48 protein-coding genes (2 of these 48 running past the window's edge) are annotated in these 57671 nt (G+C 64.7%); 19 read left to right on the forward strand and 29 right to left on the reverse strand.

Annotated features, from left to right (window positions below; genetic code table 11):
* The 4 genes from XH81_RS36905 to XH81_RS36920 form a co-directional block, all read left to right on the forward strand.
* Positions 1–451, forward strand: the 3' portion of a protein-coding gene (locus XH81_RS36905) for a hypothetical protein (RefSeq protein WP_028144878.1). It extends 197 nt beyond the left edge of the window; 451 of the gene's 648 nt are visible here — the last part of the coding sequence; its start codon lies off the left edge, out of view; its stop codon occupies positions 449–451.
* A gap of 162 nt (positions 452–613) precedes the next feature.
* Positions 614–1150 (forward strand): helix-turn-helix domain-containing protein, encoded by a 537-nt coding sequence (locus tag XH81_RS36910; protein WP_028144877.1) that lies wholly within the window; start codon positions 614–616, stop codon positions 1148–1150.
* A 282-nt stretch (positions 1151–1432) separates the two neighbouring features.
* Positions 1433–1714 (forward strand): hypothetical protein, encoded by a 282-nt coding sequence (locus XH81_RS36915; RefSeq protein ID WP_028144876.1) that lies wholly within the window; start codon positions 1433–1435, stop codon positions 1712–1714.
* Positions 1715–2055: 341 nt separating this feature from the next.
* Positions 2056–2562, forward strand: a complete 507-nt coding sequence (locus XH81_RS36920; protein ID WP_028144875.1) for a hypothetical protein — start codon at positions 2056–2058, stop codon at positions 2560–2562.
* 156 nt (positions 2563–2718) lie between these two features.
* Here XH81_RS36920 and XH81_RS36925 read toward each other — a convergent pair whose 3' ends face one another.
* The 5 genes from XH81_RS36925 to XH81_RS36945 form a co-directional block, all read right to left on the reverse strand.
* Positions 2719–3759 (reverse strand): hypothetical protein, encoded by a 1041-nt coding sequence (locus tag XH81_RS36925; protein ID WP_028144874.1) that lies wholly within the window; start codon positions 3757–3759, stop codon positions 2719–2721.
* Positions 3760–3879: 120 nt separating this feature from the next.
* Positions 3880–4674: a transglycosylase SLT domain-containing protein gene (locus XH81_RS36930; RefSeq protein ID WP_028144873.1), complete on the reverse strand. Its 795-nt coding sequence runs from the start codon at positions 4672–4674 to the stop codon at positions 3880–3882.
* A 95-nt stretch (positions 4675–4769) separates the two neighbouring features.
* Positions 4770–5033: a hypothetical protein gene (locus XH81_RS36935; protein ID WP_028144872.1), complete on the reverse strand. Its 264-nt coding sequence runs from the start codon at positions 5031–5033 to the stop codon at positions 4770–4772.
* A 162-nt stretch (positions 5034–5195) separates the two neighbouring features.
* Entirely contained in the window at positions 5196–5711 is a 516-nt protein-coding gene (locus XH81_RS36940) for a ParB N-terminal domain-containing protein (protein WP_028144871.1), read from the reverse strand.
* Between the two features lie 729 nt (positions 5712–6440).
* Positions 6441–10214 (reverse strand): vitamin B12-dependent ribonucleotide reductase, encoded by a 3774-nt coding sequence (locus XH81_RS36945; RefSeq protein ID WP_028144870.1) that lies wholly within the window; start codon positions 10212–10214, stop codon positions 6441–6443.
* 766 nt (positions 10215–10980) lie between these two features.
* On the opposite strand from XH81_RS36945, the gene XH81_RS36950 reads away from it, so the two are divergent.
* Entirely contained in the window at positions 10981–11877 is an 897-nt protein-coding gene (locus XH81_RS36950; RefSeq protein WP_028144869.1) for a DMT family transporter, read from the forward strand.
* Positions 11878–11896: 19 nt separating this feature from the next.
* Here the strand turns inward: XH81_RS36950 and XH81_RS36955 are convergent, their stop codons facing one another.
* From XH81_RS36955 to XH81_RS36975, 5 genes are all read right to left on the reverse strand, one after another.
* A complete protein-coding gene (locus XH81_RS36955; protein WP_028144868.1) occupies positions 11897–13696 on the reverse strand; it encodes a cache domain-containing protein in 1800 nt (599 codons plus the stop codon).
* 8 nt (positions 13697–13704) lie between these two features.
* Positions 13705–14676 (reverse strand): ABC transporter substrate-binding protein, encoded by a 972-nt coding sequence (locus tag XH81_RS36960; RefSeq protein ID WP_028144867.1) that lies wholly within the window; start codon positions 14674–14676, stop codon positions 13705–13707.
* Between the two features lie 378 nt (positions 14677–15054).
* Positions 15055–17313, reverse strand: coding sequence for a CHASE3 domain-containing protein (locus XH81_RS36965; RefSeq protein ID WP_028144866.1), 2259 nt, complete (start codon positions 17311–17313; stop codon positions 15055–15057).
* Positions 17310–17732 (reverse strand): response regulator, encoded by a 423-nt coding sequence (locus XH81_RS36970; protein WP_028144865.1) that lies wholly within the window; start codon positions 17730–17732, stop codon positions 17310–17312. The genes XH81_RS36965 and XH81_RS36970 overlap by 4 nt, the downstream gene beginning before the upstream one ends.
* A gap of 445 nt (positions 17733–18177) precedes the next feature.
* Positions 18178–18843: a BA14K family protein gene (locus XH81_RS36975; RefSeq protein ID WP_028144864.1), complete on the reverse strand. Its 666-nt coding sequence runs from the start codon at positions 18841–18843 to the stop codon at positions 18178–18180.
* Positions 18844–19086: 243 nt separating this feature from the next.
* Here XH81_RS36975 and XH81_RS36980 point away from each other — a divergent pair, with 243 nt between their 5' ends.
* Positions 19087–19494, forward strand: coding sequence for an NADH:ubiquinone oxidoreductase subunit NDUFA12 (locus tag XH81_RS36980; RefSeq protein WP_028144863.1), 408 nt, complete (start codon positions 19087–19089; stop codon positions 19492–19494).
* Between the two features lie 501 nt (positions 19495–19995).
* Here the strand turns inward: XH81_RS36980 and XH81_RS36985 are convergent.
* Positions 19996–20682 (reverse strand): DJ-1/PfpI family protein, encoded by a 687-nt coding sequence (locus XH81_RS36985; protein WP_028144862.1) that lies wholly within the window; start codon positions 20680–20682, stop codon positions 19996–19998.
* 95 nt (positions 20683–20777) lie between these two features.
* Between XH81_RS36985 and XH81_RS36990 the strand changes: the two genes are divergently transcribed.
* A complete protein-coding gene (locus tag XH81_RS36990) occupies positions 20778–21716 on the forward strand; it encodes a GlxA family transcriptional regulator (protein WP_028144861.1) in 939 nt (312 codons plus the stop codon).
* Here XH81_RS36990 and XH81_RS36995 read toward each other — a convergent pair.
* From XH81_RS36995 to XH81_RS37010, 4 genes are all read right to left on the reverse strand, one after another.
* Positions 21713–22711, reverse strand: a complete 999-nt coding sequence (locus tag XH81_RS36995; protein WP_028144860.1) for a hypothetical protein — start codon at positions 22709–22711, stop codon at positions 21713–21715. The genes XH81_RS36990 and XH81_RS36995 overlap by 4 nt on opposite strands.
* A 37-nt stretch (positions 22712–22748) precedes the next feature.
* The gene (locus XH81_RS37000; RefSeq protein ID WP_028144859.1) at positions 22749–23159 is read right to left on the reverse strand and encodes a type II toxin-antitoxin system VapC family toxin; all 411 of its coding nucleotides are present in this window, start codon (positions 23157–23159) and stop codon (positions 22749–22751) included.
* Positions 23159–23416, reverse strand: a complete 258-nt coding sequence (locus tag XH81_RS37005) for a type II toxin-antitoxin system Phd/YefM family antitoxin (protein ID WP_028144858.1) — start codon at positions 23414–23416, stop codon at positions 23159–23161. Before XH81_RS37005 ends, XH81_RS37000 begins: the two co-directional genes overlap by 1 nt.
* Positions 23417–23503: 87 nt before the next feature.
* Positions 23504–24451, reverse strand: a complete 948-nt coding sequence (locus XH81_RS37010) for an alpha/beta hydrolase (RefSeq protein WP_028144857.1) — start codon at positions 24449–24451, stop codon at positions 23504–23506.
* A 206-nt stretch (positions 24452–24657) separates the two neighbouring features.
* On the opposite strand from XH81_RS37010, the gene XH81_RS37015 reads away from it, so the two are divergent.
* A complete protein-coding gene (locus XH81_RS37015) occupies positions 24658–25692 on the forward strand; it encodes a DUF2155 domain-containing protein (protein WP_028144856.1) in 1035 nt (344 codons plus the stop codon).
* Positions 25693–25732: 40 nt separating this feature from the next.
* On the opposite strand, the gene aat is transcribed toward XH81_RS37015, so the two are convergent.
* The 10 genes from aat to XH81_RS37065 all read right to left on the reverse strand — a co-directional run bounded on the left by aat (position 25733) and on the right by XH81_RS37065 (position 35597).
* Positions 25733–26413, reverse strand: a complete 681-nt coding sequence (aat, locus tag XH81_RS37020) for a leucyl/phenylalanyl-tRNA--protein transferase (protein WP_028144855.1) — start codon at positions 26411–26413, stop codon at positions 25733–25735.
* Positions 26414–26476: 63 nt separating this feature from the next.
* The gene (locus tag XH81_RS37025) at positions 26477–27580 is read right to left on the reverse strand and encodes a sensor histidine kinase (protein WP_028144854.1); all 1104 of its coding nucleotides are present in this window, start codon (positions 27578–27580) and stop codon (positions 26477–26479) included.
* The gene (locus tag XH81_RS37030) at positions 27577–28017 is read right to left on the reverse strand and encodes a response regulator (protein ID WP_018323001.1); all 441 of its coding nucleotides are present in this window, start codon (positions 28015–28017) and stop codon (positions 27577–27579) included. The genes XH81_RS37025 and XH81_RS37030 overlap by 4 nt, the downstream gene beginning before the upstream one ends.
* Positions 28014–29540 carry a sensor histidine kinase gene (locus XH81_RS37035; protein ID WP_028144853.1) on the reverse strand — a complete coding sequence of 509 codons (1527 nt, stop codon included), beginning with the start codon at positions 29538–29540 and terminating at the stop codon, positions 28014–28016. Before XH81_RS37035 ends, XH81_RS37030 begins: the two co-directional genes overlap by 4 nt.
* 106 nt (positions 29541–29646) lie before the next feature.
* Positions 29647–31005: an acetyl-CoA carboxylase biotin carboxylase subunit gene (accC, locus tag XH81_RS37040; RefSeq protein WP_028144852.1), complete on the reverse strand. Its 1359-nt coding sequence runs from the start codon at positions 31003–31005 to the stop codon at positions 29647–29649.
* Positions 31006–31086: 81 nt separating this feature from the next.
* A complete protein-coding gene (gene accB / locus XH81_RS37045) occupies positions 31087–31575 on the reverse strand; it encodes an acetyl-CoA carboxylase biotin carboxyl carrier protein (protein WP_028144851.1) in 489 nt (162 codons plus the stop codon).
* A 38-nt stretch (positions 31576–31613) separates the two neighbouring features.
* Positions 31614–32081 (reverse strand): type II 3-dehydroquinate dehydratase, encoded by a 468-nt coding sequence (gene aroQ / locus XH81_RS37050; protein ID WP_028144850.1) that lies wholly within the window; start codon positions 32079–32081, stop codon positions 31614–31616.
* A gap of 258 nt (positions 32082–32339) precedes the next feature.
* Positions 32340–33128 carry a DUF1236 domain-containing protein gene (locus XH81_RS37055; protein WP_028144849.1) on the reverse strand — a complete coding sequence of 263 codons (789 nt, stop codon included), beginning with the start codon at positions 33126–33128 and terminating at the stop codon, positions 32340–32342.
* 202 nt (positions 33129–33330) lie between these two features.
* A complete protein-coding gene (locus tag XH81_RS37060; RefSeq protein ID WP_028144848.1) occupies positions 33331–34098 on the reverse strand; it encodes a DsbA family protein in 768 nt (255 codons plus the stop codon).
* A gap of 98 nt (positions 34099–34196) precedes the next feature.
* On the reverse strand, positions 34197–35597 hold the full coding sequence (locus XH81_RS37065; RefSeq protein WP_028144847.1) for a M48 family metalloprotease: 1401 nt from the start codon (positions 35595–35597) through the stop codon (positions 34197–34199).
* 175 nt (positions 35598–35772) lie between these two features.
* On the opposite strand from XH81_RS37065, the gene XH81_RS37070 reads away from it, so the two are divergent.
* The 3 genes from XH81_RS37070 (at position 35773) to XH81_RS37080 (ending at position 39024) form a co-directional block, all read left to right on the forward strand.
* Positions 35773–36960 (forward strand): pyridoxal phosphate-dependent aminotransferase, encoded by a 1188-nt coding sequence (locus tag XH81_RS37070; protein ID WP_028144846.1) that lies wholly within the window; start codon positions 35773–35775, stop codon positions 36958–36960.
* An 87-nt stretch (positions 36961–37047) separates the two neighbouring features.
* Positions 37048–37605, forward strand: coding sequence for a biotin transporter BioY (locus XH81_RS37075; protein ID WP_028144845.1), 558 nt, complete (start codon positions 37048–37050; stop codon positions 37603–37605).
* A gap of 84 nt (positions 37606–37689) precedes the next feature.
* Complete coding sequence (locus XH81_RS37080) at positions 37690–39024, forward strand: dicarboxylate/amino acid:cation symporter (RefSeq protein WP_028144844.1); 1335 nt, start codon at positions 37690–37692, stop codon at positions 39022–39024.
* 85 nt (positions 39025–39109) lie between these two features.
* Here XH81_RS37080 and XH81_RS37085 read toward each other — a convergent pair whose 3' ends face one another.
* Positions 39110–40342, reverse strand: coding sequence for an NAD(P)/FAD-dependent oxidoreductase (locus XH81_RS37085; protein WP_028144843.1), 1233 nt, complete (start codon positions 40340–40342; stop codon positions 39110–39112).
* A 68-nt stretch (positions 40343–40410) separates the two neighbouring features.
* On the reverse strand, positions 40411–43473 hold the full coding sequence (locus tag XH81_RS37090; RefSeq protein ID WP_028144842.1) for an Rne/Rng family ribonuclease: 3063 nt from the start codon (positions 43471–43473) through the stop codon (positions 40411–40413).
* A gap of 705 nt (positions 43474–44178) precedes the next feature.
* On the opposite strand from XH81_RS37090, the gene XH81_RS37095 reads away from it, so the two are divergent.
* From XH81_RS37095 to XH81_RS37125, 7 genes are all read left to right on the forward strand, one after another.
* A complete protein-coding gene (locus tag XH81_RS37095) occupies positions 44179–45474 on the forward strand; it encodes an N-acetylmuramoyl-L-alanine amidase (RefSeq protein ID WP_028144841.1) in 1296 nt (431 codons plus the stop codon).
* 301 nt (positions 45475–45775) lie between these two features.
* Entirely contained in the window at positions 45776–48283 is a 2508-nt protein-coding gene (locus tag XH81_RS37100) for a penicillin-binding protein 1A (protein WP_028144840.1), read from the forward strand.
* Between the two features lie 111 nt (positions 48284–48394).
* Positions 48395–49526 (forward strand): peptide chain release factor 2 gene (gene prfB, locus XH81_RS37105; protein WP_099091752.1). Its coding sequence is split into 2 segments (ribosomal slippage): positions 48395–48463 and positions 48465–49526, totalling 1131 coding nucleotides; the frame shifts between segments, so codons are not numbered across the junction.
* Positions 49527–49528: 2 nt separating this feature from the next.
* Complete coding sequence (locus XH81_RS37110; protein ID WP_028144839.1) at positions 49529–50410, forward strand: NAD(P)-dependent oxidoreductase; 882 nt, start codon at positions 49529–49531, stop codon at positions 50408–50410.
* A gap of 14 nt (positions 50411–50424) precedes the next feature.
* Entirely contained in the window at positions 50425–50847 is a 423-nt protein-coding gene (locus tag XH81_RS37115) for a hypothetical protein (RefSeq protein WP_249155523.1), read from the forward strand.
* 27 nt (positions 50848–50874) lie between these two features.
* Complete coding sequence (locus XH81_RS37120; RefSeq protein WP_028144837.1) at positions 50875–51786, forward strand: DMT family transporter; 912 nt, start codon at positions 50875–50877, stop codon at positions 51784–51786.
* Between the two features lie 107 nt (positions 51787–51893).
* Positions 51894–53129 carry an ABC transporter substrate-binding protein gene (locus XH81_RS37125; RefSeq protein ID WP_028144836.1) on the forward strand — a complete coding sequence of 412 codons (1236 nt, stop codon included), beginning with the start codon at positions 51894–51896 and terminating at the stop codon, positions 53127–53129.
* Between the two features lie 28 nt (positions 53130–53157).
* Here XH81_RS37125 and XH81_RS37130 read toward each other — a convergent pair whose 3' ends face one another.
* Both XH81_RS37130 and XH81_RS37135 read right to left on the reverse strand, forming a co-directional pair.
* Complete coding sequence (locus XH81_RS37130) at positions 53158–54510, reverse strand: M23 family metallopeptidase (RefSeq protein ID WP_028144835.1); 1353 nt, start codon at positions 54508–54510, stop codon at positions 53158–53160.
* 110 nt (positions 54511–54620) lie between these two features.
* Positions 54621–55310 (reverse strand): peroxiredoxin family protein, encoded by a 690-nt coding sequence (locus tag XH81_RS37135; RefSeq protein ID WP_080670303.1) that lies wholly within the window; start codon positions 55308–55310, stop codon positions 54621–54623.
* A 204-nt stretch (positions 55311–55514) separates the two neighbouring features.
* Here XH81_RS37135 and XH81_RS37140 point away from each other — a divergent pair, with 204 nt between their 5' ends.
* Positions 55515–57671, forward strand: the 5' portion of a protein-coding gene (locus XH81_RS37140; protein WP_271596824.1) for a YhdP family protein. The gene runs 1656 nt beyond the window's last position; only the first 2157 of its 3813 coding nucleotides appear in the window; the start codon lies at positions 55515–55517; its stop codon lies beyond the right edge, outside the window.

Genomic DNA, 57671 nt, shown 5'->3' on the forward strand with positions numbered 1-57671 from the left:
GCTCAGGCGCCCCGTGGGATCGGACGGGCGGTTCACCGAAAGCGCCGAGCTGCCCACCGATCTCGTCGATGACGACGCCAGGCCCAGGCGCAAGGCCAAGGGCAAGACGCGATCGACGAAGCCTCCCTCCAAGGCCGCCAACAAATCATCCGGCAAGATCGACGATCAGGCCGCCCGCAAGGCCGCCGCGGCATTCGAGAAGGAGGCGCGGCGGCGCGAGGCCGAGCGCCGCAAGGAGGAGGCCGTCCGCGCCAAAGAGCGCGCGCGTCGCGACAAGGCGGTCGCCCTCGCCGAGGCGGCGCTGGACAAAGCGAGACGGGAGCATGATGCGAAGGCGCAGGAGATCGACGCCGACCGGGCCGCGCTGGATGAGCGCGCCGCGGCGGAGGAGGCGCGCTGGGACAAGCAGCGGGCGAAGCTTGAACAGGCCCTGCGCCGCGCGCGAGAGTAGGGCCTTGCTACGATCCAAGAGATCGCGAGAGCAATTCCTTTACCATGCCATCCAGTCCCGGCTGAGGCGGCTGCCGGTTAGGAGTTGCAGGAAAGTTCTGCGCTATCTTCGCCCCGATTTCGGCCGCGCTGGAAACGCCGCCGCAAGTTTTCGGGAGCTGTCATGAGCGATCATCGTGCCGCAGTCAGGCATCACACGTTGCGCACCGGCATGGTCGAGTTCGACAACGGCACCGGCAGCATCGTCAGCGTGCCCTGCACGATCCGCGATGTCTCCTTCACCGGCGCGCGCGTGGCTCTCAACAGTTCGGCATGGGTGCCGGAGCAGTTTTCGCTGGTTTTCTCGAGCGGTCTGCGCAAGGGCTGCCGGCTCGCCTGGCGCAAGGAGAGGCTGATCGGGGGTGCGTTCGCGGACGGTTATGCGAGCGCGGACGAGCAGGCCGCGATGATGACCGTGGACGAGCAGGCCCGGCACCGGCTCGGCATCGGCGCGCGCGTCAAGGCCGCGCGCGAGATGCGCGGCTACACGCAAGGCCAGCTCGCCGAGCGCCTCAGCGTCACGCCGGCTTTCGTGCAACTGGCCGAGCAGGGCGAAGCGGACATTCCGCTGTACCAGCTGATGCACATCGCCGATTTGCTGATGGTCAGTCTCGACGGGCTCGTGGCCGGACCGGTGCCTGAGGAGGTCGACGCGGTGTAGGGCTTCGTAGCCCGCTGAAACGCCCGAGCGCGCGCCTCGTCTTTCGAGACGATCACGGAGCCTGTCATCGGGCCGCGCTTTGCGCGGACCCGGTGGCGGTTTCCTCAGGGTGAGGCTAAGGGGGATCGTGGCCTGCTGAAGCTGTCGCCGCGTACTCCACCCTCATCCTGAGGAGCCCGCTCAAAGCGGGCGTCTCGAAGGATGGCCGCAGAAAAAGTCGCGCGAAATTTGCTTGCCTTGCCCCGAGTCCTTTTGCACTCTTGCCGCGAAGGAGACCACCGCATGACAAAAATGACCGCCGCCTGCGCGCTCGGGACCGCCCTGGTGCTGAGCAGCCTTGCAACATCAGGTGCTGAGGCCCGAACGCGGAAAGCCGTCGTCGTTCGCGCACCGCAAGAGCGGCTCATCGTCACAGCGCCGGTGCTCAGGCCAACGCCGTGGGATTACAATGTCGTTCCGCGCTATCGGTATCGCCCCGAGGACGACCGCGTCGATCCCTACGGCCCGCCGCTGGTGCCTTCCTATGTTCGCTATGAAGGATGGCGCTGGCCGTATTGGTGGTGAGGCACGATCACATTCTGAGCATGTGATCGGGCGGCGCGCTGAATACTCGCTGCTGGCTTGAGACGCCGCCGATGACAGGTTCTGCGCGTGCGGCAGCCCTCGATTCCGCCACGCTCGATGTCTTTGACAGGTCGGGTGCTTGAGAAAACGACATCTCCTCCATCTGGTACGCCGGCAAGTTGAAGTTTGATGGTTCGTCATCTCTGCGTGCAGAGGTGACGATTGGGAAAAAATGGCAAAGTGGAGACTGTCAAGAGTACATCGAGGTAGAACGACACTTATCCCCGTAATAAACCCAATGCTGTTTGGGGTGCTGGGCGCGCGTATTGGGAGGATTGGTCATGGCAAGTGTCGAACAATTGCACAGGCGGGACGGAGTGAACTTGGTCCAACTCGAAGCCGACATCACGTCGATCCGCTCGGGAAGCTCCATTACTTCAATTAATCTGCCTGATTACGTCGAGCACACCGCGGGCGTCTCGCGCGTCGGTGCGCTCAGTGCAGAGGCGGTCGTTCGCGACTATGAGTCCGCTGCAAAAGAGATCGAGGCCATGGGCACCGAGTTGATCGACGCCGCGCAAAAATGCGAGGCGCTGACGGCCCAGGTTCATGATGCGATCGCCTTCATGCGAGAAACGGCAGCGGGGTATCGTGAAGAGGGACGGAAGATCTTCAAGCGCATCGAAGAATGCGCGCTGTTCACCGAAGACGTGCGCAAGACCTGCGAACAGGTCAAACGCCGAATGACTGAAGTCTCGGTTGGCCCCTCTTCCGATGAGGAGCTTGCGGCGCAAGATTCCGAGCTGACGGGGATCGCGGCCCAGGTGACGATGAACGAGATACGGTGAGGCGAGCGTAGAGCGTAGTAGCTTCGTAGGGTGGGCAAAGGCGCACTTGCGCCGTGCCCACTCTTCTCCTCGATCAGCCAAGACGTGGGCACGCTTCCGCCTTCGCTCTTCGAGCTACGGCGGACAAGTCGCTTTGCCCACCCTACGGCAGCTCGCTCACCAATCCGGATCGCCGTAATAAGGGTCCATATACGGCGGCATCCAGGGGCCTCGCGGCGGCGGTCTGGGCCGCCGGGGTTCGGCCGCCGGGATGTGCGGCCGGGCACGCGTAGCCGCATCGTTGTTCACACTGCGCACGACGGGCTTCGCGGCTGCAGACGCGGGTGACGCGGTCAGTTGCGTTTGCAGCGCCTGGACCTGCGCAGCGAGGCGCGCATTGTCCGCCGCACCCTTCTCTTGCGCTGTCTTGAGCTGTTGAATGGTGTCGGCCTGCTCGCGCAGGGTCTGCTCGTTGCGGCTTTTCAGTTGCTCGAGCTTGCCGCTGATGCTCGCAAGCTCGCTCGTGATGGCCTTGAGCGATTGCGCGAGATCGGACGATGACGGGTCGGGCGCCGTGGCAGCAGGCCTTGGAGCGTCAGGCCTTGGAGTGTCAGGCTTTGGGGCGCTTTCCGTTTCCTTGAGGACCGGCGGCGCGGGCGCCGGGCTCGGATCACCCGCAGCAGCCAGTAGCACGGCCGGCGGCTGCACTGGGCCTTCCACCGCGGACGCTTGCGGGGCGCTGCTCGCGGCCGGCGGAGCCCATCGTGCCATGATCGACTTGCTGATTGAGCTGGCCTCATCGCGATATTGCGAAGCGAAGGCGGCGCCGAGAAGGCCGATCGCCAGCACGAGGCCAACCAAAGCGCGCATCATGGTCCGATCTCCTTTCAAGCCTTGATCGCGAAGCTTGGTATTCAGAGGCTTTGCACTCGAAGGCTTGGCATCCGGCGTCGGCGCCTTGTTTCCGGGAGTGGCGGCTGCCGCCGCACCGGCGCTTGCGCGCGAGGCTGGCTTGCCTTCGCCATCGTGTTCCATTCCGGAAACCAGCTGGTCCAGCCGTGCAAGGTCTGCCTGTGTGCTCCTGATCCGGTCAAGGGCCCGCGCCAGCCCGCCGTCGCCGCGCGCCTCGTCCGGCTTGCCGGTATCAGGTTTGGCGGTATCAGGCTTGCCGGTATCAGGTTTGGGGTCGTTCGTTTCAGGCACCGATGCGCTCTCCATCCGGTCGGGCGTCAATGGGAGGCAGTCCGATCAAAAGGGAAGGATAAGTCTCGCCACTGTCCAACACAACGCGCGTGCAAAGGAAAAATTATGGCGGACTCGACAGCGGGGCTGTGCTCCTCAATTATCGTGGTCCGCCGCCAGCCGCACAAACTGCCGCTTCATCGCGTTGACCCTGGAAACATAGCCCGCGACGAGGTGATCGCCGCAGCGTGTCCCAGCGATCATCACAAACTTGCGCCGCGCATAGGCCGCCGCGGGACCTGCGCCGCAGAGATGGATGAAGGCGGCCAGATCCTGCTTCTGCTGCGCGCTCGGCTTCGCATCGCCGGCGAGGTCGAGAACCAGCGCCACCTGGCGGTCCAGATACACCGAGGCCAGCTCGATGGAGTGGCTCGGGATCGCGCGAATATAGAAGGACGTGAACCCGCAGCCGGTCTGCGTGACCGTGTTGCCGCGAACACAGAACCGCGCGGCTTCCGTGTAGGCCGGATCGGTCATCTGGAAGAGCCCGACAGCGCTGGAGGCGGGCTTGTAGATCGCCAGCGGGTTGAAGCTCCATCGCCAGCGCCAATAGGTGCGCGCCACCGGATTGCCCGAACTCTCGACCTGCGCCAGCGCGGCCAGCAATTCGGGCGTGATCGCAGCGGTGGAATAGGTGCGGAAGAGGGGGCCGTAGCTCGCCCAGGTCTCCGCTGGCTCCTTGTCGAGTGCGTGGCCGACGACGGCGAAGAGTTCGGTCGGCTTGCGGATGATTTGATAGGCGATGTTGAGGAGCGCGAGCGTTGCCAGCAGGATCAAGACGCCGCCCGTGATCCGGACCGTCCGCGGCGCGCGCGCGAATTTCTTTCGCGCCCACTGGACGCTCCGCCGGACTCTGCGAAGGCGGAGGAGGAGCTTGCTTTTCCTTGGCATTGTGGGAGCGAGTAGGATGGGTTGAGCCCTTGCGAAACCCATCAATAGCTGTCGTGGAATGATAAGTTTCTTAAATGCTCTACCTGCCTACAGGCTCAATATCTCGCATTGAGCAACACGCTGACAGCCTGGAACGTCGCTGCAGCCGCCGCGGCATAAGCTGCGTAAGCGCTCCATTTCGACTGTTTCTCAGCTGTCCTCGTAACGTCGTAAAGGCGACCGTCTTTACGAATTACCATATTGGTATCTTGCGGTCCCTTTTGGCCATCAGCCCACACCTCGGCGCGCGCCGATATAATCCAAAGCACAGCGGCCAAAATTGCAAAGGCTGCGGTAAGAACATCGGCAGCGAATTTCATTGGGTGCTTCAGTCTCTGAGGCGAGTTCTATGAGCATAAAAGGGATTTAGTCGTAGGATGGGTAGAGCGGAGCGAAACCCATCAGCTTCGATCATCAAATGATGGGTTTCGCAAGGGCTCTACCCATCCTACGGGTTGGCACCGAAACTCTGGAGCCGGCAATCAATAGCGGCCGCCGCTGCCCTTTTGCTGCGTGATCCAGTCCGACAATGTCTTCGGTGTCGATTTCGCAGTCCGGCCCGGTGATGCCTTCGGATTGTCGCGGATGCCCTTCGTCGGACGGGTGCGCGGCGCTTGCGTTGCGCCAGCGCCCTTCAAGGCAGCAGTCGATGCCTCTGCGGCTTCCTTCTCGAGGCGCAACTGTTTCAATCGCGCCATCTTGATGCGCTCTGCCTCGACTTCGGGGCGCTCGGATAGCAGCGGCTTGGGTTGAGCAAGCTCGGCCGGGACCAGGACACCGAGAATGGCCGTCTCGCCGAGCGCCTTGCAGGCCTCTAACCGATGCAGTCCCTCGACCAGAACGAGGCGGTCTCCGTCGAGCCGAACGGAAATGGGCTCCTGTTGTCCGATCTCCAGCATACTTTCCGCGATCTCCCCGACGATCTCGGGCTTGAGGGCCTTTTTCATTTTCGTGGGAACGAAGATCTTCTCGATCGGGAAGCTTTCCGGTTTGGGCATACTTGACTCCGCTTCTACCGGGCCAGTCGAGGTCGGGAGTTTAGAAGGGAAGGGCTCGACGGCAAAGGCAATTTTGGAGGATTACGGTGTGCACTTAATCAGAGCCGCATGCGAAAGTTGCACTGTCACCGTAATTCGTAATTCGGAAGTTGTGGAGGCAAGGGAGAAGGGACTTGCGTTTTCTTGGCATGGGTCTTGGGAGACGTGAGGATTGGTTGAGCTCTGGCGAAACCAATCACCTGCCCGACGCTGAAAAGCATCGTTCGATCCTCCCTAGGGACCGGGCGCTACCGGAAGGATTCATTGTCGCTGCAATGTCTGACTCTTGGCAACGTGAATAACTGGCTGTAACAGGATCCCTTCCAATCTTTGGTTGAGCAGTTTTCATGGCAAGCGATGGTCAGTCGAACGAGAAGAAGCCGCTCCTAGTCTGGTGGGGATTCGGCATCTGCGTGAATTGTCTAGCATTCAGTTTAATGGCGGGAGTGCTGCTGCTCTGCGTTCTGTTCACAGGGCTGCATATCCCTGTTGGAATAGAGCCGCTATTCTCATCTCCACCGATGTGGAAAGCATAGATCTTGTAAAGAATGATTTGGCTTAGATTCGATATTCGAAATCGTTGCTCCGCCATTTTATTAGCCTTGGAATAATGTTGTCCTTCAACGTAATACGGCACGCTACCCGAAGGAGGCGTGCCGCATTGTGGCCTTAATTGATTGACCTACCCCCTCACGAACACCCCGTCGTGCTTCCGCACGTATCGCACTTCATGCACGTGCCATTCCGCACCAGCGTGAAGTTGCCGCACTCCGAGCACATCTCGCCTTCGTAGCCCTTGGCCTTGGCTTCCGCGCGGCGCTCGGCCTTGGTGGGGACGAGGGTCTGGGCGGTGCTGCCGGCCTTGCTCCATTGCAGCGCCTCGAGCTTCTCCGTGGGGGAGAGGTCGTGGGCGGCTTCCTGCTTCAGGGCGACGGCGCCTTCGAGGGCGTCGCCGACGCGGGCGCTGGTGCCGTGCGCGGCGAGCGCGGTGACCTTGCTGCCGCCGGTGGGGGCGCCGTCATTGCCCTGCGAGACGGCGGCCGAGCCGCCGCGCATCACCACGAGGTTGTCGGTGCGGGAGCGGGTGAGGCCGCGTGAGACCAGGCGGGTCGCGTGATGACCGCCGTTCTCGTCCGGCTCCTTGCCTTCCTCGACGCCCTTGCCGAGCGCGTCGAAGTTCGACTCGGTCGGATCGACATGAGCGAGGTCGAAGCGCGACATGTAGCTCACCGCGAGCTCGCGGAAGACGTAGTCGAGGATCGAGGTCGCGTACTTGATGCTGTCGTTGCCCTGCACGGGGCCCGCCGGCTCGAAGCGGGTGAAGGTGAAGGCGTCGACATATTCGTCCAGCGGCACGCCGTATTGCAGGCCGAGCGACACCGCGATGGCGAAGTTGTTGATGAAGGAGCGCAGCGCCGCGCCTTCCTTGTGCATGTCGATGAAGATCTCGCCGAGACGGCCGTCATCGTATTCGCCGGTGCGGAGATAGACCTTGTGGCCGCCGACGACCGCCTTCTGGGTGTAGCCCTTGCGGCGATCCGGCATCTTCTCGCGCTCGCGCATCACGATGATGCGCTCGACCAGTTTCTCGACGATCTTCTCCGAGACCTGGGCGGCACGCGCCGCCATCGGCTTCTCGTAGAGGGACTCGACCGCATCGTCCTCGTCCTCATCGTCGCTGATGAGCTGCGAGTTGAGCGGCTGGCTGAGCTTGGAGCCGTCGCGATAGAGCGCGTTGGCCTTCAGCGCGAGCTTCCACGACAGCATGTAGGCGGACTTGCAGTCCTCCACCGTGGCGTCGTTCGGCATGTTGATGGTCTTGGAGATCGCACCCGAGATGAAGGGCTGCGCCGCCGCCATCATGCGGATGTGGCTCTCGACCGACAGATAGCGCTTGCCGATCTTGCCGCAGGGATTGGCGCAATCGAACACGGAGTAATGTTCCGCCTTGAGATGCGGGGCCCCTTCGACAGTCATCGCGCCGCAGATGTGGACATTGGCGGCCTCGATCTCGCGCTTGGTGAAGCCCACGGCCTGGAGCAGGTCGAAGCCCGGAGCCGCAATGGCTTCCGCGCCGATTCCCAGTTGGTCGCGAATAAAATCCTCGCCAAAGGTCCACTTGTTGAAGGCGAACTTGATGTCGAAGGCGGTCGGCAGGGCCTTTTCGACCTTGGCGATGGCTTCATCGGTGAAGCCCTTGGCCTTCAGGGTCGAGGCGTTGATGCCGGGGGCGTTGGAGAGCGAGCCGTGGCCGACGGCGTAGGCCTCGATCTCCGCGATATCAGCTTCGCGATAGCCGAGCGCGCGCAGCGCCGCGGGGACCGCGCGGTTGATGATCTTGAAGTAGCCGCCGCCGGCGAGCTTCTTGAACTTCACCAGCGCGAAGTCGGGCTCGATGCCGGTGGTGTCGCAATCCATCACGAGGCCGATCGTGCCGGTCGGCGCGATCACCGTGGTCTGGGCGTTGCGATAGCCGTGCTGCTCGCCGAGCGCGAGCGCCGCATCCCAGGCCGCCTGCGCGTGGCTGACGAGGTCAGCCTGCGGGCAGGACACGAGGTCCATCGGCACGGGGTTGACGCTGAGCGCCTCGTAGCCGGAGGCCTCGCCATGCGCGGCGCGGCGGTGGTTGCGGATGACGCGCAGCATGTGCGCGGCGTTCTTCTTGTAGCCGGGGAAGGTGCCCAGTTCAGCGGCCATCTCCGCGGAGGTCTTGTAGGTGATGCCGGTCATCACAGCGGTCAGCGCGGCGCAGAGCGCGCGGCCTTCCTTGCTGTCATACGAGAGACCCATGGTCATCAGGAGGCCGCCGATATTGGCGTAGCCGAGGCCGAGGGTGCGGAACTCGTAGGAGAGCTCGGCGATCGCCTTGGACGGGAACTGCGCCATCATCACCGAGATTTCGAGCACGATGGTCCAGAGCTGGCAGAGGTGCTCATAGCCCTTGACGTCGAAGTGCTTGGTCTCGGTGTTGTAGAAGGTCAGCAGGTTCGCGGACGCCAGGTTGCACGCGGTGTCGTCCAGGAACATGTATTCCGAGCACGGATTGGACGCGCGGATGTCGCCGGACGCCTTGCAGGTGTGCCAGTCGTTCATGGTGGTGTTGAAGTGCAGGCCCGGGTCGGCCGACGCCCAGGCGGCGTAACCGATTTTTTCCCAGAGATCGCGCGCCTTCAGCGTCTTCGTCACCTTTTTGGAGGTGCGGGCGTTCAGATTCCAGTCGCCATCGGTTTCCACGGCGCGCAGGAAGTCGTCCTTGAGCGAGACCGAGTTGTTGGAGTTCTGGCCGGAGACCGTGAGATAGGCTTCGCTGTCCCAGTCGGTGTCGTAGGTGTCGAACTGGATGTCCTTGTAGCCCTGCTTGGCAAACTGGATGACGCGCTTGATGTAATTGTCAGGCACGAGGCTGCGGCGCGCCAGCTTGATCTCGCGGCGGAGGGCAGGGTTCTTCTCGGGATCGAAGCAGTCGTCGCCCGAGCCTTCGCAGTTGACGCAGGCCTTCAGCACCAGCTTGAGGTGCTTCTGGTTGATCTTGGAGCCGGTGACCAGAGCTGCAACCTTCTGCTCCTCCTTCACCTTCCAGTCGATATAGGTCTCGATGTCGGGGTGATCGACGTCGACCACGACCATCTTGGCGGCGCGGCGCGTGGTGCCGCCCGACTTGATCGCGCCCGCGGCGCGGTCGCCGATCTTGAGGAAGCTCATCAGGCCGGATGACCGGCCGCCGCCGGAGAGCTTTTCGCCTTCACCGCGCAGGCGCGAGAAGTTGGAGCCGGTGCCGGAGCCGTATTTGAACAGGCGGGCTTCGCGGACCCAGAGGTCCATGATGCCGCCTTCGTTGACGAGGTCGTCACCCACGCCCTGGATGAAGCAGGCGTGCGGCTGCGGATGCTCGTAGGACGATTTCGAGCGGGTCAGCTTGCCGGTGAAGGGGTCGACGTAATAGTGGCCCTGGCCGGGGCCGTCGATGCCATAGGCCCAATGCAGACCGGTGTTGAACCATTGCGGCGAGTTCGGCGCCACCATCTGCATGGCGAGCATGTAGCGGAGCTCGTCGTAGAAGGCCTGCGCGTCCTCGTCGGTCGAGAAATACTTGCCCTTCCAGCCCCAATAGGTCCAGCAGCCGGCGAGGCGGTCGAACACCTGCTTTGCGCTGAGCTCGCTGACATAGCGCTCTTTCTCAGGCAGCGCAGCGAGCGCGTCAGTATCGGGCACGGAGCGCCACAGGAAGGAGGGGACGGATTCCTCCTCGACCTTCTTCAGGCGCGCGGCAACGCCGGCTTTGCGGAAATACTTCTGGGCGAGCACGTCGGAGGCGACCTGCGACCACTCGGTCGGGACCTCGACGCCATCAAGTTTAAACACGACCGAGCCGTCGGGATTCCTGATCTCCGACGTGGTCTGGCGGAAATCGATTCCCGCGTAAGGTGACTGTCCCTGGGTGGTGTGGCGCCGCTCAATCCGCATCGTCTTGCCCCGTCCTATTCTTTGACCGGATCCGCCCCTCGTTGAGAGCGTGCCGGGTCGACATTTCGTTTCGCGATGCCTTGCGGCCGTTCGGCCCTGGGGCATCGCAGTTCAGCCGGTGGACCCGGCCCTTGTTCTCCCGACGCGACTCTTCGATGCCTGCATCGATCATCCGCCGGCATGTCCACGCCCATCCTCCCCAACGGGATGCGCGCGACATGCGTTCAACGCCCCACACCATCACAACTTCTATCGATGCCATCCGAGCCTGTTGCCGGCCCGTTCTGGCGCCCGAAAAGTCCGCTTTCGCGGGCAGACAAGCCCTCATCCGCTGCCTTTGGCTGGCTTGGCGGAGTTGAGATTTGCGAGACCCTTTGGGGGAGTGCCGGCGGGACGCAAACTCACTCGCGCCGAACGGACCGAAAGCTAGGACTCTCCGTTGCGCCCGTCAAGAACTAGTACGAGTTCCTGAATCAAATACTAAATATGGTGGATTGCGGGGGATAACAGGGGGCAAGCCCGCGCCTGTTGTGGAGGCAAGTATCAGTGAGTCCTCAGAGATTCCCAACCGAAAAAATTTGCATCCCGTGGTGCTGCGGATGCTTCATCCCGCTGTTCACAGGGCAGGTATATTTTTGAGCAATGGGATTGCGTCAGCGGGACTCACGTAGCCCTACGGAAGGTGAGGGCAGGCATGCCCGCCGAGGCGGTGGCGAGAGGGGCGAATCCGGGCCAAGCTGAGGGTCGATTTTGCCGGACCACCCACATGCTTGATTCGACTCGCCGGGATGCGCGGCCCCGCATCGCCCCGGCCGGCCTGATGTTCCTTGCCATCACCTCGATCGGCTGGGGCTTCAATTGGCCGGTGACCAAATTCCTGCTCTCCGAGCTGCCGCCGTTGACGCTGCGCGGGGTGACCGGCGTGCTCGGGGCGGTGCTGCTGGCGGCGCTGGCGATCATCCGCCGGCAGAGCCTCAAGGTGGACCCTGCGATCTGGCCGCGCCTCCTGACCGCCGCCGTGCTCAACGTCACCGGCTGGATGGTGCTGATGGGCCTGGCGCTGCTCTGGCTGCCCGCGAGCGAGGCGGCGCTGATCGCCTACACGATGCCGGTCTGGGCCTCGATCATCGCCTGGCCGGTGCTGGGGGAGCGGCCGACCGTGCTGCGCACGCTGGGGCTGGTGATGGCCTTTGTCGGGCTTGCCTCGATCATGGGCGGCAACGGCATTGCCGCGAGCGTCGAGAAGCTGCCGGGCATCATCATGGCGCTCGCCGGCGCGCTGGGCTTTGCCGTCGGCACGGTGTTCTCGAAGAAGTACCCGATCCATCTGCCGCCGATCACGGCCGCGGCCTGGCAGATCGGCATCGGATGCCTGCCGATCTCGATCATCGGCCTCCTGGTCGAGACAACGCATCTCTCCCAGGTGACGCCGGTCGGCTGGTGGCTGCTGGTCTATTCGACCGTGGTGCAGTTCTGCATCGCTTATGTCAGCTGGTTCGCAGCACTCGCCCGCCTGCCGGCCTCGGTGGCCGCGATCGGCACCATGGCGGTGCCTGTCATCGGCGTCGTCGCCTCCGCGCTCGCGCTTGGCGAGCCGCTGGGGGCAGGGCAGATCGCGGCGCTGATCTTCACGCTGGCGGCGGTGGTGCTGGCGACGCGTTAGCCGCCCGGTCGCCGGGGTATCAGTGGTGCTGAGGCTCTTTCTCTCGCCGGCGTTGTCCCGAGCCCGGCGGTTTCAACGGCAGGTCAGCAGGTGCGACAGCAAAGACTTCGAGGGCCTGGTCGTAGCCTTTTATGGTCCGCTGTCCGAGCGATGCCAACGGAACGCTATCCCTTACCCTTCCAGCGATAGTGGGATCAGCCAGGATCTGCGCGTCCTTCGCGAGATTGCAGAGCCGCGACGCCAAATTCACCACGGCTCCCATCGCCGTGTAGTCCAGCCGACCGTTGTAACCAACCGTTCCTACCGTTGCCGGTCCCATGGCAACGCCCACACCAAAGCCGATCGCGTGGCCGGCGTCGCACCATTTGCCGGCAAGGGACTGCACCGTCATTTGCAGGTCAATCGCGAGTCGGACCGCTTGAGTTGCCGGCTGTTCGCATGCGACCGGGGCATTGACCAGGAGCATGACTCCGTCGCCATCAAAGCCGATGAGCGTTGCCTCGTGACGAGTCGTCACGGCGCCGACGGCCTCGTAGTACTCTCGCATGACGGCCATGATGACATCGGGTTCATTGCGCGTGGAGAACGCCGTGAAGCCGCGTAAGTCGCCAAAAATGACAGCTACTTCGCGTCGCTGCCCTTCGAGCAGTTCATGAGAATGCTCGACCAATTCGGCGACCTGTGATGGCAGGAACTGCTTCAGCCGTTCGATCCGCACAGATTTCTGCTGCGAGATCGCCAGTTCAGAAGCCATTTCATTGAAGCGCAACGCCAGTTGCTGCAACTCGTCACCGCTGAAGATTTTGATGCGATGCTCGAATTGTCCGGTTCTGATCCGCTCCACGCCCTCTTCCAGTTGCTTGATCGGGCCGGACATTCTGTGCGCGCGCCAATAGGCGAGCGCCAGCGCGATGAGAACACCAAAGGCAATGAGAATTGACGAGCGCCACAACGCCGCGCGAATTGATGCAAAGGCTTCCGAGGCCGGCTGCATCGCGATCACCGTCCATCCCACATCGGCGGCCTGAACGGATAGCGCCACCACCGGGTTGCCTTGGTCCCCGGTTATCACCGCCGCTTCGCTCGCCGCGCCGGCGAGATGCTTGATCCGGCCGAAACTGCCCGAGCTGGCGCGGCCGCGCAGGACCAGACTGATATCGGGATGTGCGATCAGATGACCGGAATCATCGACAACAATGGCGTAGCCGGTGTCGCCAATTCTAATGGCTGCGATGACATCCCAGATCAGCTTCAGATTGACCTCGGCGATCGCAACCCCCGCGGCCGGCAGGCTCCCAGCAACCGCGATCCTCATGTAGGGCTCTGAATCTCGCTGGTACTGAACCGGTCCGTACCAAACCTTGTTGGCGCGTGCGCCCAGAACAGCGGGATCCGTAGACATATCAATGCCGCGCCCGGTTCTGTTCAGATGCAGCCTGGAAACAAAGATCCGTTCGGTACCGGTCTCATCCAGAAGCGAAACCGAAACGATTGCGGGCACCTGCTGGAGGAGGCGCAAGGCATCGATCTTATGTTGCGCATCGTCTCCGGCAGACCAGGGAAGCTGCACCATCCAACCCAGCTGATCTCGGATGCCATCGGTGAACGCCTCGATCCTGTCGGACGCCGCGCGAGCATCGGCCTGCAGCACCGCGCTGATCTGGCGGCGCTGGTCTCGGTAACCGAAAGAAGCCTCGACGGCCGCGCCGAGTATCAGAGGCACGACCGCAGCGACAAACAACGTCGCGAAGTACTTGCAGAACAGCGAGCGACGCGGGGGCATCGTACACGAAGAGGACTGCGCAGCACCGTCCGACATAACTACTCTCAGGAGATCACCTTGCTGGCGCGAAACAGGATCGACGACACATCCAGGTCCGTACCCAGAAGCCTGGCTGTCTTCAGATTGACTGCCAGTTCAAACTTCTCGGGGCGCATCACCGGAAGATCTGACGGATTTTCACCGCGCAGGATGCGATCGGCATAAGTGGCGAGCCGAAAATAGGTCGTGCGCTGGTTTGCGCCGTAACTCAAGAGACCTCCAGCGTCACAATATTCTGACCAGCCAAACATCGAAGGCAGCCGGTGCGCGATTGCAAACTCCGCGATCTTCGCACGATGCACCAGCGTCACAGCATCGGGAAACACGAGGAGAGCATCCGCGTCCACCTTGCCGGCAGCCATCAACCCATTCTCGATTTCGCGAGCGCCACAGAACGGAACGTAGGCTGCCTCGATGCCGAGCTTCCGGCACGACTCCAAAGTCGCACGCCATTCCAATGGCTCTCCCGGATGATCCGTGTTCGAGAAGACCGCCAGTTTTCGCAGCTTTGGATAAATGTCCTTGAGCAGCTCAACGCGCTTTCCTGCCAGCTCGAGCGACAGGAATGTGCTGCCGGTGAAATTGGTGCCGGGGTGAGCAAGGCTCTTCACCACACCCAAAGCGACGGGGTCACCGCTCAGTGCAAACAGTACGGGGATGTCGGTGACCGCAGTCATGACGCGTGTCGCCGGACCGCCCGAGACCACAAGGTCGATATCCCCTCGCTGCAACTCGGAGACGATCTTGCGCAGTGCCTGCGGATCTCCGGGGGCATAATGCGTCTCGAAGGTTACGGTCTTGCCCTCGACGTATCCCAGCGCGCGCATTCCCTCGCGAAAGCCGTCCAGGAAGGGATCCGGTTCGGACTGAGTCGAGACCCAGAAGATACGATGCAGCTTGGCTCCGCCCTGCGCCCGCGCGATCGCAGGCCAGGCCAGTCCTCCACCAATCAACAAGATGAACTCTCGTCTTTTCATGCGAGCACCTGTCGAAGCTGCGCCGTCAATTCCGGCCGCAGACCAAGATCCTAGCTGTGCATCCGGTGACTGCGCTCGGTATCGCGCTCCGCGAGCGGACTGTCGCGACACCGGCTCCAACATTTGTCGCCGAGAGCATGCTCAGAGATTGGGCTGGTGAGACGATTTGTCCTTGAGATGCGCTTGATTTTTGCTTGAGACCGGCCCGATCGAGATCAAAGCGGCCTTACTCGTTCATGGCGCGGTGTCTAAACACCTCGGGCGCGGATCCGGGCAAGCCACGGCGTCTCAAGAGGACAACCGGAACTCACATCCTGAGCCAGTGCCCTCGCCCCGTTATATGGTGTGACTGGCAACGCGCCTTCGGTAGTTCACGCGTTAGCTCGCCGTCATCGTCCCGCCATTCAGCGCCTTCCTGATCATCTCGGCGAGCTGGTTGCGGCGATAGGGCTTTGTCAGCAGCATCACGCCGTCATCGAGCTTGCCGTGATGGACGATGGCGTTGTCGGTGTAGCCGGAGGTGTAGAGCACCTTCACACCCGGCCGCAGCTTGGCCACCTCGTCGGCGAGGTCGCGCCCGCTCATGCCGCCGGGGATGACGACGTCGGTGAAGAGGAGATCGAACGGCTGGCCGGCCTCGATCAATTCCAGCGCGGATTTGCCGTCGGGCGCGGCAATCGTCTTGTAGCCGAGGCTCTCGAGCTGCGCGGTGACGAAGTTGCGCACGAGGTTGTCGTCCTCGACGACGAAGATGGTCTCGGCGCCGCCCTCGACCTGCGGCGCGACGGCCGCGGCCACGTCCGCCGTGCCTTCGCCCGGCGGCAGATAGAGCTTGATCGTGGTGCCGTGGTTTTCCTCGCTGTAGATCTTGATGTGGCCGCCGGACTGCTTGACGAAACCGTAGACCATGGAGAGGCCGAGGCCCGATCCCTTGCCGACCTCCTTGGTGGTGAAGAAGGGCTCGAACGCCTTCAGCTGGATATCGGGCGACATGCCGGTGCCGGTGTCGCTGACGGCGAGCATGACGTAGGGGCCGGCCACCACGTCCGCATGGGCCTGCGCATAGGCCTCATCCAGCACGACGCGGTGGGTCTCCAGCAGCAGCTTGCCGCCGTTCGGCATGGCGTCGCGCGCGTTGATCGCCATGTTGAGCACGGCGTTGGTGAGCCGGGACGGATCGATATGCGCGGTCATCGGCCCCTGTTCCAGCACGGTCTCGATCTGGATCTGCTCGCCGAGGGTGGGACGCAGGAGTTTCGCGATGTCGGCGATCGCGGCGTTGATCTCGACGTTGCGCGGCTGCAGGGGCTGCCTGCGCGCGAACGCGAGCAGATGCTGGATCAGCTCGGCGCAGCGCTCGGCGGCATCGTCGATCAGCTGCGCCGCGCGCTGAAGCTCGGGCTGCTGTTTCAGGCTCGCCACCAGCGTCTCGGTGTTGCCGGAGATCACGGTCAGCATGTTGTTGAAGTCGTGAGCGACGCCTCCGGTCAACTTGCCGATCGCGTCCAGCTTCTGCGACTGGTACAGCTGCCGCTCGGTCTCGCGCGACATGGTCGCGTCGTGATAGACCAACACCGCGCCGGAGATGTCGCCTTGGCCGTCCAGCATCGGCCGGCCGCTGATCATGAGATGGCGGGGAGGATTGCCGCTGTGCGGGCGGACGATCATCTCCAGATCCTCGAACTGCTCGCCGCGCAGCACGCGCACCGAGGGCAGCTCGCTGGCCTTCATCGGCGTGACGCCATCGCCGTGAAACACATCCGACATCGCGCGCAGATTGCGCAGGTTCATGCCGGCGCGATGCAGCAGCATGCGCTCCGCGGCCGGATTGGACAGCAGGACGTTGCCTTCGGCGTCGATGACCAGCACCGCCTCCGCCATGCTGTGAAACGTGCTTTGCAGCACGTTGATCGACAGGCGCAGCTCGTCATGCGCGGTCACCAGATGCTCGGTGCGCTCGGCGACCGCCGCCGCGAGCGCATCCTTGGCGGCCGTGGTCTCGGTCAGCGTGCTCTGCAGCTGCACCGTGGCGCGCTGGCTCTCGCGCATCACCAGCGCCACCAGCAGCAGGATCAGCACGGCGCCGGCGACGTCGATGCCGAGCAGCACGATGCCGGTACGGCGTGAATCCTGGGAGCGCGCGGTGAGCAGGCGTTCTTCATCCGCGCTCAGATGGTCGAGATTGCCCATCACCGTGTCCATCAGACCGCGGCCCTCGGCCTTGCTGTTGAGCGCGGTAATGCCGGCCTGGTCGTTCGCCGCGCGCAGGCGCATCGCTTCGGCGGCGATCTCGACCCGGCGCAGCGCCAGCGGCTCGGTGCCCTCCAGCAGCGCGACCTGATCGGGATTGTCGCGCACGCCGCGCTTCAGCTCGGCCAGCGCCGGTGCGATCTGGACCCGCACGCCCTGAAATTCGTCGGCGAGCGTCTGGCTGCGATAGAGTTCATAGCCGCGGGCGGCACTCTCGGCGCGGCGCAGCAGCACGCGCAGATCGGAGATCTTCTTCTGCACCTGGACGGTGTGATTGACCCACGTCGCGTCGGACCGCGACTTGACGTCGAGGGCGATCGAGGCCGCGGTGATGATCAGGAGGATGGCAAGTCCAGCACCGAGAATGACGCGCTGCGTTGGAATCAAGGGGCTTCTTTCTTGTCCTTCGGCTGTGCGCTCTCGCCCGGACCGGCGAGACATTCCCGGATCGTGGTCAGCAGCGCGTCCGGCGTGAACGGCTTGCGCAGGCAGCGCGTTGCGCCGAGCTCCAGCGCCATGCGGAGGAAATCGGGAGAGGGCGAGGCGGATGAGGCGAAGGCATAGCCGGACATCGCGATCAGCGGAGTAGCTGGCGCGCGCTCGTGAAAGATGCGGATGGACTCGAAGCCGCGCATATGCGGCATGAAGATATCAACGAGCATCACCTCAAAGGCCTGCGCTTCCAGCGCAGCCAGTCCTGTTTCGCCGCCGTCGGCCAGCGTGACGTCGAAGCCCTGACGTTGGAGGAGGACCTCGATGGTCGCGCCGACCATCGGATCGTCATCAACCACGAGAATACGCGGCATGACACTTCCCAGTAATCGAAGTCCCCACTGTGATTGGTGATATCCGCGAATCGTGCCTCGGGTCAATTTTGGATTGGATCGGGGTAGATATGCACGGTGCGGTGCATAGGGTTGCGGTGCGTGTTCCCTCTCTTATTTCGGGCCCGCGTCATCTACGCGTCATGGTTCGCGCGAAGGCGCACGCGGCGCGCGAAGTGCGAGCAGCTTCGATGAAAGGTTGAAGCAAAGTCGAGGGGATCGCGAGGCCGAACGCGATCGGCAAGACAACAATCGGACACCGGTCAAGACAACGGCGCGCCCGCGACGGGCCATGGCCGCTTCATCCCTCGGCAGGGCGTCCCGGGAGTGACTGGCGAAACTGCACCGGCTCGCAGAACAGACAAGGGCGGCGCCGGCCATCACCGGTGCCGCCCATGGGTTTGTTGCATCGATTGTTCAGGCCGTCTTACGGGCAGGGATGCCGCTGGCCGTCATAACCGAGATAGGTGCCGGAAGCCGGGTCGTATGATTTGTAGCGCTGCGCGCAATAGGCAGGGTCGCCGCCGCTATCCGGGACCACCGCCACGGACGGCTCATCATAGTAGCTGTCGCCATAGTAGTAGGGGTCATCGTAATAGCCGCCGCCGTAATAGGCATACGAGCCGAGGCCACCGATCGCCGCACCGGCCGCGAAGCCCGGCCAGAAGCCGCCGCGACGATGATGATGATGCCAGCCTCCGCCGCTCCAGTTGCCGCCGCGGCCTTGCCAGGTGCCGCCGTTGGCGGCTGCAAAGTTACGGCTGACGCCACCGGTGAAGGACGTGCCGCCGCCCGGACGTACCGCTGGGCCGGCCGCGAAGTTGCCGCCACCTCCCTGCAACGCGGGGCCGCCGCCAATTCGTGCTCCGCCACCGAAGCCGCCGCCGCCCATGCGCGCGCCGCCGCCACCACCGAAGTGAGCGCCGCCGCCACCGCCACCGCCCATGTGAGCACCACCACCACCACCGCCGACGTGGCCGCCACCACCGCCGCCACGGCCACCGCCGCCCGGCCCCTGTGCAAAGCTCGGTGAGGTCATGGGTAGAACGAGCGCCAGCGCTGCGGCGGCACTCAAAACTTTCAGACTTTTCATGATAAAACTCCTTTCCCGGAAGCAAACCCTATGAAAGGGCTGGGGTTCCTGGGATCACGCCGGTTTGCGCGTGAACGGAGCCTCGCTCTCAATGGCTGTACCCGGCATGAACGGATCGCGTCCGATTTGCGGCAGCGTTCCTGGCGAGCCCGGCGCATTTGCCGAGGGCGCCGCCGTCCCGCCGAACTGGACATTTCGCCGCCCGGATGGCATCAGGACCCGACGAAGCAGGGCCCTTGCCGCATGAAACAATTCTTCCTCAAGTTCTTCACCTGGTGGAATGGCCAGACTTTTGGCACCCAGCTCTGGACCAAGCGGTACGGAGAGCTGGTCGGCCAGGACGAGCAGGGCAATCTCTACTATCGCACCCGCGGCGGGGCGGTCGATCCGACGCTCGGCTTTGAGCGACGCTGGGTGGTCTATAACGGCTATGCGGAAGCCAGCCGGATCCCCCCGTCCTGGCACGGCTGGATTCATCACGTCGTCGATGTGCCACCGACCGAGGCCAACTATCAGCCGCGCGAATGGGAAAAGCCGCACCAGCCGAATCTCACCGGCACGGCAAAGGCCTATCGGCCCTCGGGCTCGACCCTGGCCAGCGGTAAGCGTCCGAAGGCGACCGGCGACTATCAGCCCTGGACGCCTGGCTAGGCTTTCCGTCCTCCTTCGACTCTCGATCGTTCGGTTGGATGCACGCGCATCCGACTCACCTTGCTGTGGACAACGGGAACAGCGGGGACGGCGTCTGCGCGGACATTGCGGCCAGGCAAGCCATGCGGCTCAATGATCCCATCTTACGGAGATGGGAGACCATCGCGTTCGGTTCGGGCAACAGTTCGCGACTGTCCCGAGATGCAGCGGCCGCCGAGTAAGGACTCGATCGGGAGATAGGCCCCCGGTCTGGAAGTTCCGAAATCGCCCGATGGAATGTGCAGCCGCCGTAAGACAGGAAAGGCCGCTCGGGAAACCGAGCGGCCTTTTTCTGTTGGGACCAGCACGACGGTCACTGCCCCGGGCGCTGCCCGGCACGAAGTGATGCGCTGCAGAGCCGGGGCCTATGCAACAGCGATCCGCGTGGCTTCCTGGGTCCCGGCTCTGCGCAGCAGCGTTGCTCGCTGCAGCGCGTCCGGGACACGCGAGCATCGGCCCGCGCTAGTTCACCCGCTCCGCCGCACGCTTGACCGCTTCCAGGCGCCGCGCCTGGTTTTGCGCGCCGCGCTCTCTCAGCAAGGCCAAGACTTCAGCGGGCGCCGTGTCGGGCGAGCCCGAATTGAAGGGCGGGGCGGGGTTGTATTCCATCTGGAGCTGGATTGCTTCCGCCGTGGTGCGATCGACCATGAGGGAGACCAGCGTCAGCGCGAAATCGATTCCCGCGGTGACGCCGCCGCCGGTGATGCGATTGCGGTCGACGCAGACGCGTGTCTTGGTCGGCATGGCGCCGAACTGGCCGAGCATCTCGATCGCGCTCCAATGGGTGGCGGCGCGGTAGCCCTTCAACAGGCCGGCGGCGCCGAGCGCAAGCGATCCCGTGCAGACCGAGGTCACGTATTTTGCGCCTTCGGCCTGCTTGCGCAGGAAATCCAGCACCTCTTCATCGTTGAGCAAGTCGTTGGTGCCGCCGCCGCCGGGAACGCAGATCACGTCGAGCTGCGGGCAGTCGGCGAACGTCGTGGTCGGTGTCAGCGTCAGCACGGAATCGCTCGGCACGGGCTCGATCCGCTTCCAGATCAGGTGCAGCTTGGCGCCGGGCACCATGGAGAACACCTGCAAGGGACCGGTGAAGTCGAGCTGGGTGACGCGCGGAAATACCAGAAGACCGATCTGGAGCGGTGACGACATCGGCAGGTCCTCCAAAGATGAGCTTGACGCGCGAAGACTGGCATGGTGCGGTTGTGTCTGAAATGGCGTAATTCCCTCTATTTCGGACATACCCTATGATCGGCATCCTGATCTTCCCGGATTTCCAGCTGCTCGATGCGGCCGGCCCGATCTCGGTGTTCGAGGTCGCGGCGCGCTGCACCGGCAAGACGCTTGCGCTGCGCGTGCTGGCCGCGAGCGCGGGACTGGTGCGCAGCTCGTCGGGCGTCGAGATGATGGCGCGTGGTTTCAAGTCGGCGAATGCGATCACGACGCTGGTGATCGCGGGCGGCGCGGGCGTTGCGGATGCCGCGCGCTGCGAGGTCACGCGCGCCTTCGTGCAGCGGCTGGCGCGGCGCGGCGTGCGCGTGGCGAGCGTCTGCTCGGGCGCCTATGTGCTGGCCGAGGCGGGGCTGCTCGACGGCCGCCGCGCCACCACGCATTGGGGGCGGACGCGCGATTTCGTCGCGCGCTATCCGAAGGTGAAGTTCGAGCCGGACCAGATCTTCACCCGCGACGGCAATGTCTGGACGTCGGCAGGAATTACGGCGGGCATCGATCTGGCGCTCGCGATGGTCACCGAGGACCATGGCGAGGAGATCGCGCAGGCCGCCGCGCGGCAGCTCGTGCTCTACCATCGCCGCAGCGGCGGCCAGTCGCAGTTCTCCTCGCTGCTGGAGCTGAAGACGCCGAACGGCCGCTTTGGCGCACTGTTGTCCTGGGCGCGCGAAAATCTCGAGGCGCCGCTGACGGTGGAGGACCTCGCCGATCGCGCCGGCATGAGCGCACGGCATTTCGCCCGCGCGTTCGCCGCCGAGACCGGCGCGACGCCGTCGAAAGCGATCGAGCGGCTGCGGCTCGAAGTCGCGCGCGAGCGCGTGCAGTCCTCGCGCGAGGCGATCGAGCTGGTCGCTGAGGCGACCGGCTTCGGCGATCCCGAGCGCATGCGGCGCGCCTTCATCCGCGCCTTCGGCCAGCCGCCGCAGGCGCTGCGGCGCGCGGCGAGGGCGGGCTAGGGGGTGCTTGTCGCAGCAGAGCTGGAGGTGTTCGCGCGTACCGTCAGGCGCCGCGCGATCGGCATCAGCATGTAAGGCGCAAGGTGAATCGGAAACTGCGTCATCGCGAAATAGAGCCAGGTGGTGGGCGGTAATGCGCCGGCCGTAGCCGCCAGCATCAGGCCGAGATTGCGCTGTGAAACCATCAGCCCAAGCGCCAGCGCGCGCTCATAGCCGATGCGGCGGAATAGCAGCGTGGTGATCGCGAGCAGGGTGAAATAGATCGCGAACGAGAGAGCTGCGAGGCCGAGGGTGAACAGCGGCTGTGCGAGAAGGTCGCTGACGACATCGCCCATGATCGCAGCAGCGAAGATGAAGAGGATGATGATGTTGAGGCCGTCGATCGGCGCCTTGTGACGCTGGATCGCCTCCGCGCCGAAGAGCCATCGGATGGCGGTCGCCGCCAGCAGCGATGCTGCGAGGATGCCGAGCAGTTTCAGGCCCAGCGTCAACGGCGTGACGCTGAGCATGTCGCCGAGGAAGAGGCCGGCGAATAGCGAGGCCGTGAAGGGCACCAGCGCGGTCGAGGTCACCAGCGTGATCAGCACGAGCGTGGCATCGAGACCCATCAGTGCGGCCAGGGCCGGGGAGGCCATCATCGGCGAGGCCATGCTCTGGAGCATCAGTGCGAGCGAAAGCCCGGGGGCGCGAGCCGTGAGCCCGGTTGCGTGGGCGATCAGTCCGACGATCAGCGGCACGCCGATCGTGGTCCAGGCCGTGGCGGTTGCAACCAGCGCCGGCCGGCGCAAATGGCCGTAGAGGGCGGCCAGATCGACCCGCATGAAGGAGATGCAGAGCAGGCAGAGGATCGCCTCGGTCAGATAGGGACGCAGCAGCGCGCCGAGCGGTGGCACCGCAGCCGCGATGAAGACGACAGCGGCGACTCCGCGCGTGCCCTGGCTGCCGAGCCATGTCAGGCCGCGCATGGGGAGGGCATGTAGGAAGGCAGGGTGCATTTTGGCGTCCGGGAGAGCAACTCGAGAGCGAGGCTGGCTACTTGCCTTCAAATGGATTTACGACGCGAACTCCCGTAGGCTCAAAGTCCGAGACATTGCGCGTCACGACAGTAAGTCCATGCTCGAGCGCGGTGGCGGCAATCATGAGATCTGCGCTGTCATTGCCGAGCGCGGCGCTGAGAGCTCCCCAGCGACGCGCGGTCTGGAGGTCAAACGGCAAGACCTGTGTGCCGTAGAGAGCGAGAACGCGATCCAGCCAGGTGGCGAGCGCATCGGCAAAGCTCGGATCTGCAGCGCGTTGACGTTCGATTCCGCGTTCGATTTCGCCGATGCTGACGACGCTGAGGAAAAGATCTGCCGTTCGCTGCCGCTCCATCCAGGCGACCACCGACGGGTTGCGTCTGGTCCGACGCAGCTCGGACAGCGTGACGGTGTCGAGCAGAAACATCAGAGGCCGATGTCACGATCCGCGACACGCGCGCGCGGAAATTCCCCGTCGTCTTGCGGCATTTCAAGAAGCAGATCGGTCAGAGAGGGCGCCCGAGCGCGTTGCAGCTCCTGCAAGCGTTCAAACTCTGCGGCATTCAAGATCACCACAGCGGGTTTGCCATGCCGTGTCACCGTTTGCGGTGCGCGCTGCGCCGCATGGACCACCTCGCTGAAGCGGTTTTTTGCATCCTGCACCGACCAGACTCGCTTGGTCATACTCAGACTTTCTAGCTAGAAATTCTGGCTAGAATATGCGCCTCCTGGCGGCTCTGGTCAAGGACGAAGCCAATGCTCGCGGCGTTGCTATCCCAATCCCTTCAGCCACGCGCTGATCTCGCCGACGGCGACATTGGCCTGCTGCAACAGCTTGCCCATGGTGAAGAAGCCATGGAATTGGCCGGGATAGTGCTTGTACGTGACGGATATGCCGGCCTGCTTCAGCCGCTCGGCATATTCGTCGCCTTCGTCGCGCAGCGGGTCGGCGCCGGCGGTCAGCACATAGGCCGGCGGCAGGCCGGCAAGGTCTTGCGCACGTGCCGGTGAAGCGCGCCAGTCATGGATGTCGGCGGCGCCATTGAGGTAGTGGTCGCGAAACCAGCGGATCACCGAATGCGTCAGCAGCACGCTGGTCTCGGGCTCGCTGTGGGAGCCGTGCGTCATGGCGAAATCGGTGGCGGGGTAGATCAGCACCTGGCCCGCGAGTGCGGGGCCGCCAGCTTCACGCGCGGCGAGCGCAACGACCGCGGTGAGGTTGCCGCCGGCGCTGTCGCCGCCGATCGACAGGCGCGAGGCGTCGATGCCGAGCTCGCGCGCGTTCGCGGCGACCCATCGGGTCGCGGCGATGGCGTCCTCGGTAGCCGCGGGAAACTTGTGCTCGGGCGCGAGGCGGTAGTCGACCGAGATCACGATCAGCGCGCCGGCGTGGGCCAACTGGCGGCAGACGACGTCGTGGGAATCGAGATCGCCGATCACCCAGCCGCCGCCGTGGAAGAACATCAGCGCCGGCGATAGGCCGTCGTGCCGGCGCGGCTCCTTCGGCACGTAGAGGCGGGCGGGGATCACCCCGTGCGGCGCCGGGATCGATAGCGGCGTGGCGCGCGCGAGCTCAGGCGGCTCGGGGTTGGTGGCAAAGCGCGCCTGAGCATAATAGGCGCGCGCTTCCGGCGCTGTCAGCGTCTCGTAGGCGGGGCGGCCGGCCTCCTGGAAAGCCTTGTAGACGGCGGCGGCATCGGGATCGAGCACAACGGGCATGGAGGGGGGCACCTCGGGGGTTCCGGTTATCGTTGAATGTCATTTTCGGGCGATGCCCGCCTCGCGCCCCTGGGAGGGCTTTCCGACTATCCCACCGGTCGGCCGCCCTGGCCAGCGGACGGCGGGCAGGGCAGGGATGCCGCCCTTCCCCCGCCGTATTCCCCGTGTTAACCGGAGGGCCTGCGAGCGGCGGTATCCCCTGTAGAATGTCCAACAAGCCCGATTCGCTGTTGAAGCCGCGCGAGATGTTTCGAACCATTACCCTGACAGGTCTTGCGGCGCTTTTGGCCGCCACCGCGCTGACGGCTGCGACGCCGGCTCAGGCGCAGATCGGCACGATCTTTTCCGATCCGCCGCCGCTGCGCCCGCCCGGCAACATTCCACGCGGCCAGCCCCAGCCGCAGCAGATCCCCGACGACGACGAAGAGGTGCCGGAGCTGCCGCCGCAGGGCCGCGTGCTGCCGTCGCGCCCGATGCCGCCGCCGCCGGGCCGGCAGGGCAACGTGATGCCAGGGCCGGTCGAGACCCAGCCGCTGGCGCCGCCGCCGGGCTCCACCGTCGCTCCGCCGAACCAGCCGCCGCCTGTGGCGGTCGCGCCGCCGGGCGCCGGCCAGCCGGGTGCGCCGGGTCGCCAGCCGCAGCAAAAGGGCGGGCCGGGTGGCGCCGTGCCGCAGACCCCGGCAAGCCTGCAGCCGGGCGACGAGGTTGTCACCGAGCCGCCGGCCCAGAAGATCGTGAACAAGAAGGCGACTTTCTCGGGGCTCGACAAGATCACCGGGCGCATCATCAATTTCGACGAGGAGATCGGCGAGACCGTCCAGTTCGGCGCGCTCAGGGTCAAGACCGACGCCTGCTACACGCGGCCGGCGACCGAGGCCACCAACACCGACGCCTTCGTCGAAGTCGACGAGATCACCTTGCAGGGCGAGGTGAAGCGGATCTTCTCGGGCTGGATGTACGCGGCAAGCCCGGGCCTGCACGGCGTCGAGCACCCGATCTACGACATCTGGCTCACCGACTGCAAAGAGCCGCAGCAGACCATTGCGACCGCAGCGCCGGATCCCGCGACCAAGCCCGCACCTCCGCCGCCGCCCGCGCAGAAGAAGGCCGCGCCGAAGCAGGTGCAGCAGCGTCCGCCGCAGCCTCTGCCGCCGATCCAGCAGCAGCAACCGGCACCGCCGCCGCCTCCGCCGCCGGAGCAGCGGCCGGGTCTGTTCGGTATCCCGGGGTTTGGCCGCTAGGCCAAATCCCCCGGGGTTCGGCCGCTAAGCCTGCTATCGATTATTGCCGCGCGGCGATGATCTCGAGCGCGCGTGCGCCCGGGATCGCCTCACCCGCAGAGAGCTTCAGGAAATCGCCGGGCTCGCCCGCAAGCGCCTTGTCGAGCAGCGCGGTGTAGCGCCGCCGCGAGATCTCGGCCGCGCCAAAGCTCTTCAGATGTTCGGTGACATATTGGGTGTCGAGCAGCTCGAAGCCGCCATGGATGAGCCGCGCGACGAGATGCACCAGAGCGACCTTCGAGGCATCGCGCGCGGTGTGGAACATGCTCTCGCCGAAGAAGGCCCGTCCGAGGCTGACGCCGTACAGCCCGCCGACGAGGTCCTCGCCCTGCCAGGCCTCGACGCTGTGGCAATGGCCGAGCTCGTACAGGCCGCCATAGAGGTCACGGATGCGCTTGTTGATCCAGGTGTCCTCGCGTCCGGCCTGCGGCGCGGCGCAGCCGGCGATCGTCGCCTTGAATGCGGTGTTGACGGTTACGCGAAACACATCCGAGCGGACGGTGCGCGCGAGCCGCGAGGCGACACGAAATCCATCGAGGGGGATGACGCCGCGTAGCTCCGGCTCGACCCAGAACAGGGTCGGATCTTCGGCGCTCTCGGCCATTGGAAAGATGCCGCAGGCATAGGCGCGCAGCAGCACGGCCGGTGTGATTTCAGACGGGGCGGAGTCGCGCGAAGTCATGGTTCGCAACCATAGCAGGATCGCGACGCGGTTGCGATGGGGGTGCGCAGCAGGGCAGCGAGATCAGCTCGCGGCGGCGGTGCTGGTTCTGCCGGGGGCTGCCGGCATGCGCGCGAATTTCAGCACGATCCGGGTTCCGGAATGGGCGGGATCGCGCTCGACCGTGGCGTCGAGCTTGGAGGCCATGGCCGCGACGATGCGCTGGCCCATGCCGGTGGAGCGCGGATCGGCCTTGACGTTGTCACCGACGCCGTCGTCGGTGATCGACAGCAGGACATCGTCGCCCTGCGCGTGCAGCTCGACATGGATCGGGCCGGCGCCGTCGGGATAGGCGTATTTCACCGCGTTCATCACCAGCTCGTTGACGATGATGCCGACGGCGACCGCGCGGTCGGGATCGATCTCGATCGGCTCGGCCTTCAGCGTCAGGCGCGACATCCGGTTGCCTTCGGCCGAGCGGCGGAGATCCTCGAGCAGCGAGTCCAGATACTGGTTCAGGACCACGCTCTTCAGATCCTGCGAGGTGTAGAGGCGGCGGTGCACCTGCGCGACCGCGGCGACGCGGCCCATCGCGTTGGTCAGTGCCGCCTTGACCTCGTCCTGCGCGGCGGAGCTTGCCTGGAGGTGCAGCAGCGAGGCGATGATCTGGAGCGAGTTGCCGACGCGGTGGTTGACCTCGCGCAGCAGCAGCTCGCGTTCGGCGGCAAGGGCGGCGTAGCGGTCGCGCGAGGCATGGATCTCGGCCTCGGCTTCCTCGCGTGCCTTCTGCAATTCGGCCTGGCGCAGCGCGCCCTCGGTTGCGACGTGGAGCAGGGGGATGAAATCGCCCGTGACGTCCTTGACGAGATAATCGGCCGCGCCGGCCTTCAGCGCGGTGACGGCGATGCTGGAATCCTGCGAGGCCGTGACGAACACCACGGGCGGCGCACCCGGGATCGCCATGATCTGCTCCAGCGTCTCCAGCCCGTCGAGGCCGGGCATGTACTGGTCGAGCGCCACCACGTCGATGCCGCCCTCGACCGCGGCGCGGCGGATGCGCTCCAGGCCTTCCTCGCCGCTCGCGGCGTGGACGACCCTGTAGCCGCGCCGCGTCAGGCCGCGATCGACCAGGCGCGCCAGCGCACTATCGTCGTCGATGTAGAGCAGTGTTGGCGTGCGCTGGCTCATGGGGCGGCGGGAGGGACCTGGATGACCGAGAAGAACAGGCCAAGCTGCCGGATGGCATTGGCGAAATTCTCGTAGTTGACGGGCTTGGTGATGTAGACGTTGCAGCCGAGCTCGTAGCAACGCTTGATTTCCTGGGAATCGTCGGTGGTGGTAAGCACCACCACGGGCGAAGCCTTCAGATATTTGTTTTCCTTGATCTGCCTCAGGATGTCGATCCCGGTCATGTCGGGCAGGTTGAGGTCGAGCAGGATCAGCAGCGCGTTGCCCTTCTGCACGAGCCCGCTGCCGTCGGCGCCGAACAGATGCTGCATCGCGTCCGTGCCGTTGGGAAACGAGACGATCTCGTTATTGACCCCCGAGCGGCGGATGTTGCGCTCGATCAGGCGGGCGTGGCCCTCGTCGTCCTCGATCATGATGATGGTGACAGGCTGGGTCATCGATCTGCGTTCCGGTTGCTCACATTCCAGGCGATCGGCAGCGTGATCGTGAAGGTGCTGCCCGCGTCCAGTTCCGATGATACCGACATGGTGCCGCCGAGGCGACGCACAAGTGCACGCACATGCGCAAGACCAATGCCCTGGCCGGGCTTGTCCTGGGTTCCCGCGCGGCGGAACAGGTCGAATATCCGCTGATGATCCTTCGGATCGATGCCGCGGCCATTGTCGCTGATCTCGAAGATAGCGTAGCCGAGTTTGGTCCGCCCGCGAATTCTGATTTCGCCGGGCACCCCGCGCTTCAGGTACTTGATCGCATTGTCGATCAGATTGGAGAAGATCTGCTCGAGTGCGAGCCGGTCGCTGACGATGTCAGGCAGGGGCTCGAGGTGAATCTGGGCCTGTGCCTCGGCGGCCTGGTGCGCCAACGTCGACACGATGGCCTCGATCAGCTCGCTGGTGTCGATCTTCACCGGCTGGAATTCGCGTCGGCCCTCGCGGGTGAGGTTGAGGATGGCCGAAATCAGCCGGTCCATCTTGGCGATCGACGTCTTGATGAAGCCGAGCGCTTCGGAAAAATCCTCCGAGAGCTGCTTGTCGGCGCCTTCGAGCACGATCTCGCCGGGCGCGCCAGGCGCCAGCGGCGGCCCGCCGGCGGGGACTTGGGTGAGGCTGCCGAGGCGGCGGAAGACATCGCCGCTGAGCTCTTCGAGCTCGCTGGTGAAGCCCATGATGTTGACGAGCGGCGAGCGCAGATCGTGGCTGACGATATAGGCAAAGCGCTGGATCTCTGCGTTGGCCTCGCGCAGGTCCGCGGTGCGCTCGTCGACGACGGACTCCAGGTTGACGTTGGCATCGCGCAGGCGCGCTTCGGCCTCGTCACGGGCGCGGGCCGAGCGCCGCACCAGCCAGGTCGAGATCAGGGCCAGCAGCACGACGAGGCCGGAGCCGATGCCGGTCATCGATGCAGCCAGGGTCTGACTCCGGTCGGAGTTGGCGGTTCGGACCCGGAACAGCCGCTCCTCTTCGCGGATCATCGCGTTGGCCAAGTTGGTGATCGTCGTCGTGGTGTTGCCGGCCGCGGCCTCGCGGATCAGCGCCGTGGCCCTCTCCGGTTGGCCCTCCTTCACGAACTTCATCTCGCGCGAAAACTGGTCGAGCCGGGTCGCAATCGCCGCACTCAGCTTCTCGATGCTGTCGCGTTGCGCCGGATTGTCGCCGATCTGGCGCGTGAGCTTATCGAGTGCCGGAATGATCGCTGCGACGGCCTTCTCGTGGTCCGACTGGAAATCCGGTCCCTGCGTCAGGAGAAAGCCGCGGGCGCTGCTCTCGGCGCGGCGGATTTCGAGCAGCAGGGCGTTGATTTGGCTCTCCGCCTCGATGGTGTGAACCACCCATTTGCTGTCGTCCCGCGCCTTGTTGACGAGGTAGACCGACCCGGCGCTGATCACAGTCAGAATCAGGAGGCCCGCCGAGATCAGCAGGATCTGCCAAAATGCGCGCCGTCGTTGGGCCTCGGCCGTCACGACGGCCTCGCTCTGTCACGTTCAGCGGAAGTCAAAACGCCCCCTTTGGACTGTCCCCGCGTCGGGAACGCGATAAGGCCCAAAGGGTTCCACGCCGAAAGTGGATTTATCGCGGAGCGGGTTCCGTCTTGCCGGCCAGATACTGTTCCAGCCAGTGGATGTGATAATCGCCGTTGATGATGTCGTCTTCACGGACCAGCGCGCGGAACAGCGGCAGCGTGGTCTCGATGCCTTCCACCACCATCTCGTCCAGCGCCCGGCGTAGCCGCATCAGGCACTCGGCGCGGGTCTTGCCGTGCACGATGAGCTTGCCGACCAGGGAATCGTAATAGGGCGGGATCGTGTAGCCCTGGTAGACCGCGGAATCGATGCGGACGCCGAGTCCACCGGGCGGATGGTATTGCAGTATGCGGCCGGGCGAGGGCCGGAAGGTCTGGGGATTTTCGGCGTTGATGCGGCACTCGATCGCATGGCCGATGACCTGGACCTCTTCCTGCCTTGCCGGCAAATCGCCGCCCGCGGCGATGCGGATCTGCTCCAGCACGAGGTCGATGTCGGTGATGCTCTCGGTGACGGGATGCTCGACCTGGATGCGGGTGTTCATCTCGATGAAGTAGAACTCGCCGTCCTCGAACAGGAACTCGATGGTGCCGACGCCGAGATATTTCATCTCGCGCATCGCCTTGGCGCAGGTCTCGCCGATCTTGGCGCGCGCGGCGGCGGCAAGGACAGGCGAGGGGCCCTCTTCCCAGACCTTCTGGTGGCGGCGTTGCAGCGAGCAGTCACGCTCGCCGAGATGGATCGCGCCGCCGCGGCCGTCGCCGAGAATCTGGATCTCGATGTGACGCGGCTTCTGGAGGTATTTTTCCAGATAGACCGAGGCATCGCCGAAGGCGGATTTGGCCTCGTTGGCCGCCGTCGACAGCGCCACCTGAAGGTCGACCTCGCTCTGCGCGACCTTCATGCCGCGGCCACCGCCGCCGGCCGCCGCCTTCACCAGTACCGGAAAGCCGATCTTTTTGGCGATCGCCAGCGCGTCGTCATCGGGACCGACCGCACCGTCGGAGCCGGGCACCACGGGGATGCCGAGCTTCTTGGCGGTCTTCTTCGCCTCGATCTTGTCGCCCATCAGGCGGATGTGCTCCGCCTTGGGACCGATGAAATGCAGATTGTGCTCGGCGAGGATCTCCGCAAAGCGGGCATTCTCGGACAGGAAGCCGTAACCGGGATGCACGGCATCGGCCCCGGTGATCTCGCAGGCCGCGAGCAACGCGGGCACGTTGAGATAGCTGTCCTTGGATGCCGGCGGTCCGATGCAGACGCTTTCGTCCGACAGGCGCACATGCATGGCATCGGCGTCGGCGGTGGAGTGCACGGCGACGGTGGCGATGCCGAGCTCCTTGCAGGCCCTGAGGATGCGAAGGGCAATCTCGCCGCGATTGGCTATGAGGATCTTGTCGAACATGGTGCCTCAGGGGGCGAACGGGGAATAGCGATTGGCGAACAGGGAAGAGTAACTATTCGCTCCTCGCTATTCGCCAGTCCCTCACTCAATGATGACGAGCGGCTCGCCGTACTCGACCGGCTGACCGTCCTCGACCAGGATCTGCGTCACCGTGCCGGCGCGCGGCGAGGGGATCTGGTTCATGGTCTTCATGGCTTCGATGATCAGCAGGGTCTGTCCGACCGAGACCTTGCTGCCGACCTCGATGAACGGCTTGGCGCCGGGCTCCGGTGCCCAATAGGCGGTGCCGACCATCGGCGAGCTGACAGCGCCAGGATGCTTCGACAGGTCGGGACCGGCGGCGGCAGGCACGGCGGAGGCGACCGGCAGGGCGGCGGGAGCGGCTGCCATCTGCATCGGCATGGTCGCAGCAACGCTGACGTTGCGGGCGACGCGCAGGCGCAGGCCCGCACGTTCGATCTCGATCTCGGTGAGGCTGGTCTCATCGAGCAGCAAAGCGAGCTCGCGGATGAGCGCGGAATCCTCGCTGGAAAACTTTGCGGCTGCTTTGTCGTCTGGCTGGCGCGCCATGTTCTTTGATCCGAATGTTCTGTTTGATGAAGGGGGCTTCAGGCTTTGGGCTTGATGGCAAGCTTGGCGGCAAGGCCCTGGATGGCGAGGCGATAGCCCTCGATGCCGAAACCGCAGAGCGAGGCGAAAGCCGCGCGTGCGGTGTAGGAGTGGTGACGAAAGCTCTCGCGGGCGTGGATGTTGGTCACGTGCACTTCGACCGTCGGGATCTGCACCGCGAGCAGTGCGTCGTGCAGCGCGATCGAGGTGTGCGAATAGCCACCTGCATTGACGATGATACCCTTCATCTTGCGCGCATGCGCCTCGTGGATGAAGTCGATCAACTCGCCCTCGCGGTTGGACTGCCGGCAATCGGCCTTGAGGCCGTACGTTGCCGCGGTCTCCCGGCACAGTGCCTCGACGTCGGCCAGCGTGGCGTGGCCGTACTTCTCGGGCTCGCGGGTCCCCAACATGTTGAGGTTCGGCCCGTTGAGGACGAGGATCGTATCGGTTGCAGGTTCTGCCATTCCAATCCCGGGAAGAGGTGCTCGGCGTGGCGGGGTTATAGGTAACAAAGCGGCCTAGGGGAAGCCTTGAAGGGCCTCCCAAGGGGCTTCAGGTAGCTCATCCCCGGTGCAAAAACCTGTGCGGAAGCTACGGAAATTGCTTGTTAACCAGTTCTAATCGTGGCTGCCGGAGGGAGGCTCGCAGGGGAGGGCGTCGCATAGGCCAAAGGCCCCTGCCGATCTCTCGGCAAGGGCCCATTTGGGCTTCAGCGAAGCAGCTTAGCCTTCGATGATGTAGACGATTTCGCGCGTCTGCGGACGGACGATCACGTACTGACCGCGGACGAAAATCACTTCATAGCCACGCCACTCCGGGTAGATCTCCACGATCCGGGGCGGAAGCGGATGGACTCGGACGGAGGCCGGGATCGCGGTGCCGACCGAGATGTTGAAGTTGACGTTCGTCGTCTCTTCGATCTTGGTCGACTTGATCGCCGTCGAGATCTCAGTCCGCTTTTCGGCCGGCGGCGCGGAAGCCGTCGCGGAGGCGGTGCCGGTCGTGGTCTGGGACTTGTCGGTCGTAGCCGCATTATTGGTCTTGGCGGCGCCGCCGGCCTTGTTGTCCTCGGCCTTCATGTCCTTGGCAGACTTGGCGGGGTCAGACTTCGTCGTCGAATCCGAGCTCATGCTCTTCGACTTGTCCTGCTGGGACTTGTCCTGCGCGCGTTCGTCAGTGCGCTGGCCCTTGGTGGCGCCGGCCTTGTCCTCGGCCGCGTTCTTGTTCATCGCGCCGCCCGGGCGCTCGTCCTTCATCGCGCCGGGTTTGTCCTCGGAAGACCGATCGGACTTCATGGTGCCAGCGCCACCGGCCTGGCCGACGGTGCCCTTGTCATGGCTCATGGAATCGCGGCCCGTCGAGCCGCGCTCGGCGGCGCCGCCGGAGGGCTGCGAGTGCTGCATCTGCTGCGAGCCAGCGCCGCTGTCACGGCCCTTGTCTTGTGCGTTCGCCAGACCGGCGCCCGCGACCAGGGCGACTGCGGCGACAGAAATCATAAAGCGGTTCAACATCGAATTCTCCTCACGTGTTTCTTTGCGTCATTGCCCGTGCGCCGACAACGAAAGGAGATTTGAGTTGTTCCGGAACTTCGCCTGTTCCGCGGCATTTGTTTGTTGAATGCCAGATGAATGACTTTGCACGAACGTTCGGCGCAAGAGAAAGGCCGGCTTGCCAGCCGGCCTTTTCGGGGTTTCAGGATCGTAAAACGTATGATCAGCAGGTTGCCTTGCCGCAGCGGGCAATGCCGATCTTTTCCTTGAGGCCTTCGACGCCGACGGCGCCAATCACGATCTGCTTGCCGATGACATAGCTCGGCGTGCCGTTCATGCCCATCGCTTCGGCGAGCTTGAAGTTCTCCTCGATGGTGGCGCGCACCTCGGGGCTGGCGAGGTCCTTTTCGATTTTGGCGGTGTCGAGGCCGGCTTCCTTGGCGGCTTGAAGCGCGCGCGCCTTGTCGGCAGCGCCGCGGCCGCCGAGCAGCTTCTGGTGGAAGTCGAGATATTTCTTGCCGGAGGGGTCCTGCATGCGCACGGCGACCGCGACCTGCGCCGCCTCGACCGAGCCCTGGCTCAGCACCGGAAATTCCTTCAGCACCACCTTCAGCTTCGGATCGGCCTTCATGAGGGTGAGCATGTCGTCCATCGCGCGCTTGCAGTAGCCGCAATTGTAATCGAAGAACTCGACGAAGGTGACGTCGCCGTCCTTGTTGCCGAGCACGACCTGGCGCGGGGAGTTGAAGATCGCGTCCGCATTCTGCGCGATGCTGGCCTCGTGCTTCTGCGTCTCGGCCGCGGCCTGCCGCTTGCTGAGCTCGGCCATCGCCTCCTCGAGCACCTCGGGATGGCTGATGAGATAGTTCTTGATGATATTCTCGATGTCGGTGCGCTGGGTGTCGGAGAAACTGTCGGCCGACGCGGGCACGGCTGCGCCGAACAGGGCGAGCGCAAACAACGCGGGAGCAATCAGGCGCAGCGAAGGCATAGGCAAATCCTCTTCTCCAAAGCAGGTTTCGGAATACGTCCCGGCGGACTTAAGCTCGGTGTCGTGACGTCGTGGTATCGGGCGTCGCTCGAGTTGCGTCAGTTGCGCGGCGGCTTCGCCGCCACGATGTCGTCGGCCTTGACCCATCCGGGCGTGCCGACGGCGAAACGGGTTTTCGCGCGCGTAGCGAGCTCGCGGGCGGTCTTGTTGTCGCCGCGCAGGTAAGCGGCTTGCGCCGAGGCGAGATCCGCTTCGGCATAGTCGCCCTTCCGGCCATAGGCCATCGCGAGCTGGGTATAGCCGAGCACCGCCTCGGGTTCTCGCGCCACCGCGGCGCGGAGAATCCGAACGGCGTCGTCGGTGTAGGTCTTATTATCGGTTCCAACCAGAGCCTGCCCAAGTAACATCTCGATGAGGGGCGCGTTGTTGGAAAGCTGTGCGGCCTTGCGCAGCGGAGCGATCGCCTCGGCGGCCTTGCCGCTCTCCAACAGGGCCTGGCCGCGCACCTCGTAGAAGTACGGATTGTTGGGCTGGACCTGGATCAGCGCGTCGATCTGGGCCAGCGCACTGCGCAGATCGCCGTGCAGATAGGTGCTGATGGCGCGGGCATAGCGCGCCGGCATGCTGTCGTTGGTCTGGGGATAGCGGCGGTACACAGTCTCCGGCCGCTCCATGAACGCGGAGATCTTGGCGCGAACCATGTCGTGGCGGAGCTGCAGCGCGGGATCGTCCTTCTTGTTCCAGTAGGGGCTGGAGCTGGCGAATTCCTGAAGCGCGGCGACGCGCTCGGCCGGCATCGGGTGCGACTGGAGATAGGGATCGGCGCCGCGCGCGGCGAACAGGCTCTCACTGGTGAAGCGCTTGAAGGTCTCGTACATGCCCTTCGGCGATTGCTGGGTCGCGGTCAGGAATTTCACGCCGGCGCGGTCGGCGTTCTCCTCTTGCTGGCGCTGATAGGACAGCAGCGTCCGGCGGATCACCTCCTGGGGAGCCGAGATCGCGGCGGCGCCGGCATTGGCGAGCCCGTTGTTGCCTGCGCTGCTGCGCTGGGTGCTGCCTGCGGCGATCGCGCCTGCGCCGAGCAGCATCGCGATGATCATCTGGGTCTGGGCGGCGGCGAGCTGTTCGCGCAGCTTGGACAGATGGCCACCGGCCAGATGCCCGGTCTCGTGCGCGAGCACGCCGATGATCTGGTTCGGGGTCTCCGATTGAAGGATCGCGCCGTAATTGACGAAGATGCGGCGGCCGTCGGCGACGAACGCGTTGAACGAGCCGTCGTTGAGGATCACCATCTGGATGTTCTGCTTCTCCAGACCCGCGGCGCGCAGGATCGGGCGCGTATATTCGCGCAGCAGTTGCTCGGTCTCGGTGTCGCGCAAGACCGGCGGCCCCTTCTGCTGCGCCCGCGCCGCCGGGAGCGGCAGCAGCGCGATCGCCGCAGCCGTAACGAGGGCGGTGAGGGCGGAGGCCTTCTTGCGCAATGCGATCTGGAGAAACATCAAACGGTCTGGAGAGCAGTTTCGTGATTGGTTTTGGCGATTGGCGGCGGACCGGATACGCGATATGCCCTTGTGAGCGTTACCCTTATGAGCCGTACAATGCGGCCAGTCTGGGGCGCAAGCGCCCCGTTCCCGGGCCGGACGCTCCGGCCCGCCAGCGAAATAGCAGAAATCGATGCACGATGCGACATTGAGGAACCGGTTGGGGCAGTGGCTCGAGCCCTCCCGCCGCAGCGATGTTCCCCCGTTCATGGTGATGGACGTCATGGCCGCGGCGGCCCGAATCGAGGCCGCCGGCGGCCATGTCGTCCATATGGAGGTCGGCCAGCCCGCGGCGGGGGCGCCCAGCACCGCGATTGCGGCCGCCCACGCGGCGCTCGAGGCCGGGCGGATCGATTATACCTCCGCGCTCGGCATTCCCAGTCTGCGCGAGCGCATCGCGCGCCATTATCGCGATGCCTATGGCTGTGCCATCAGCCCTGACAGGATCGTGGTGACCACCGGCTCCTCCGGCGGGTTCATCCTGGCCTTCCTGTCGATGTTCGAGCCTGGCGACCGCGTCGCCGTGACGGTGCCGGGCTATCCGCCTTATCGCCATATCCTCACTGCGCTCGGTTGCGAGCCGGTGCTGATCGAGACCACGAACGAGACGCGCCATGCGCTCACCGGCGAGGCATTGCTCGCGGCGCATCGCAAGGCGCCGCTGAAGGGCGTGCTGGTCGGCAGCCCCGCCAATCCGACGGGGACGATGATGTCCCGCGAAGCGCTCGCCGGCTTGATGGCGGCCGCCGAAGATGCCGGCATCCGGTTCATCTCGGACGAGATTTATCACGGGCTTGATTATGCGTTTCCAGCGGTCACCGCGGCCGCGCTGTCCGAGCACGCACTCGTGATCAACTCGTTCTCGAAGTATTTCTGCATGACGGGCTGGCGCGTCGGCTGGATGGTCGTGCCTGAAATTCTGGTGCGGCCGATCGAGCGGCTGCAGCAGAACCTGTCGATCTCGGTGCCGTCGCTGTCGCAGATCGCGGCAGAAGCCGCCTTCGACGGCGCGGCCGAGATGGAGGCGATCAAGCACGGCTATCAGGAAAACCGGCGGATTTTGATCGAGGGATTGCCGAAGGCGGGCCTAGCCAAGTTTCTGCCGGCCGATGGTGCATTTTATCTCTACGCCGACGTCTCGGGCTTCACCTCCGACAGTTTCGAGTTCGCCAAGCAGATGCTGGAACAGGCGCGTGTCGCGGCCACGCCCGGGCTCGATTTCGATCCCGTTCACGGCCGCTCGTTCATTCGTCTTTCCTATGCGCGCTCGCCCGGGGAGATGCGAGAGGCAGTTGACCGGATCGCTCACTGGCTTAAATAGCCGCCAGTTTTCGACCACCCGGAGTTCATCTTGTCTGACCGATCTGTCCCGACCGCTGCCACACCGCATTTTCCTCTCGCCGCATTGATGTGGCCGACCCGACCGGGCGAAACCGTCGGCGCAGTGCGCGCCGTCGTGCTGGTTGCGCTTGGCACTGCGTTGATGGCGCTGTCAGCCAAGGTCAGCCTGCCGCTGCCTTATGTGCCCATGACGTTGCAGACGCTGGTGGTGCTGATGATCGGCGCCGCTTATGGCTGGCGCCTTGGGAGCGCAACCATGATCGCCTACCTCGCCGAAGGCGCGCTTGGCGCGCCGGTATTCGCCGGGCCGGTGGGTGGAATTGCACCGCTGGTTGGCCCGACTGCGGGCTATCTGTTCGGTTTCATTGCGGCCGCCTTCGTGACCGGCTGGCTCGCCGAGCGCGGCTGGGATCGCAGTGTCATGCTGCTTTTCGCAGCGATGGCCGTCGGCCATATCGTCATTCTGGCCGCCGGCTTCGGCTGGTTGGCGTTCGGCCTGGGCCTCGGCATTGCGAAGGCCTGGCAGGTCGGCATCGTGCCGTTCATTGCCGCTTCGCTGGTCAAGAACGCGCTTGGCGCGGCGTTGATGCCGGCGGCGCGCAGGCTGATCGATCGCCGCCGGTAAAACGCGCAACAGCAAGCGGTTCCAATTGACAGGGCCGGCCAAGTTGATCTTGGCTGGCCCAGTGTTTTGAGGGGGAGTGAAACGATGACGACGACAACGATGGCGGGGGCGCCGGTCGCGCCGCCCGTCGCCAAGCCGTGGTACAAGGTTCTCTACGTCCAGGTGCTGATCGCCATCGTGCTCGGCGCCATCGTCGGCTGGCTCTGGCCGACGGTTGCCACCAACGAATGGATCAAGGCGCTCGGCGACGGCTTCATCAAGCTGATCAAGATGGTGATCGCCCCGATCATCTTCTGCACCGTCGTCTCCGGCATCGCCCACATCCAGGATGCCAAGAAGGTCGGCCGCATCGGCGTCAAGGCGCTGGTCTATTTCGAGGTCGTCTCGACCTTCGCGCTGGTCATCGGTCTCATCGTCGGAAATCTCGCCAAGCCGGGTGCGGGCTTCGGCAATGCGGCGGCAAACGAGGCCGCCGTTGCAAATTACGCCAAGCAGGCCGCCGGCCAGAAGTCCGTCGACTTCGTGCTGCACATCATTCCGGACACCGTGGTCGGCGCCTTCGCGCAAGGCGAGATCCTCCAGGTGCTGCTGTTCTCGGTGCTGTTCGGCTTCGCGATCATGAGCCTCGGCGAGCGCGGCCACACCATCCGCAGCTTCATCGATGATGCCGCCCATGCCGTGTTCGGCGTCATCTCCATCGTGATGCGCGCGGCGCCGATCGGTGCGTTCGGTGCGATGGCCTACACGATCGGCAAGTTCGGCACCGGCGCTATCCTCAACCTGGTCGGGCTGATCGCCACCTTCTACCTCACTGCGGCGCTGTTCGTTTTCGTCGTGCTCGGCATCATCGCGCGCCTTGCAGGCTTCTCGATCTTCAAGTTCCTGGCCTACATCAAGGACGAATTGCTGATCGTGCTCGGCACCTCGTCCTCGGAAAGCGCGCTGCCGTCCCTGATGGAAAAGCTGGAGCGGCTCGGCTGCTCCAAGTCGGTGGTCGGACTCGTGGTGCCCACGGGGTACTCGTTCAACCTCGACGGCACCAACATCTACATGACGCTGGCGACGCTCTTCATCGCACAGGCGCTCGGCTACGATCTCAGCTTCAGCCAGCAATTGACCATCCTGGTCGTGGCGATGCTGACCTCGAAGGGCGCTTCCGGCATCACCGGTGCGGGCTTCATCACGCTGGCGGCGACGCTGGCCGTGGTCGATCCGCGCCTCGTGCCGGGCATGGCGATCGTGCTCGGCATCGATAAGTTCATGAGCGAGTGCCGCGCGCTGACCAATCTGTGCGGCAACGGCGTCGCCTGTGTGATCGTCGCCTGGTGGGAGGGTGAGCTCGACCGCGACAAGCTCAACGCCAACCTCTCCAAGCAGATCGATCCGACCGACATGGAAACGGCGATCACGACGGACTGATCAGGATCCGACGGCGCGAGCTGCGCTGTCAGACTTTGAAGTCATAGGGCTGGTCGAGATCCTCGATCAGCCCTTTTTCTTTGGGCTAGAACCGCTCCGGCCGGTACGGCGTCGGATCGATCGCGGGCGTCTCGCCGCTCATCATCTCCGCGAGCAGGCGCCCCGTCGCGGGTCCGAGGGTAAAGCCCTGGTGGCCGTGGCCGAAATTCATCCAGAGGCCGGGATGCTGCGGAGCTTGCCCGAGCACCGGCAGCATGTCGGGCGTGCAGGGGCGGGTGCCGAACCACGGATCCGGCTCGACGCGCTTGCCGAGGTCGATCAGCTCGCGTGCGGATGCTTCCGCGCTGGCAAGCTGCACGGGCGTCGCGAGCGCATCCGGGCTCGTCAACTCGGCTCCGGTGGTGATGCGAATGCCCTTGGCCATCGGCCCCATGGCATAGCCGCCGGCCTTGTCGATCAGCGGCAGGTCGAGCGACGCGCCGCCGCTGTAATGCATGTGGTAGCCGCGCTTGCGCACCAGGGGAATACGATAGCCGAATTTGTGGAGGAGATCGGGCGACCACGGCCCGAGGGTCACGACGGCGTGGGCGGCGTCGAGACGCCCCTGGTCCGTGTCGACTGACCAGCCGGTCGCGGTCTGCTGCAGCGATTGTGCATCGCCGAGCACAATGGTGCCGCCGCGGCGCTCGAACAGCTCGGCATAGGCCGTGACCAGCGCGCCGGGATCGGACACGGTCCAGGTGTCGAGCCAATGAATCGCGCCGGGAAGATCGTCGCGCAGGACCGGCTCGGCTCTCGCGAGCTCCTTGCCGGAGAGCACGCGAAAATTCACGCCGAACTCGCGCCGGTCTTCTTCCGCCGTCTTGATCGCCAGATCGAATGAAGCGGCATCGCGATGCAGCATGCGATAGCCGGCGCGGCGGATGAGATTGTCGGCATGGGCCTCGCGAATGAGGATGTCGTGCTCGCTCGTCGCGTAAGCGATCAGCCGCGCCCACGCGTCGACCGCCTCGCGATGACGCTTCGGCGCCGAATGCCACCAGTAGCGGAGCAGGGGCTCGATATGGAGATGAAGCGACGACAGGCTGTAGCGCACATCGTTGGTGCGGCCGGTCGCGATCTTCAGCAGCGTCGCAAGGTCGCGCGGCATCGGATAGGGGCGGACCGCTTCCGCCTGGATCATCCCGGCATTGCCGTAGCTGGTCTCGCGGCCCGGCTCCCTGCGGTCGACGAGCGTGACGGCCCAGCCGCGCTGCTGAAGATGCAGCGCCGCGCTCACGCCGATCATGCCGCCGCCGAGAACGATTGCGCTTTGCATTGGAACTGACCTCGCCAAATCAAAAAACGCCCGGCTTGACCCGGGCGTTTTCTCTTGAGTGTTCGGCTTTATTCACCGCCGCCGAAGCGGCGCGACCACCAGCCGGCGCGGCGTGGCGCGGCCGGCGTTTCGCTTGCCGGTTCCGGCACGGGTTGAGCTGCCGGCGGGACGGCCGGCTCGGGCGCCTGCGCAACCGGGGCTGCCGGCTCGCTCGGGCTGCTCGACAGGAAGCTCACCTTTTCCCGGACCGTGGAGCGGCGCCGCGCGGCCTTGTCGTCGGCGGGCTCTTCCTCAGCGGCAATCGGCTGAGGCTGGGCCGGCACCGCCTCGGTCTGCACCTCGACGCGCGGCTCGGGCTGCGAGACCTCAGGCTCAGCGGTGTGTTCGGCCTGGGCAATCGAGGGCGCAGCCTCGCCGCCGAAGCCGTCGAAATCGGCGACTGCGTCGGACGCTTCCGGCGGCGCATTGGCCGCGAGCTCGTCGCTGATGGAGCCGGCGAGACCGTCCTCGCTGCCGCCACGCCGACGGCGTCCGCCGCGGCGACCACGCCGGCGGCGGCGATCACCGCTGCCCTGCTGCTCGCCCCGGGCCGCCTGTTCCTCGCCTTCTTCGCCATCCTGCTCGGACTCGGCATCCTCTTCGCCTTCGCCGGCCGCAACGGCCGCCTCGGGAAGGGTCGCGGGGCTATCCTCACGCAACTCGCCGTCGCGCTGGCCACCGCGGCCGCGCCGGCGACGGCGGCGCTTGCGGCGCTGGCCGTCCTGGTCGGAGGCTGCCTCGCCCGCAGCCTGCTCCTCGGTGAGACCTTCGGTCTCCTCGGTTTCGACCTCGGATTCGAGTTCGGAATCGAATTCCTCGTCGTCATAAGCTTCTTCAACGATCGGCGGCGGGCTTGCTGCCGCCTGCGCCACCAGTAGGGCCTTGGCGGCTTCCAGCGTATGCACCTGCTCGCCGCGGTCGATGAGATAGGCCTGCGGTCCGCTGACGCTCGCGTCGGCGATGACCGACAGCGTCACCTTGAAGCCGTTCTCGAGATCGCGCAGATGGCCGCGCTTGTGGTTCAGCACATAGAGCGCGACGTCGGTGCGGGTGCGGACCACGAGATTGTGGGTCGCGCCCTTCATCAGGATCTCTTCGAGGCCGCGCAGCAGTTGCAGCGCTACCGAAGACACCGAACGGACATGGCCGGTGCCGCCGCAATGCGGGCACGGATCGGTCGAGCTCTCGAGCACGCTGGCGCGGATGCGCTGGCGCGACATCTCGAGCAGGCCGAAATGCGAGATGCGGCCGACCTGGATGCGCGCGCGGTCCTGCCGCAGGCAATCGGACAGCTTGCGCTCGACCGCACGGTTGTTGCGCTTCTCGTCCATGTCGATGAAGTCGATGACGATCAGGCCGGCGAGGTCGCGCAGGCGAAGCTGGCGGGCGACCTCTTCGGCCGCTTCCAGATTGGTCTTGAGCGCGGTGTCCTCGATATGGTGCTCGCGGGTCGATCGTCCCGAGTTGACGTCGATCGAGACCAGCGCCTCGGTCTGGTTGATCACGATGTAGCCGCCGGAGCGCAGCTGCACTGTCGGTGAGAACATCGCGTCGAGCTGGCTCTCGACGCCCATGCGCGAGAACAGCGGCTGGCCGTCCCGATACTGCTTCACCGCGCTGACATTGGCGGGCATCAGCATCTTCATGAAGTCGCGGGCTTCGCGGTAACCGGCTTCACCGGCAACCGAGATCTCGTCGATCTCCTTGTTGTAGAGGTCGCGCAGCGAGCGCTTGATCAGCGAGCCTTCCTCGTAGACGAGGGTGGGGGCCTGCGACTTCAGCGTCAGGTCGCGCACCGTCTCCCACATCCGGATCAGATATTCGAAGTCGCGCTTGATCTCGGGCTTGGTGCGGGCGGCGCCGGCGGTGCGCAGGATGATGCCCATGCCCTCGGGCACGTCCAGATCCTGCACCACTTCCTTCAGGCGCGAACGGTCCTGAGCGCTGGTGATCTTGCGGCTGATGCCGCCGCCGCGGGCGGTGTTCGGCATCAACACGGCATAGCGGCCGGCGAGCGAGAGGTAGGTGGTCAGCGCCGCGCCCTTGTTGCCGCGCTCTTCCTTGACGACCTGCACCAGCATCACTTGGCGGCGCTTGATGACTTCCTGGATCTTGTACTGGCGGCGCGGGCGGAAAGTGCGCTCCGGCACTTCCTCCAGCACGTCGTCGCCGCCGACGGATTCAACGACTTCCTCTTCGGCTTCCTCGCCGTCTTCGTCTTCGTCCTCGTCGTCTTCGCCGGTCGTTTCCGCAGCCTCGGCATGCGGCGTCTCGGCGCTCTCGCCCGCTGCATACACGGCATCGGCCGGCTCGGCGGCGGAGGTCACGGCCTCAGCCAGAGCTTCCGCATGCGCTTCGGGGGCGGCGGTCTCCTGCAGTTCGGCAGCGACCACGGGCTCGGCGCCAATCGTTGCGACAGGCGCGGGCGTCTCATCGGCGTGATCGTGGTCGTGATGATCATGCTCGCCGTCGTGACCATGGTCATGATCGTGAGCGTGATGGTGCCCGTCATCATGGTCATGATGATCGTCGTGATCATGCTCGCCATGATCATGATCGTGGTGATCGTGAGCTTCGTGCTCGCCGTGATGCTCCGCGTCGGCGTGCAGATGCTCGCCTTCGTGCAGGGCGCCCTCGGCATGCTCCGGCAGCACCGCGCCTTCGATCGGCTGGGCCGTCGGATCTGCGCCTTCGACGATGTCGCTGCGCACGCGCTCGCCATGACCGCGGCGGCGGGCGTTGCGGTGGCGCGAACGGCGGCGGCCGTGGGAGCGGTTCTCGCTCTCTTCCTCGGCCTCGCGATGGGCCTGTTCCTCGGCCTCGATCAGCGCCTGCCGGTCGGCAACCGGGATCTGGTAGTAGTCGGGATGGATTTCGCTGAAGGCGAGGAAGCCGTGGCGGTTGCCGCCATATTCGACGAAGGCGGCCTGGAGCGAGGGTTCGACCCTTGTGACCTTGGCGAGGTAGATATTCCCGCGCAGTTGCTTGCGTTGCGCGGTCTCGAAATCAAACTCTTCGACGCGATTGCCGCGGACCACGACGACCCGGGTCTCTTCCGGGTGGGTGGCATCGATCAACATCTTGTTGGGCATGTCTTAACTCTTGGCGGCGGCGGGCGCGATTCACCGTGGGCGCGAGCTGCGCTGCCGGGTGACGCGACGGTCCACCTGATTCGGGGGTGAGGGGAAGGCCGAAACGCCGTCTCTCGCGCCTTGCCGAACCGGAAGCTTCAGGACCAAGGCGGCGCGCGGGATTTTCACTCCGCAGCGTCGCGAATGATCCTTCAGAATTCGTCGGCACAGTCTGGCGCATCAAGCGTCGGCCCGTATGAAACATTGGGCGGCGAGGCCGCCCTTCAATCAGTTGCTGCTGGCCAGGCATGGCGCGAGCGCGCTCGCCTTGGGGATCACGAACCGCTCCCCTGGGATCAAGGGACCGGGTAATGGGTTACGTCGCTGTCAGAACTGTCCCGGTAACGCGAGAGGTAACCCAGGACCGTCCGCCGCCGGCGCTTGACCCGCTCCACCTCGCTGCCGCGCACCGCGCTGGTCTTAGAGGGGAACGGAAAACGCTGGAATTCCCAAACCTTGAGAGTTCCGGCGCTGCACCGGGAGGCTGAATGCGACACAACCGGAAATATCGGCCGTCAGCATTCCGTACATACGAGGAATGAGCCATCGGTGCAAGGGAGCGTCGCACGGCGGTCACAGTCAGCGAGTTTCGCGTTTCTGTCATTAAGGATCGATTAACCCTGTGGTTCTATTGCGTTAAAAGGGCTGCTCGGAGGCACGGAATCGGTGGCGAGCCGCACAAATCAACGGGTTTTGCTGGGATGCGCACTTCTGTGCGCCGCAGCGTTGCCGTGCGCTGATTCCTCACGCTTGAGCGCCGCGGAAAGCCAGCCGCAACCCACTGTTGCGGTAGCGAATTTTCCAGTCGCCTCGGCCGCCCGGCTGGCCGGCGATGGCAAGCAGACACGCTTCATTCTCGACATCGACCAGACCGTTACCTTCCGTGCGGTCACGCTCGCGGACCCGTACCGGGTCGTCGTTGACGTGCCGCAGGTCAATTTTCAGCTGCCCGCGGGCACGGGGGTCGGGGGGCGCGGCCTGGTGAAGGCCTTCCGCTACGGGCTCGTCATGCCCGGCGGCTCGCGAATCGTGTTCGACCTGACGGGACCGGCCCGGATCGCCAATTCCTATGTGCTGGAGGCGGCCAACGGCCAGCCGGCTCGGCTCGTGCTGGAGCTGGAGGAGGTCGACCGGACCGCCTTCGTGCAGTCGCTCGCACCCGAAAATCGCCCCGAACTGCGGCCCGCGATCGCCGAGGCGCAGCCCGCAACCGCTCCCGCGACGACAACCCCTGATACGGCGCAGCAGAAGGCCGATGGCCGCCCGGTGGTCGTGATCGATCCCGGTCATGGCGGCATCGACAACGGCACGCAGTCGAGCGGCGAGAGCGAGAAGAACCTGGTGCTGGCCTTTGGACTGGCGCTCCGCGACAAGCTGGAGAAGGCCGGCAAATACCGCGTGGTCATGACGCGGAACGACGACACCTTCATTCCTCTCAATGACCGCACCAAGATCGCCCGGAATCTGAAGGCCGCCTTGTTCGTCTCCATTCATGCCGATGCGCTGCCCCGTGCCGAGGGCGATGCGCAGGGCGCGACCATCTATACGCTGTCGGACAAGGCGTCCGACGCCGAGGCCCAGCGGCTGGCGGACGCAGAAAATCGGGCGGACGCGATCGCCGGCTTCAACCTCGCCGAGGAGCCGACCGACGTCGCCGACATCCTGATCGACCTCACGCAGCGGGAAACCCGCACCTTTTCAAACCGTTTCGCCCGTCTTCTGATGGGCGAGATGAAGTCGACGGTGCGGATGCACAAGCATCCCCTGAAGTCGGCGGGCTTCCGGGTGCTGAAAGCGCCTGACGTGCCCTCGGTGCTGGTCGAGATCGGTTATGTCTCCAATAAGGGCGACCTCGAGCATCTGGTCTCCGAGGGCTGGCGGTCGCGTGCCGTGGGCTCGATGGCGCAGGCCATCGACGGGTTCTTGACCAGGCGGATGGCCACGGCGGGATCGTCAAATTGACGACCCGGGGGATCGTCAAATTGACGACCCCGGGATCGTCAAATTGACGACCGGGGGATCGTCGAATTGAAAGGGTTTTTCCGTCCCGCCGCAAAAGCCCTAGTTTGGCCACAGCGGGCGCTTTATAAAAACGCCGCAGGGGGTTCCGGAATCGGAGAGAATCCCGCTCGGCAAGCGTCTAAAGTCCGGCACTGATGGTATTGCGTAAGCCGGTGAATTGGTGACGTGAAAGGTTGGCCCCTGTTTGGGTGCCAAGGGGCTGATACTGAGCTGATCCAGAGATTGAACGGATAAACACATAATGCGCTTGCTGGTGCGGTTCATGGGCTTCCTGTTCGCCGCGGGAACGGTGGTGTTCCTTGTCGGTGTCGGGGCCGTGGCAGGCCTGATCTGGCATTTCTCCAAGGACTTGCCGGACTACTCTCAGCTTCAGGATTACGAGCCGCCGGTGATGACCCGCGTGCACGCGGTCGACGGCTCGCTGCTCGGCGAATACGCCAAGGAGCGGCGGCTGTATCTGCCGATCCAGGCGGTGCCGAAGCTCGTGATCAATGCGTTCCTCGCGGCCGAGGACAAGAATTTCTACGAGCATGGCGGCATCGACTACACCGGCATGGCGCGCGCGGGCGTGGTCTACATCCAGAATTACGGCTCGAACCGGCGTCCGCAGGGTGCCTCCACGATCACCCAGCAGGTCGCCAAGAACTTCCTTTTGACCAACGAGGTCTCCTTCGCCCGCAAGATCAAGGAAGCCTTGCTCGCGATGCGGATCGAGAAGACCTACTCGAAGGACAAGATCCTCGAGCTGTATCTGAACGAAATCTATCTGGGCCTCGGCGCCTACGGCATCGCGGCCGCTTCGCTGGTCTATTTCGACAAGTCGGTGAACGAGCTGACCGTGGCGGAAGCGTCCTATCTGGCCGCGCTGCCGAAGATGCCGGCGACGCTGCATCCGGTCCGCAACCGCGACCGCGCCATCGAGCGCCGCAATTACGTGATCGACCGTCTGGTGGAGAACGGCTGGATCAAGCAGGCCGACGCCGACAAGGCGCGCAAGGAGCCGCTGGCCGTCACCAACCGCTCCAACGGCGCCCACACCTTCGCCGGCGAATATTTTGCCGAGGAAGTCCGCCGCGACATCTTCGAGCGCTACGGCGAGAAGAAGCTGTATGAGGGCGGTCTCTCGGTCCGCACCACGCTCGATCCGAAGATCCAGGTGATGGCGCGCAAGGCCATGGTCTCGGGCCTCGTGAACTATGACGAGCAGCAGGGCTATCGCGGCGCCATGAGCAAGCTCGATACGTCGGGCGATTGGGGCGTGAGGCTCGCCGAGATCAAATCGCTCTCCGACATCTCGCCATGGCGTATGGCGGTCGTGCTGGAGACCAGCGACCAGTCGGCGCGCATCGGCTTCCAGCCGAGCCGTGAGCTTGGCGGCGCCGTGAGCAAGCAGCGCGAGACCGGCATCGTCACGGTTGACGGCGTGCGGTGGGCGCGAGCCGTGCAGGGCGGAACCAAAGGCAAGACGCCGACGGCGGTGTCGCAGGTCCTGCAGCCCGGCGACGTCATCTATGCCGATCCGCTCTACAAGGACGGCCAGCCGGTCGAGGGCCAGTACAGGTTGCGCCAGATCCCCGAAGTGTCCGGTGCGATGGTGGCGATGGATCCCTGGACCGGCCGCGTGCTCGCCATGGTCGGCGGCTTCTCGTTCGACCAGAGCCAGTTCAACCGCGCCACGCAGGCCTATCGGCAGCCGGGCTCGTCGTTCAAGCCGATCGTCTATTCGGCGGCGCTCGACAATGGCTATACGCCCTCGACCGTCGTGCTCGACGCCCCCATCGAAATCGACCAGGGGCAGGGCGCCGGCGTGTGGCGGCCGGAAAACTTCTCCTCGGGCAAATTCCAGGGACCGGTGACGCTGCGCAACGCGCTGCGGCAATCGCTCAACACCGTGACGGTGCGGCTGGCGCAGGACATCGGCATGCCCTTGATCGGCGAATATGCCCGCCGTTTCGGTGTCTATGACGAGCTGCCGAACTATCTGTCCTACGCGCTGGGCGCCGGCGAGACGACGGCGATGCGCATGGTCACGGCCTACTCGATGCTTGCCAATGGCGGCCGCCGCGTGAAGCCGACGCTGATCGATCGCATCCAGGACCGCTACGGACACACGATCTTCAAGCACGACCAGCGTGAATGCCGCGGCTGCGACGCGCCGGGCGGCTGGAAGAACCAGGCCGAGCCGCAGCTGATCGACCGCCGCGAGCAGGTGCTGGACTCCATGACCGCCTATCAGATCACAGAGCTGATGGAAGGCGTGGTGCAGGCCGGTACGGCCACGGTCATCAAGGAAGTCGGCAAACCCGTCGCCGGCAAAACCGGCACCACCAACGAGGCCAAGGACGCTTGGTTCGTCGGCTTCTCGCCCGACGTCGCCGTCGCCATCTACATGGGTTACGACAAGCCGCGTCCGCTGGGTAAGGGCAATGCCGCAACCGGTGGCCATCTGGCCGCTCCGATCGCGCGCGATTTCCTCAAGCTCGCGCTCGCCGACAAGCCCGCCGTTCCCTTCAAGGTGCCTGCCGGCATCAAGCTCGTGCGCGTCGTCTCCAAAACCGGCATGCGCGCAGGTCCGGGCGAGACTGGCGGAACCATTCTCGAAGCCTTCAAGCCGGGCACGGCGCCGCCGGACAATTACTCGGTCATTGGCGTTGCCGATGCCGACGGGCGCGGCGGCGTGCCGGCGTCGCAGCAGCAGCAGCCGGATTCCGGCTTCTTCATGCGGCCGGGCACCGGCGGGTTGTACTAAGGCTTAGGACAAGACAAACGATCCCGGTTCCGGCGGTTGCGCTTTGGTGCTGCCGCCGCTACATCCCGTTGCAATCTAACGCGGACCAATTCCGCGACATCAGAGAACGACATGCGCGCCGAAATCGAACGGTTGGTAGAAGAGATCAAGCAGTCAGTCGGGCTGCTGAGGAGGCATCTTTGACGTCGAGAAATCGACGGCGCGCCTCGCTGAGCTGAACAAGCTCGCAGAAGATCCCAATCTATGGAATGATCCCCAGAAAGCCCAGAAGCTGATGCAGGAGCGGACCTCGCTGGAGGATTCGCTCTCGGGCATCGGCAAGGTCGAGCAGGAGCTCGAAGACGACATCGGCATGATCGAGCTCGGCGAGGCCGAGGGCGATGCCGGCGTCGTCGCGGAAGCCGAAGCGGCTCTCAAGAATCTCAAGAAGGAAGTGGCGCGGCGCGAGCTCGAGGCGCTGCTGTCGGGCGAAGCCGACCGGTTCGATTCCTATCTCGAAGTCCATGCCGGCGCCGGCGGAACCGAGAGCCAGGACTGGGCGCAGATGCTGCTGCGCATGTACACGCGCTGGGCCGACACCCACGGCTTCAAGGTCGAGGTGCTGGAAGAGTCCGAGGGCGAAGAGGCCGGCATCAAGTCCGCGACGATCCAGGTCTCAGGCCACAACGCCTATGGCTGGCTGAAGACGGAAGCGGGCGTGCATCGTCTGGTGCGCATCTCGCCGTTCGATTCCAACGCGCGGCGGCACACCTCGTTCTCGAGCGTGCAGGTATTCCCCGTCATCGACGACAGCATCAAGATCGACATCAAGGAAGCCGACGTCCGCGTCGACACCATGCGCTCGGGCGGCGCCGGCGGCCAGCACGTCAACAAGACCGAATCCGCGGTGCGGCTGACGCACATTCCGACCGGTGTCGCCGTGGTCTGCCAGGCCGGCCGCTCCCAGCACAAGAACCGGGCTCAGGCCTGGGACATGCTGCGCGCGCGCCTGTATGAGATCGAGCTGAAGAAGCGCGAGGAGAAGGCCGCCGCCGACCAGGCCGCCAAGACCGACATCGGTTGGGGTCACCAGATCCGCTCCTACGTGCTGCAGCCCTATCAGATGGTGAAGGATCTGCGCACGGGGGTGCAGACCTCGGACACCTCGGGCGTGCTCGGCGGCGATCTCGACGACTTCATGGCCGCAACCTTGGCGCAGCGCGCCTTCGGCACCACTGGTGCCGACATCGAGGACGTGGATTAGCGATGACACGCGTCGCCTTCATCGGGCTTGGGCGGATGGGTCATGGCATGGCCGGCCGCTATCTCGATGCCGGCTTCACGGTGACGCTGTGGAATCGCAGCAAGGCCAAGGCTGAAGATTTGATCGCGCGCGGCGCGCTTTGGGCGACCTCGCCCGAGGACGCCGCAATCGATGCCGACGCGGTCGTGACCATGGTTGCCGATGACGAAGCCTCGCGCGCGGTCTGGCTCGGGCCGAAGGGCGCGGCCAAGACGGCGAAATCAGGCACCATCGCGATCGAATGCTCGACCGTCTCCTATGACCATGCCCGCGAGATGGGCCGCGAGCTGAATGCGCGCGGGCTCATCTATATCGATTGCCCCGTGACCGGATTGCCGGATGCCGCCGCCAGCGGAAAGCTGACGCTGCTGGTTGGCGCCGATGCGGCCGATCTCGAACGCGCGCGGCCGTATCTGACGCCGATCGGCTCGACCATCCGCCATTTCGGCGCGGTCGGCTCCGGCACCGTCTACAAGCTCATCAACAACCTCATGGGCGCGATCCAGATCGCCGGCCTCGCCGAGGGCCTCGCGATCGCCGAGCAGGCCGGGCTCGACATGAGCCTCGTGCTGGAATCGATTCAGGCGGGCGTCGCCGCAAGTCCGCAGGTAGCGCGCCACTCCAAGCGCATGGTTGCCCGCGATTTTTCCGGCGCGACCTTCACGGCAGCGCTGCGGCACAAGGATGCCGCCTATGCCGTCAAACTCGCGGAGAGCCTGCTGGCCGACAAGCCGCTGGTCTCGCGCGCCGCGGTCGAGGCCTACGCGCAGGCGAAGGCGGCGTTGCCTGACGACGACGAAGGCAGGATGATCGAGCTGGTGTCGCGGCCGAAGAAGCCGTCCTAGCCGGTCGCATCCACATGGGGCAGCCTCGTTCGGAACGCGGTCTCGGCATTGCCCTCGTCGTCGCCGCCGCGATTGCCTGGAGCACGGCGCCGTTCTTCACACGCCTTCTGCCGCTTGATCCCTGGACCATTCTGTTCTGGCGCGGCCTGTTCGCCGGCAGCCTGATCACGGTGCTTCTCGTGGTGATGCAAGGCCGCGCCGGGCTCGCGCTTGCTGCCGTCAGGACAGGCCTCCCTGATCGCGACGCTGGAAACGCCGCTGATGCCGTTCTGGATCTGGGTTGCCTTCCGCGAGATACCGGCCGTCCACGCGCTCAATGGCGGCGCGTTGGTGATTGGGGCGGTTGTTGCCGATATCGCGGGCGATCGGCGGTCACGGGAATGATCTCGAGTAATTTTGTCGCAAACCGGGTGGCGAAATTTTCCGCGTTGTCCTAGGCGAGCAACTGCGCCGAGGTGAAACGCATGCCCCCAAACGACAACAGGATCGACGCGCGCGATTGGTCGCTACTCGCGGTGCTCTCCGTCCTCTGGGGCGGCTCGTTCTTCTTCAACGGCGCGGCGTTGCGGGAATTGCCGCCGCTGACGCTGGTGTTTTTGCGTGTCGCGCTCGGGGCGGGCATTCTGCTGCCGCTGCTGCACATGCAGGGGATCGGCTTGCCCAAGAGCATTGTGGGCTGGAAGCCATTCGTTGCGATCGGGTTGCTGAACAATGTCATCCCGTTCTCACTGATCGTGGCCGGACAAACTTTCATCCCGAGTGGACTGGCGTCGATCCTGAATGCGACGACACCGCTGTTCACGGTGGTCGTGATGGCCGCGGCGGGCGAAGAGGCCTTGCAGCTGCGGCGCGTGGCCGGCGTGGCGCTCGGCCTTGCCGGCGTGATCATCCTGCGCGGATGGGGTCTCGAGACGAGGCCGGGGCTGGGGCTCGGCATCCTGCTCTGCCTTGGCGGCGCCTTCAGCTATGGATTCGCCGCACTGGCAGCGCGGCGAATGCTGAAGGACGCAGCACCGCTCGGCACCGCGACGTTTCAACTGATGGCGTCGACGGTGATGATGGCGATCGTCGCCGGCGTGGTGGAGCAGCCTTGGCGTCTTCCGGTGCCGGGCCTGACGACCTGGCTCGCGGTGCTTGGCCTTGCGGGCCTCTCGACGGCGCTCGCTTATATCGTCTTCTTTCAGATCATACGGCGCTCCGGTGCGACCAATGTCATGCTGGTGACTTTGCTCATTCCCGTCACCGCCATCCTGCTGGGATGGCTGGTGCTGGATGAGCCGATCTCGATGCGCGAGATCGCAGGCGCCATCGTCATTGGCAGCGCGCTGCTCGTGATCGACGGACGCGTTTTGAACCTGCCGCGGCGCAGCGCGTAAATTCCGGATTCGCCGTTTCATCTCGCGGAAAATCGAAGCGCTTGCCAGCCGCCAACGGCCTTGCGACACTCTCCTCAAAACAAGACTACAAAACAGGGGAGAGACCGATGCCGGGTCGTCGCGAAAGCCTTGCTGCCCTCGCCATGCTTGCTGCCGGAGTGCTCATCACGACACCGGCCTCGGCGCAGAAAAAATACGACCCCGGCGCCAGCGACACCGAAATCAAGATCGGCAACATCATGCCCTATAGCGGGCCTGCGTCGTCCTACGGTGTGATCGGCAAGACCGAGGCCGCCTATTTCAGGATGATCAACGACCAGGGCGGGATCAACGGCCGCAAGATCAACTTCATCAGCTATGACGACGCCTATTCGCCGCCGAAGGCGATCGAACAGGCGCGCAAGCTGGTGGAGAGCGACGAGGTGCTGCTGATCTTCCAGCCGCTCGGTACGCCCTCGAATTCCGCGATCATGAAGTACATGAACGCCAAGAAGGTGCCGCAGCTGTTCGTCGCCTCCGGCGGTACCAAGTTCGGCGACCCCAAGAACTTCCCGTGGACCATGGGCTTCCAGCCCAACTACCAGAGCGAGGGACGGATCTACGCCAAGTACATCCGCGATCATTTCCCGAGCAGCAAGATCGCCGTCTTCTGGCAGAACGACGACGCCGGCAAGGACCAGTTCAAGGGTTTGAAGGACGGGCTCGGCGACAAGGCCAATATGATCATCGCCGACAAGTCCTACGAGGTCAGCGATCCCTCGATCGACTCGCAGATCGTCGCCCTGCACGACTCTGGTGCGGACATCTTCTTCTCATGGGCCGCCCCGAAGGGCTCGGCGCAAGCGATCCGGAAGGTCGGCGAGCTCGGCTGGAAACCGAAATTCTTCCTCGCCAACACCGCGACTTCGGTCGCCTCGGTGCTCAAGCCTGCCGGGCTCGACTATTCCAAGGACATCATCTCGACGGTCTATCTGAAGGACCCGACCGATCCGACCTGGGACAAGGATCCGGCCGTGGTAAAATGGCGCGAATTCATGGACAGATACTATCCCGACGGCGACAAGGCCAATTCCAACAACATCTACGGTTATGTCCAGGCCGAGGCGATGGCGCAGGTGCTGAAGCAGTGCGGCGATAATCTCACCCGTGAGAACGTCATGAAGCAGGCCGCGAACCTGAAGGATTTCCACACCGACCTGATGCTGCCCGGCATCATGGTCAACACCTCACCGGACGATTATTTCCCGATCGAGCAGATGCAGCTGATGCGCTTCAACGGGCAAGCCTGGGAGCTGTTCGGCGACGTCATCACCGGCGAGGTTGGCCACGAGCGCAGCCAGTGATCATGTACAGGCGCCTTTGGTCGCCGGCTTAGCCCGCGCTGAGACGCACGCCGGCGCGCAGGAACTTCTGCGGATCGACCGCTTCGCCCTCGATGCGGGTTTCGTAATGCAGATGCGGACCGGTGGAGCGACCGGTCGACCCGACCAGACCGACGACCTGGCCGATCTTCACGGTCTCGCCGACCCTGACGTTGATCTCGGAGAGATGGCCGTAGCGGGTCGAAAGCCCGTTACCGTGGTCGACCTCAACCATGCGGCCGTAACCGCCGGACCAGCCGGCGGACACCACCTTGCCGTTGGCGGTGACGCGAACCGGATCGCCGGTGGCGGCGCGGAAATCGAGCCCGGTATGCATCGCGGGCCGGCCGAGGAAGGGATCGCTGCGGACGCCGAAGCCGGAGGTGAATTCGACCTCGCCGATGACGGGCTTGCGATACGGCACCAGCGCCAGCGTGCGGTTGAGACGATCCATCTCGGCGCGCGTGGTGTTGATGCGAGAGAGCTGCTTCTCGAACGGTCCGGCATTGGCCGTCAGTTTGACCGGTACGAACGGCCCGCCCATCGCGCTGCGCGGCACGGCGGATTCGAGATTGGCGAGATTCAGGCCGAGATCACTGACCACGCCGCGCATCCGGCGCATGCGTGAATCCATGCCTTCCTCGACGGCGCTGAGCGCCGCCATCTGGCGCCGTTCAACCTGGTCGAGCGAGGTCGTGAGCCGAACCAGGACGTTGTCGAAACCCTGATTCTTGGCGAATTGGCTGGTCGGGGGAGCAGCCACGGTCGGCGCGCGCGATTCCAGCCGCGCCTCACGGTCCGGCGGTGCCACGAAAATCACGGTGTCGCTGATCGGCGAGGGTTTTGGCGTGCTCTGGCTCGCCTCGCCGCGCTGCGGGGCCGCGCGGGGGATCGAGCCGGTCACGTCAGGCATGGCCCCAAGCGCCGTGGCCCGGGACTCCAGCGCCGTCTGGCGCTTCATGATCTGGTCGAGTTTCTGGTCGAACTGTTCCTGGTCGAGCAACTGGCGGCTGGTGGTGCGGTCGACCTTGGCGCGCAGCTCGGCGATGCGGTCCTCATAGGCGTATTGCATCTCGGCCTGGCGGGCGATCAGCCGGGTCAGGACGTCGTCACGGAAGGCGAAATAGGTGGCGGTTGCCGCCGACCAGAGACCGAGGAGCACCACCGTGCCGACCACGATCCAGAACACCACGGGCCCGAAGCGAACCTGCTTGCCGGCATGGACGATGGTGTAGGCGTCGTCGGTCGCGGGAAGGGGAATCGCTGCGGCTGCCGCGAGGGCAGGACGGCGTTGGAAGGCCCGTCCGTGGTCGTGAGGATGATGTTGGGCGTACTGCGAGTATTGGGCAGAACTTTTCGACATCGGCACTCCCGCGCCGGTCGGATGAGTCCGTACGGCCTAATTGCCGCAGCAATCTGGGCCGGTCATGGTTAATTTTCCGGAAATGGGAGCGCGCGAATTGAATGGACTGGTTAAAGACTCCTTGTCGCTTCCAGCACCTCGTCGGCATGGCCGTCGACCCGGACGTTGCGCCAGATCCTGGCCAATTTGCCATCCGCCCCGACCAGTATCGTGGTGCGAAGAATCCCAAGGAAGCTCTTGCCATACATGGACTTTTCGCCCCACGCGCCATAGGCTTCCAGCATCTGGTGCGTCTCATCCGAGATCAGGGGGATACCGAGCTTGTGCTTGTCGCGGAACTTCTCCTGAGCCTTTAACGGATCGGCGGAGACGCCGAGCACGGCGGTATCGGCGGCCGCGAAGGCACTGGCGAGGCGAGTGAAGTCGATCGCCTCCCGGGTGCAGCCCGGGGTGTCGGCGCGGGGGTAGAAGAACAGGACGAGCTTTCGGCCGGCATAGTCCGCCAATGTGACCACCTCGCCGCCGTCGCGGGGAAGGCGAAAGGCGGGGGCCTTCTGGCCCTCGGCCAGGCCCGACTTCGCCTTGGCGGGCGGAGCCACTGATTTGGAGGAATTTAACTGTTTCGATGCGGCCTTATGTGATCCTGCCTTTGCTAAGGTCCCGGTTGATTTGGTCGCCGGTGTCCGCTGTGTTTTCGCGGACTTTGTCGGAGTAGAGGCCCGCGGTTTGAGGGCCTTCTTTTTAGCCGTCGGACTGCCGGAGGGCGTTTTGGACGATTTCGTTCGGGATTTCTTGGACATACGCCTTCCTTTCGACGCTTTCGGCGGGTCAACCGAAACGGTATTGCAGCTCTCGTCCGGTGTGCCGGAATCGCGCCCTCGGCTGGGCAAGTCTGGCGGCGCCGGAGTATGGTTACAAGGAATTCCACGCACCACCCCACTGCTCGTTGAACGCGCTCCCGGGGCGAAATGACGAACAGCAGGAATATTCGAGGTATGGCGGCAATGCCGGCGCAGGGAGCTTCGCTTCCCGTGGACGGCTGCGGTCCCGGCGGCGCTCAATCCTCTGACGGGCGCCTGTATCGAGAGGCAATGGCAAGGAATAAGTCGCCCCAGGATTACAATCGGGACTTCGATCGGCGCGGCGTTCAGCAACAGCCGCAGGAATGGGACGACGCCGATTGGGATCCGGATCAGGAGGCGGCCGCGGGCCATCGCGCGCGCCGGCTGTTGTCGCGTTCCAATTCGGGCTTTCATCGCTTCGGTGACGGTTTTGGCGCGTTGCGGCGCTGGCTGGCGGCCGATCGCTGGCTAAAGCGCGTCGTCCTTGTCGTCGGGACTCTCGCCGTCATCTTCATCGGCTGCTTCGGCGCGCTGTGGTGGCGGCTCGGTGCCGGCCCCATCAATCTCGACATTGCAACGCCGTGGCTGGCGGCCGCGATCGAGGACAATATCGGTCACGGCAACACGGTTGAGATCGGAGGCACCCAGATCGAGCGCGCCGGCCGGGTCCGCATCGCCGTCCGCATCCGGGACATCATCGTCCGCGATCGCGATCACGCCGTCGTTGCCAGCGCGCCGAAGGCTGAAGTGAAGCTATCGGGTGCGGGCCTCTTGATGGGGCATCTGCGCGCCGAGAGTCTCAATCTGGTCGATGCCGAACTCGCGATCCGCATCGCGCCCGACGGTACCGTCACCGTGTCCGCCGGCGATACCGCAAAGCCGCTGGCAACCGGCGTCGCCTCGAAGAAGGACGCGGGTCTGCCGCCGACGTTCCCGCGCAATGGCGTCCCGCCGCCGCCATTCGCCACGGGGCCCGCGAGCCAGGATCCATCACAAGCAGCCTCTCAAGGCCCGCCTCAGGTGACGGCGCAGAGCGGCATCCTTCAGGGCCTCGACTGGCTCGACAGTCTGAGCATGACCGGCCTCGACGGCCAGAACCTCAACGAGATCGGTCTGAAGAACGGCAACCTGATCGTCGACGATCAGCAGCGCGGCAGCAAATGGTCGTTTGAGAACATCACGCTCAGCCTGCGCCGGCCGAGCCGCGGGGGCGTCACGCTCAGCCTGGGCGAAGAGGGCGCGCGCCCATGGATGCTGCGCGCCACGATCGGGCCGGCCGAGAACGGCGTGCGCTCGGTCGACATCAAGGCCGACAAGGTCTCGACCTCCAACATCCTGTTGGCGTTGCGGGTCAAGGATCTTACCTACACGGCCGACCTGCCGCTGACGGGCGAGCTCAAGGGCGAGCTCGGCCGCGATGGCGTGCCGACCTTCTTCCGCGGCAAGCTCGCGGTCGGCGCCGGCAATATCATCGACACCGACACGCCAGACTATCCGATGGCGATCGACCAGGCCGAGATCAACGTCGAGTGGGACGCCAATCGGCGGGTGCTGGTGGCACCGTTCAAGATCCTGTCGGGCGCGAACCGCCTGACGCTTCTGGCCCATCTCGAGCCGCCCAACGGCACCATCAACGACTGGCAGCTCGGCTTCAGCGGCGGTTCGATCCTGCTCGGCGGCATCGACAACGAGCCGCCGCTCGTCTTCAACCGCATCGCGATCGGCTTCCGCTTCGACACCGACCACAAGCGCCTCTTGCTGACGCAGGCCGACATCAGCAATGGCGAGATCGGCGTCGCCGGCACGGGTGCGATCGACTATTCCGGCGAGCCGCGGCTGACGCTGGGCTTTGCGGGAACGCCGATGTCGGCCTCCGCGCTCAAGCGGATGTGGCCGACGCTGGTCGTTCCCGAGTTGCGCGAATGGGTGATCGAGCGGATCGAGCGCGGAACGCTCCAGCGCATCGAGATCGGCGTCAATTCGCCCACGAAAAACCTTCCGCGCAAGGGGCCGCCCATTCCTGACGACGGCCTCTCGGTCAACATCGTGGCGAGCGGCGTCGCGGTCCGTCCCGTGGACGGCATGCCTGTTGTGCACGATGCCGATTTGAAGGCGCGCGTGACCGGCCGCACCGCGACCGTGACCATCGGGCAGGGCATTGCCGATACGCCAGCCGGCCGCAAGGTCACGATTTCCGATTTCGTCTTCGAGGTGCCTGATATGGCGCCCAAGCCGTCGCCGTCGCGGACCAGGTTCCGCGTCGAGGGGCCTGTGCCGGCGGCCGCCGAGATGCTCTCGAATGATCGCCTGAGCGATCTG

Source organism: Bradyrhizobium sp. CCBAU 25360, assembly GCF_028128695.1.
GTDB classification, from domain to species: Bacteria; Pseudomonadota; Alphaproteobacteria; order Rhizobiales; family Xanthobacteraceae; genus Bradyrhizobium; species Bradyrhizobium ottawaense.

Bases quoted from the DNA above. Each gene is read 5' to 3' on its own strand.
- accC (WP_028144852.1), bottom strand. From the start codon at position 31,005: ATGTTCGACAAGATCCTCATAGCCAATCGCGGCGAGATTGCCCTTCGC.
- XH81_RS36955 (WP_028144868.1), bottom strand. From the start codon at position 13,696: ATGTCGGACGGTGCTGCGCAGTCCTCTTCGTGTACGATGCCCCCGCGT.
- XH81_RS37120 (WP_028144837.1), top strand. From the start codon at position 50,875: ATGCCCCCAAACGACAACAGGATCGACGCGCGCGATTGGTCGCTACTC.
- XH81_RS36915 (WP_028144876.1), top strand. From the start codon at position 1,433: ATGACAAAAATGACCGCCGCCTGCGCGCTCGGGACCGCCCTGGTGCTG.
- aat (WP_028144855.1), bottom strand. From the start codon at position 26,413: ATGACTTCGCGCGACTCCGCCCCGTCTGAAATCACACCGGCCGTGCTG.
- XH81_RS37130 (WP_028144835.1), bottom strand. From the start codon at position 54,510: ATGTCGAAAAGTTCTGCCCAATACTCGCAGTACGCCCAACATCATCCT.
- XH81_RS36975 (WP_028144864.1), bottom strand. From the start codon at position 18,843: ATGAAAAGTCTGAAAGTTTTGAGTGCCGCCGCAGCGCTGGCGCTCGTT.
- XH81_RS37010 (WP_028144857.1), bottom strand. From the start codon at position 24,451: ATGCCCGTTGTGCTCGATCCCGATGCCGCCGCCGTCTACAAGGCTTTC.
- XH81_RS37055 (WP_028144849.1), bottom strand. From the start codon at position 33,128: ATGTTGAACCGCTTTATGATTTCTGTCGCCGCAGTCGCCCTGGTCGCG.
- XH81_RS36930 (WP_028144873.1), bottom strand. From the start codon at position 4,674: ATGCCAAGGAAAAGCAAGCTCCTCCTCCGCCTTCGCAGAGTCCGGCGG.
- XH81_RS36985 (WP_028144862.1), bottom strand. From the start codon at position 20,682: ATGTCGTCACCGCTCCAGATCGGTCTTCTGGTATTTCCGCGCGTCACC.
- XH81_RS36980 (WP_028144863.1), top strand. From the start codon at position 19,087: ATGAAACAATTCTTCCTCAAGTTCTTCACCTGGTGGAATGGCCAGACT.
- XH81_RS37060 (WP_028144848.1), bottom strand. From the start codon at position 34,098: ATGCCTTCGCTGCGCCTGATTGCTCCCGCGTTGTTTGCGCTCGCCCTG.
- XH81_RS36920 (WP_028144875.1), top strand. From the start codon at position 2,056: ATGGCAAGTGTCGAACAATTGCACAGGCGGGACGGAGTGAACTTGGTC.
- XH81_RS36945 (WP_028144870.1), bottom strand. From the start codon at position 10,214: ATGCGGATTGAGCGGCGCCACACCACCCAGGGACAGTCACCTTACGCG.
- XH81_RS36960 (WP_028144867.1), bottom strand. From the start codon at position 14,676: ATGAAAAGACGAGAGTTCATCTTGTTGATTGGTGGAGGACTGGCCTGG.
- XH81_RS36995 (WP_028144860.1), bottom strand. From the start codon at position 22,711: ATGCACCCTGCCTTCCTACATGCCCTCCCCATGCGCGGCCTGACATGG.
- XH81_RS36910 (WP_028144877.1), top strand. From the start codon at position 614: ATGAGCGATCATCGTGCCGCAGTCAGGCATCACACGTTGCGCACCGGC.
- XH81_RS36970 (WP_028144865.1), bottom strand. From the start codon at position 17,732: ATGCCGCGTATTCTCGTGGTTGATGACGATCCGATGGTCGGCGCGACC.
- XH81_RS37030 (WP_018323001.1), bottom strand. From the start codon at position 28,017: ATGACCCAGCCTGTCACCATCATCATGATCGAGGACGACGAGGGCCAC.
- XH81_RS37000 (WP_028144859.1), bottom strand. From the start codon at position 23,159: ATGTTTCTGCTCGACACCGTCACGCTGTCCGAGCTGCGTCGGACCAGA.
- XH81_RS37125 (WP_028144836.1), top strand. From the start codon at position 51,894: ATGCCGGGTCGTCGCGAAAGCCTTGCTGCCCTCGCCATGCTTGCTGCC.
- XH81_RS36925 (WP_028144874.1), bottom strand. From the start codon at position 3,759: ATGGAGAGCGCATCGGTGCCTGAAACGAACGACCCCAAACCTGATACC.
- XH81_RS36940 (WP_028144871.1), bottom strand. From the start codon at position 5,711: ATGCCCAAACCGGAAAGCTTCCCGATCGAGAAGATCTTCGTTCCCACG.
- XH81_RS37115 (WP_249155523.1), top strand. From the start codon at position 50,425: ATGGGGCAGCCTCGTTCGGAACGCGGTCTCGGCATTGCCCTCGTCGTC.
- XH81_RS37090 (WP_028144842.1), bottom strand. From the start codon at position 43,473: ATGCCCAACAAGATGTTGATCGATGCCACCCACCCGGAAGAGACCCGG.
- XH81_RS37135 (WP_080670303.1), bottom strand. From the start codon at position 55,310: ATGTCCAAGAAATCCCGAACGAAATCGTCCAAAACGCCCTCCGGCAGT.
- XH81_RS37075 (WP_028144845.1), top strand. From the start codon at position 37,048: ATGTGGCCGACCCGACCGGGCGAAACCGTCGGCGCAGTGCGCGCCGTC.
- XH81_RS36950 (WP_028144869.1), top strand. From the start codon at position 10,981: ATGCTTGATTCGACTCGCCGGGATGCGCGGCCCCGCATCGCCCCGGCC.
- XH81_RS37085 (WP_028144843.1), bottom strand. From the start codon at position 40,342: ATGCAAAGCGCAATCGTTCTCGGCGGCGGCATGATCGGCGTGAGCGCG.
- XH81_RS37005 (WP_028144858.1), bottom strand. From the start codon at position 23,416: ATGACCAAGCGAGTCTGGTCGGTGCAGGATGCAAAAAACCGCTTCAGC.
- XH81_RS37100 (WP_028144840.1), top strand. From the start codon at position 45,776: ATGCGCTTGCTGGTGCGGTTCATGGGCTTCCTGTTCGCCGCGGGAACG.
- aroQ (WP_028144850.1), bottom strand. From the start codon at position 32,081: ATGGCAGAACCTGCAACCGATACGATCCTCGTCCTCAACGGGCCGAAC.
- XH81_RS37110 (WP_028144839.1), top strand. From the start codon at position 49,529: ATGACACGCGTCGCCTTCATCGGGCTTGGGCGGATGGGTCATGGCATG.
- accB (WP_028144851.1), bottom strand. From the start codon at position 31,575: ATGGCGCGCCAGCCAGACGACAAAGCAGCCGCAAAGTTTTCCAGCGAG.
- XH81_RS36935 (WP_028144872.1), bottom strand. From the start codon at position 5,033: ATGAAATTCGCTGCCGATGTTCTTACCGCAGCCTTTGCAATTTTGGCC.
- XH81_RS37065 (WP_028144847.1), bottom strand. From the start codon at position 35,597: ATGTTTCTCCAGATCGCATTGCGCAAGAAGGCCTCCGCCCTCACCGCC.
- XH81_RS37070 (WP_028144846.1), top strand. From the start codon at position 35,773: ATGCACGATGCGACATTGAGGAACCGGTTGGGGCAGTGGCTCGAGCCC.
- XH81_RS37025 (WP_028144854.1), bottom strand. From the start codon at position 27,580: ATGAGCCAGCGCACGCCAACACTGCTCTACATCGACGACGATAGTGCG.
- XH81_RS37015 (WP_028144856.1), top strand. From the start codon at position 24,658: ATGTCCAACAAGCCCGATTCGCTGTTGAAGCCGCGCGAGATGTTTCGA.
- XH81_RS36990 (WP_028144861.1), top strand. From the start codon at position 20,778: ATGATCGGCATCCTGATCTTCCCGGATTTCCAGCTGCTCGATGCGGCC.
- XH81_RS37080 (WP_028144844.1), top strand. From the start codon at position 37,690: ATGACGACGACAACGATGGCGGGGGCGCCGGTCGCGCCGCCCGTCGCC.